The 57,671-nt window shown below is 70.1% G+C and carries 53 protein-coding genes (1 of these 53 running past the window's edge); 42 read left to right on the top strand and 11 right to left on the bottom strand.

Annotated features, from left to right (window positions below; translation table 11 throughout):
- Positions 1-1,609 carry the 3' portion of a glycosyltransferase family 39 protein gene (locus NS283_RS06370; protein ID WP_058596040.1) on the top strand. Its footprint begins 491 nt before the window's first position, so only the last 1,609 of its 2,100 coding nucleotides appear in the window; its start codon lies off the left edge, out of view; its stop codon occupies positions 1,607-1,609.
- 28 nt (positions 1,610-1,637) lie between these two features.
- On the opposite strand, the gene NS283_RS06365 is transcribed toward NS283_RS06370, so the two are convergent.
- Entirely contained in the window at positions 1,638-2,435 is a 798-nt protein-coding gene (locus NS283_RS06365) for an alpha/beta fold hydrolase (protein ID WP_058596039.1), read from the bottom strand.
- A 57-nt stretch (positions 2,436-2,492) separates the two neighbouring features.
- Between NS283_RS06365 and NS283_RS06360 the strand changes: the two genes are divergently transcribed.
- From NS283_RS06360 to NS283_RS06340, 5 genes are all read left to right on the top strand, one after another.
- Positions 2,493-3,059: a mismatch-specific DNA-glycosylase gene (locus tag NS283_RS06360; RefSeq protein ID WP_058596038.1), complete on the top strand. Its 567-nt coding sequence runs from the start codon at positions 2,493-2,495 to the stop codon at positions 3,057-3,059.
- Between the two features lie 122 nt (positions 3,060-3,181).
- A complete protein-coding gene (locus NS283_RS06355; protein ID WP_058596037.1) occupies positions 3,182-3,478 on the top strand; it encodes a DUF1905 domain-containing protein in 297 nt (98 codons plus the stop codon).
- Positions 3,479-3,486: 8 nt separating this feature from the next.
- Positions 3,487-3,945 (top strand): prepilin peptidase, encoded by a 459-nt coding sequence (locus NS283_RS06350; RefSeq protein ID WP_081317283.1) that lies wholly within the window; start codon positions 3,487-3,489, stop codon positions 3,943-3,945.
- A 96-nt stretch (positions 3,946-4,041) separates the two neighbouring features.
- Positions 4,042-5,106, top strand: coding sequence for a YhjD/YihY/BrkB family envelope integrity protein (locus NS283_RS06345; protein ID WP_058596035.1), 1,065 nt, complete (start codon positions 4,042-4,044; stop codon positions 5,104-5,106).
- On the top strand, positions 5,099-5,812 hold the full coding sequence (locus NS283_RS06340) for an NAD(P)H-hydrate epimerase (protein ID WP_058596034.1): 714 nt from the start codon (positions 5,099-5,101) through the stop codon (positions 5,810-5,812). The genes NS283_RS06345 and NS283_RS06340 overlap by 8 nt, the downstream gene beginning before the upstream one ends.
- Before the next feature lie 48 nt (positions 5,813-5,860).
- On the opposite strand, the gene NS283_RS06335 is transcribed toward NS283_RS06340, so the two are convergent.
- Complete coding sequence (locus NS283_RS06335) at positions 5,861-6,616, bottom strand: glutamine amidotransferase (RefSeq protein WP_081317282.1); 756 nt, start codon at positions 6,614-6,616, stop codon at positions 5,861-5,863.
- 68 nt (positions 6,617-6,684) lie between these two features.
- Between NS283_RS06335 and NS283_RS06330 the strand changes: the two genes are divergently transcribed.
- Positions 6,685-6,912 carry a hypothetical protein gene (locus tag NS283_RS06330; protein ID WP_058596033.1) on the top strand — a complete coding sequence of 76 codons (228 nt, stop codon included), beginning with the start codon at positions 6,685-6,687 and terminating at the stop codon, positions 6,910-6,912.
- Entirely contained in the window at positions 6,909-7,553 is a 645-nt protein-coding gene (locus tag NS283_RS06325) for a CYTH domain-containing protein (RefSeq protein WP_058596032.1), read from the top strand. Before NS283_RS06330 ends, NS283_RS06325 begins: the two co-directional genes overlap by 4 nt.
- Positions 7,554-7,631: 78 nt before the next feature.
- On the opposite strand, the gene lpdA is transcribed toward NS283_RS06325, so the two are convergent.
- A complete protein-coding gene (gene lpdA / locus NS283_RS06320; RefSeq protein ID WP_058596031.1) occupies positions 7,632-9,029 on the bottom strand; it encodes a dihydrolipoyl dehydrogenase in 1,398 nt (465 codons plus the stop codon).
- Positions 9,030-9,038: 9 nt separating this feature from the next.
- Positions 9,039-9,686: a copper resistance CopC family protein gene (locus NS283_RS06315; protein ID WP_081317281.1), complete on the bottom strand. Its 648-nt coding sequence runs from the start codon at positions 9,684-9,686 to the stop codon at positions 9,039-9,041.
- Between the two features lie 357 nt (positions 9,687-10,043).
- On the opposite strand from NS283_RS06315, the gene NS283_RS06310 reads away from it, so the two are divergent.
- The 3 genes from NS283_RS06310 to NS283_RS06300 all read left to right on the top strand — a co-directional run bounded on the left by NS283_RS06310 (position 10,044) and on the right by NS283_RS06300 (position 11,866).
- Positions 10,044-10,538, top strand: a complete 495-nt coding sequence (locus tag NS283_RS06310; protein WP_058596047.1) for an FHA domain-containing protein — start codon at positions 10,044-10,046, stop codon at positions 10,536-10,538.
- Positions 10,538-11,224 (top strand): transcriptional regulator FtsR, encoded by a 687-nt coding sequence (gene ftsR, locus NS283_RS06305; protein ID WP_058596029.1) that lies wholly within the window; start codon positions 10,538-10,540, stop codon positions 11,222-11,224. Before NS283_RS06310 ends, ftsR begins: the two co-directional genes overlap by 1 nt.
- A 96-nt stretch (positions 11,225-11,320) precedes the next feature.
- Positions 11,321-11,866, top strand: a complete 546-nt coding sequence (locus tag NS283_RS06300; protein WP_058596028.1) for a MerR family transcriptional regulator — start codon at positions 11,321-11,323, stop codon at positions 11,864-11,866.
- A gap of 452 nt (positions 11,867-12,318) precedes the next feature.
- On the opposite strand, the gene NS283_RS06295 is transcribed toward NS283_RS06300, so the two are convergent.
- A complete protein-coding gene (locus NS283_RS06295; protein WP_058596027.1) occupies positions 12,319-13,131 on the bottom strand; it encodes a ParA family protein in 813 nt (270 codons plus the stop codon).
- 68 nt (positions 13,132-13,199) lie between these two features.
- Between NS283_RS06295 and NS283_RS06290 the strand changes: the two genes are divergently transcribed.
- Genes NS283_RS06290 through NS283_RS06280 form a run of 3 tightly spaced genes read left to right on the top strand, consistent with a single transcriptional unit; the run spans position 13,200 to position 19,685 of the window.
- On the top strand, positions 13,200-16,607 hold the full coding sequence (locus NS283_RS06290; RefSeq protein WP_058596026.1) for a pyruvate carboxylase: 3,408 nt from the start codon (positions 13,200-13,202) through the stop codon (positions 16,605-16,607).
- 46 nt (positions 16,608-16,653) lie between these two features.
- Positions 16,654-19,197 carry a nucleotide-binding protein gene (locus NS283_RS19395; protein WP_346338350.1) on the top strand — a complete coding sequence of 848 codons (2,544 nt, stop codon included), beginning with the start codon at positions 16,654-16,656 and terminating at the stop codon, positions 19,195-19,197.
- Complete coding sequence (locus NS283_RS06280; protein WP_058596025.1) at positions 19,194-19,685, top strand: peptide deformylase; 492 nt, start codon at positions 19,194-19,196, stop codon at positions 19,683-19,685. The genes NS283_RS19395 and NS283_RS06280 overlap by 4 nt, the downstream gene beginning before the upstream one ends.
- A gap of 109 nt (positions 19,686-19,794) precedes the next feature.
- Here the strand turns inward: NS283_RS06280 and NS283_RS06275 are convergent, their stop codons facing one another.
- On the bottom strand, positions 19,795-21,621 hold the full coding sequence (locus tag NS283_RS06275; RefSeq protein ID WP_058596024.1) for an AMP-dependent synthetase/ligase: 1,827 nt from the start codon (positions 21,619-21,621) through the stop codon (positions 19,795-19,797).
- A gap of 155 nt (positions 21,622-21,776) precedes the next feature.
- On the opposite strand from NS283_RS06275, the gene NS283_RS06270 reads away from it, so the two are divergent.
- Genes NS283_RS06270 through NS283_RS06260 form a run of 3 tightly spaced genes read left to right on the top strand, consistent with a single transcriptional unit; the run spans position 21,777 to position 24,775 of the window.
- A complete protein-coding gene (locus NS283_RS06270) occupies positions 21,777-22,712 on the top strand; it encodes an ROK family glucokinase (protein ID WP_058596023.1) in 936 nt (311 codons plus the stop codon).
- Positions 22,713-22,714: 2 nt separating this feature from the next.
- Positions 22,715-23,428, top strand: coding sequence for a lysophospholipid acyltransferase family protein (locus NS283_RS06265; RefSeq protein ID WP_058596022.1), 714 nt, complete (start codon positions 22,715-22,717; stop codon positions 23,426-23,428).
- A gap of 9 nt (positions 23,429-23,437) precedes the next feature.
- Positions 23,438-24,775, top strand: coding sequence for a class II 3-deoxy-7-phosphoheptulonate synthase (locus NS283_RS06260; protein WP_058596021.1), 1,338 nt, complete (start codon positions 23,438-23,440; stop codon positions 24,773-24,775).
- Between the two features lie 191 nt (positions 24,776-24,966).
- Here the strand turns inward: NS283_RS06260 and pknB are convergent, their stop codons facing one another.
- Together pknB and NS283_RS06250 are read right to left on the bottom strand one after the other, a co-directional pair.
- Positions 24,967-26,916, bottom strand: coding sequence for a Stk1 family PASTA domain-containing Ser/Thr kinase (gene pknB / locus NS283_RS06255; protein WP_058596020.1), 1,950 nt, complete (start codon positions 26,914-26,916; stop codon positions 24,967-24,969).
- A gap of 54 nt (positions 26,917-26,970) precedes the next feature.
- On the bottom strand, positions 26,971-27,960 hold the full coding sequence (locus NS283_RS06250; RefSeq protein WP_058596019.1) for a LysM peptidoglycan-binding domain-containing protein: 990 nt from the start codon (positions 27,958-27,960) through the stop codon (positions 26,971-26,973).
- Between the two features lie 159 nt (positions 27,961-28,119).
- On the opposite strand from NS283_RS06250, the gene NS283_RS06245 reads away from it, so the two are divergent.
- The gene (locus NS283_RS06245; protein ID WP_058596018.1) at positions 28,120-28,464 is read left to right on the top strand and encodes an Rv2175c family DNA-binding protein; all 345 of its coding nucleotides are present in this window, start codon (positions 28,120-28,122) and stop codon (positions 28,462-28,464) included.
- 63 nt (positions 28,465-28,527) lie between these two features.
- Here the strand turns inward: NS283_RS06245 and NS283_RS06240 are convergent, their stop codons facing one another.
- Positions 28,528-29,619 carry a polyprenyl synthetase family protein gene (locus tag NS283_RS06240; RefSeq protein WP_058596017.1) on the bottom strand — a complete coding sequence of 364 codons (1,092 nt, stop codon included), beginning with the start codon at positions 29,617-29,619 and terminating at the stop codon, positions 28,528-28,530.
- Between the two features lie 64 nt (positions 29,620-29,683).
- Here NS283_RS06240 and NS283_RS06235 point away from each other — a divergent pair, with 64 nt between their 5' ends.
- From NS283_RS06235 to NS283_RS06145, 19 genes are all read left to right on the top strand, one after another.
- The gene (locus tag NS283_RS06235) at positions 29,684-30,067 is read left to right on the top strand and encodes a DUF3040 domain-containing protein (RefSeq protein WP_058596016.1); all 384 of its coding nucleotides are present in this window, start codon (positions 29,684-29,686) and stop codon (positions 30,065-30,067) included.
- A gap of 526 nt (positions 30,068-30,593) precedes the next feature.
- Positions 30,594-31,025, top strand: a complete 432-nt coding sequence (gene mraZ, locus NS283_RS06230) for a division/cell wall cluster transcriptional repressor MraZ (protein WP_058596015.1) — start codon at positions 30,594-30,596, stop codon at positions 31,023-31,025.
- A gap of 97 nt (positions 31,026-31,122) precedes the next feature.
- Positions 31,123-32,076 carry a 16S rRNA (cytosine(1402)-N(4))-methyltransferase RsmH gene (gene rsmH / locus NS283_RS06225; protein ID WP_058596014.1) on the top strand — a complete coding sequence of 318 codons (954 nt, stop codon included), beginning with the start codon at positions 31,123-31,125 and terminating at the stop codon, positions 32,074-32,076.
- Positions 32,073-32,708, top strand: a complete 636-nt coding sequence (locus tag NS283_RS06220; protein WP_058596013.1) for a hypothetical protein — start codon at positions 32,073-32,075, stop codon at positions 32,706-32,708. Before rsmH ends, NS283_RS06220 begins: the two co-directional genes overlap by 4 nt.
- Before the next feature lie 4 nt (positions 32,709-32,712).
- Positions 32,713-34,509, top strand: coding sequence for a peptidoglycan D,D-transpeptidase FtsI family protein (locus NS283_RS06215; protein WP_058596012.1), 1,797 nt, complete (start codon positions 32,713-32,715; stop codon positions 34,507-34,509).
- 64 nt (positions 34,510-34,573) lie between these two features.
- Positions 34,574-35,986 carry a UDP-N-acetylmuramoyl-tripeptide--D-alanyl-D-alanine ligase gene (locus tag NS283_RS06210; protein WP_058596011.1) on the top strand — a complete coding sequence of 471 codons (1,413 nt, stop codon included), beginning with the start codon at positions 34,574-34,576 and terminating at the stop codon, positions 35,984-35,986.
- A complete protein-coding gene (mraY, locus tag NS283_RS06205; RefSeq protein WP_058596010.1) occupies positions 35,983-37,089 on the top strand; it encodes a phospho-N-acetylmuramoyl-pentapeptide-transferase in 1,107 nt (368 codons plus the stop codon). Before NS283_RS06210 ends, mraY begins: the two co-directional genes overlap by 4 nt.
- The gene (gene murD, locus NS283_RS06200; protein ID WP_058596009.1) at positions 37,086-38,600 is read left to right on the top strand and encodes a UDP-N-acetylmuramoyl-L-alanine--D-glutamate ligase; all 1,515 of its coding nucleotides are present in this window, start codon (positions 37,086-37,088) and stop codon (positions 38,598-38,600) included. Before mraY ends, murD begins: the two co-directional genes overlap by 4 nt.
- 5 nt (positions 38,601-38,605) lie before the next feature.
- Positions 38,606-39,844 carry a putative lipid II flippase FtsW gene (gene ftsW, locus NS283_RS06195; protein WP_058596008.1) on the top strand — a complete coding sequence of 413 codons (1,239 nt, stop codon included), beginning with the start codon at positions 38,606-38,608 and terminating at the stop codon, positions 39,842-39,844.
- Between the two features lie 17 nt (positions 39,845-39,861).
- Positions 39,862-40,935, top strand: coding sequence for a UDP-N-acetylglucosamine--N-acetylmuramyl-(pentapeptide) pyrophosphoryl-undecaprenol N-acetylglucosamine transferase (locus NS283_RS06190; RefSeq protein WP_058596007.1), 1,074 nt, complete (start codon positions 39,862-39,864; stop codon positions 40,933-40,935).
- Between the two features lie 52 nt (positions 40,936-40,987).
- Complete coding sequence (gene murC / locus NS283_RS06185; RefSeq protein ID WP_058596006.1) at positions 40,988-42,394, top strand: UDP-N-acetylmuramate--L-alanine ligase; 1,407 nt, start codon at positions 40,988-40,990, stop codon at positions 42,392-42,394.
- A 2-nt stretch (positions 42,395-42,396) separates the two neighbouring features.
- Positions 42,397-43,350: an FtsQ-type POTRA domain-containing protein gene (locus NS283_RS06180; protein ID WP_058596005.1), complete on the top strand. Its 954-nt coding sequence runs from the start codon at positions 42,397-42,399 to the stop codon at positions 43,348-43,350.
- Between the two features lie 151 nt (positions 43,351-43,501).
- Positions 43,502-44,689, top strand: a complete 1,188-nt coding sequence (ftsZ, locus tag NS283_RS06175; protein ID WP_058596004.1) for a cell division protein FtsZ — start codon at positions 43,502-43,504, stop codon at positions 44,687-44,689.
- Between the two features lie 63 nt (positions 44,690-44,752).
- Positions 44,753-45,436, top strand: a complete 684-nt coding sequence (locus NS283_RS06170) for a YggS family pyridoxal phosphate-dependent enzyme (protein WP_058596003.1) — start codon at positions 44,753-44,755, stop codon at positions 45,434-45,436.
- 31 nt (positions 45,437-45,467) lie between these two features.
- Positions 45,468-45,941 (top strand): cell division protein SepF, encoded by a 474-nt coding sequence (locus tag NS283_RS06165; protein ID WP_058596002.1) that lies wholly within the window; start codon positions 45,468-45,470, stop codon positions 45,939-45,941.
- Positions 45,942-45,947: 6 nt separating this feature from the next.
- Complete coding sequence (locus NS283_RS06160; RefSeq protein WP_058596001.1) at positions 45,948-46,250, top strand: YggT family protein; 303 nt, start codon at positions 45,948-45,950, stop codon at positions 46,248-46,250.
- A 120-nt stretch (positions 46,251-46,370) separates the two neighbouring features.
- Positions 46,371-46,991: a DivIVA domain-containing protein gene (locus tag NS283_RS06155; protein WP_058596000.1), complete on the top strand. Its 621-nt coding sequence runs from the start codon at positions 46,371-46,373 to the stop codon at positions 46,989-46,991.
- A 9-nt stretch (positions 46,992-47,000) separates the two neighbouring features.
- The gene (lspA, locus tag NS283_RS06150; RefSeq protein ID WP_058595999.1) at positions 47,001-47,588 is read left to right on the top strand and encodes a signal peptidase II; all 588 of its coding nucleotides are present in this window, start codon (positions 47,001-47,003) and stop codon (positions 47,586-47,588) included.
- Between the two features lies 1 nt (position 47,589).
- Entirely contained in the window at positions 47,590-48,513 is a 924-nt protein-coding gene (locus tag NS283_RS06145; protein WP_058595998.1) for an RluA family pseudouridine synthase, read from the top strand.
- 6 nt (positions 48,514-48,519) lie between these two features.
- On the opposite strand, the gene NS283_RS06140 is transcribed toward NS283_RS06145, so the two are convergent.
- Complete coding sequence (locus tag NS283_RS06140) at positions 48,520-49,002, bottom strand: NUDIX domain-containing protein (RefSeq protein WP_058595997.1); 483 nt, start codon at positions 49,000-49,002, stop codon at positions 48,520-48,522.
- A gap of 187 nt (positions 49,003-49,189) precedes the next feature.
- Between NS283_RS06140 and dnaE the strand changes: the two genes are divergently transcribed.
- The 5 genes from dnaE (at position 49,190) to NS283_RS06115 (ending at position 57,013) form a co-directional block, all read left to right on the top strand.
- Positions 49,190-52,654 carry a DNA polymerase III subunit alpha gene (dnaE, locus tag NS283_RS06135; protein ID WP_058596046.1) on the top strand — a complete coding sequence of 1,155 codons (3,465 nt, stop codon included), beginning with the start codon at positions 49,190-49,192 and terminating at the stop codon, positions 52,652-52,654.
- 94 nt (positions 52,655-52,748) lie between these two features.
- Positions 52,749-54,101, top strand: a complete 1,353-nt coding sequence (locus NS283_RS19210; RefSeq protein WP_241492198.1) for a hypothetical protein — start codon at positions 52,749-52,751, stop codon at positions 54,099-54,101.
- 70 nt (positions 54,102-54,171) lie between these two features.
- Positions 54,172-55,473: a histidinol dehydrogenase gene (gene hisD / locus NS283_RS06125; protein WP_058595996.1), complete on the top strand. Its 1,302-nt coding sequence runs from the start codon at positions 54,172-54,174 to the stop codon at positions 55,471-55,473.
- A 12-nt stretch (positions 55,474-55,485) separates the two neighbouring features.
- Positions 55,486-55,977, top strand: a complete 492-nt coding sequence (gene nrdR, locus NS283_RS06120) for a transcriptional regulator NrdR (RefSeq protein ID WP_058595995.1) — start codon at positions 55,486-55,488, stop codon at positions 55,975-55,977.
- Between the two features lie 10 nt (positions 55,978-55,987).
- A complete protein-coding gene (locus NS283_RS06115; protein WP_058595994.1) occupies positions 55,988-57,013 on the top strand; it encodes a quinone-dependent dihydroorotate dehydrogenase in 1,026 nt (341 codons plus the stop codon).
- 107 nt (positions 57,014-57,120) lie between these two features.
- Here NS283_RS06115 and NS283_RS06110 read toward each other — a convergent pair.
- Positions 57,121-57,671, bottom strand: a 551-nt coding sequence (locus NS283_RS06110; RefSeq protein WP_058595993.1) for a DUF3043 domain-containing protein, incomplete at its 5' end; no start/stop codon positions are given.

Raw genomic sequence — 57,671 nt, 5'->3', positions numbered from 1 at the left:
GTTGACGGCGTGGGCGTCGGTGCGGGCGGTCCAGACGAAGAGCGTCGGGTGGCTCGTCGCGGCGGGAGCCTTCATCGGCCTGTCTTTCCAGTTCTACATGCTCGAGGCGTGGGCGGTCTGGCCCGCGCTCGCGGCGGCCTACCTCTGCACCCGTCAGGCGTGGGGGCGGCGTCTCGTGCACCTCGCCGTCGCGGGAGCGGTGAGCCTCGCGACGTCGCTCTGGTGGGTGGCGATCGTCTCGCTCATCCCCTCCGGCAGCCGGCCCTACATCGGCAGCACGATCGGCGACAACCCGTGGGAGATGGTCTTCGGGTACAACGGTCTGGGGCGCTTCGGCGCGACGGCCGACAGCACGACCTACGAGTCCTTCACGCCGCCCTTCTCCGGCGACCCGGGCATCCTGCGCCTGTTCAACGCGCAGTTGGCCGGGCAGATCGCCTGGTTGATCCCGGCAGCGCTGATCGGCATCGTCGTGCTCTGGATCCTCCGTTTCCCGCGGCCGCTCACCGTGCTGCTGACGGTCTGGACGTTCACCTTCGCGGCGATGTTCTCGACCGTGGCCGGGATGCACCAGTTCTACACGGCGGCTCTCGCGATCCCGCTCGCCCTCGTCGTAGCCGTCGCGCTCACCGCCGCACATCGGGCGGGCACGGTCTGGCCGCAGATCGCGATCGTCGGTGTCGCGGGGCTCACCGCGGTGATCTTCGGCTTCTCGTACGGCGGCTACAGCATCCCCGTTTCGCTGGTTCAGGCCGCGGCCGCCGCCGTGGCGGTCGCGCTGCTCCTCTCGCGCCACCGCGCGCGCATGATGACCACGGTCGCGATGGTCGTGGGGCTCCTGCTCACGCCGACCGTGTGGTCCGCGGTCACCATCGCGCACCCGAGTTCGATCAACCCCGTCGCCGGCGGCGTGTCCGAGATGTCGGCCGGCGGCTTCGGCGGCGCGGGTCGGGGCCCCGGCGGACAGGGAACAGGCGCCCGCACCGACGGCGGCTCGTTCCCGGGCGGCGCGCAGGCCGGTGGGCAGGGCGGTGGCCAGGGCGGTGGCCAGGCCGGCGGTCAGGGCACCGCGCAGGGCGGCGGTCAGGGCGGTCCCCGCTCCGGCTTCGCGTCGGGTGGCTCGGGGACGGTTCCGGGGAGCGGACGAAACGGCACGACGCCGGGCGCCGGCGGCCGGCAGGGCATGGCCCAAAGCGCCGACAGCGAGCTCGTCGCCTGGCTGGAGGCGCGCGACACGGGATCGACCTACGTCGCGGCCACCTTCGGCGCCCAGCAGGCGGCATCCCTCATCCTCGCGACCGACGGGGCGTCGATCCTTCCGATCGGTGGGTTCAACGGCAGCGACGACGTCCCGACGCTCGACAGGTTCGTCTCGCTCGTCCAGTCCGGCGAAATCCGGTACGTCATCGGCGGCGAGGACCGCGGGGCGGGTGGCGGCGCGGCGGGATTCGGGGGGACGGGCTTCGGCGGAACGGGAGGCGGCGGAGGCGCGGCCGGATCCGGCGGCTCCTCGAGCACGGAGACGGCCTCGGCGCAGATCCGCCAGTGGGTCGAGCAGAACTGCACGGTCGACGCGTCCGCGCCCGGCACGGTGTACGACTGCGGGTGATGAGCCCTCGGCGCGGCGGGGCTCAGGCTCAGCTCTCGCGCGAGAGGAACTCCACCCCGGCCTCGCGGAAGGTCCGCGCCCCCGGCGCGTTCACGTGGTGACGGCCGGGAATGTCGGCGAACTCGCCGTGCGGCAGGAGCGAGGCGAGATGCTGCGACTGATCGTGGATCGGATCCTCGGTCCCCGTCGCGATGAGCACCGGCTGCTGCGGCGGCGACGCGGGGTCGGGATCGGTCTCGCCGAGCCGCATGCCCTCCGCGATCGCGACGAGGGCCCGCAGGTCGTTGCCGGGTACGCGCTCGGCGAGCGAGACGTAGCGGAGGGTCGTGGCATCCTCCACCGGCGTGCCGTGGTCCAGGAACGCGCGAGCCTGGTCGACCTTCAGCCGGGCCAGCGGACGACCGTCCGGGATGCCGCCCAGCACCGCCCGCTCGACGTGTTCGGGCGCGTCGACGGCCAGCTGCCACCCCACCCGGCCGCCGAGTGAATAGCCCAGGTAGCGCACCGAATCCAGCAGATAGGTGTCGAGGACCGCGACGAGGTCGCTCACGAGCGTCGGCATCGTGTACGACGCGGCGTCGTGCGGCTTGTCGCTCGCACCGTGTCCGCGCTGATCCACGGCGACGACCCGGAAGCCGGCGCGCAAGAGGTCGCGCACCCACCCCGTGTTGACCCAGTTGTCGCGCGTGCTCGACCCGAAGCCGTGGACGCACAGGACGGCTTCCGCGTCGGGGTCGCCCCACGTGTACGTCGCCAGCCGGAAGTTGTCGCCGACGATGACGAACTGCGGCGCGGGGACCTCGGTGAGCGCGGGCACGGCATCCATTCCTCCGATCCTGGCAGATGAGCCGGATCCCGCTGCAGTAATGGTCATAGTGGTCTCATGGGGTATACGCGTGCCGAGCTGGAGTCGTACCGAGATGCCACGATCCCCGACCTCGTCGAGCCCGGGGTCCGGCTGCTCTTCGTCGGGATCAACCCCGGCCTGTGGACGGCGGCGACCGGAACACCCTTCTCGCGGCCGGGCAATCGCTTCTGGCCGGCGCTCGTCGAGGCGGGGATCCTGCCGCGCCTCCCGCGGTACGCGGAGCCGCTGAGCGACGCGGACCGGAGCATGATCCTCGGCGCCGGGCTCGGCGTGTCGAACCTCGTCGCCCGGGCGACGGCGCGCGCCGACGAGCTCTCGCGCGAGGAACTGCGAGCCGGGGCGGCGGCGCTGACGGAGCGCGTCGCCGCGTGGCGTCCGCGCGCGATCGCGGTGGTCGGGCTGACGGCGTACCGCGAGGGCTTCCCGCACCCGAAAGCCGTCGCGGGGCGGCAGGACGACGAGATCGCCGGGGTCCCCACGTGGGTCCTGCCCAATCCGAGCGGCCTGAACGCCCACGACACGGTCGCGACCCTCGCGCGCGCGTACGCCGAGCCGGCGCGGGCGGCCGGGATTCTCCTGTGATCCTGCCCTCACGCGCTGTGCGGGCGACCGGAAGCCACGTCGCACTCCTTCTGCACAGGGGAGAACGCCGAGCCGGCGTCGGAGGTCCCCCGTAGGGTGACCAGCGACGGAAGGAGCACCACGTGATCGTGCGTTTCGAGGGCGATGTCTACCGGTGGGAGGCTCGCACCGACAGCGACTGGTATTTCGTGGCCCTTCCGCCCGAGCTGAGCGACGACATCCGCGAGACGCAGACCTTCCGCCGAGGCTTCGGCGGTGTCCGCGTCGACGCGACGATCGGCGGCTCGGTCTTCCGCACGTCGATCTTCCCCCAGGCCGGCGGGGTCTACGTTCTTCCCCTCAAACGCGCCGTGCGCGACGCCGAGGGCATCTCTCCCGGCGACATCGTCGTCGTCGACCTTCTCGTGCTCGACGCCTGAGGCCCCGGATGCCATGGCCTCTGGCTGCCGCTCTGTCGGTGTTCGCGGGTCTCAGCGTGGTGCTCGCGATGGTCGACGTACAGACCCGACGCCTCCCCGACGCGATCCTGGTGCCGGGCGGCGCCGCGGTGGTGGTGTTGCTGGGCGGCGCCGCGTTCGCGATCGGCGAGCCCGGTCGGCTCGCGGGGATCGCGGCCGGAACCCTCAGCGCATTCGCGGGGTGTCTCGCGGTGCACCTCGCGCGGCCGGCGGCGTTCGGCGGGGGAGACGTCAAGCTGGCGGCCCTCTGCGGGGCGGTGCTCGGGTGGCAGGGCCTCGAGGCCGTGGCATCCGGAATCGCGCTCGCCTTCCTCGCGGGCGGGATCGGTGCCGCGGGCGTCCTGCTCGCCGGGGCGCGAGGCGGGTCGATCGCGTTCGGGCCGTTCCTGCTGTTCGGCGCGTGGTGGCGGGTGATCACGGGGCCGTGACGGCGACGATCGGCGGGCCGGAGCGAGTTCTGTCGGCGCCGGGCGCGGCGGTCAACCCCCGATGAGCAGGGTGGTTCGCCTCGATACGCTGAGGCCATGGCCGACCTCATCCGTCGCGTCACCGCGTGGGCTCTGTCGCTCCGCCTCGTGCGCGCCTTCCTCGTCTACTCGGGCGCGCGGGGGCCCACGCTCGCCGACAGCGTCACCTACCGGACCCTCTTCAGCCTGTTCGCCGCGGTGCTGCTCGGCTTCTCCGCCGCCGCGGTCTGGCTTTCGGGCAACCCCGAGGGCCTCGCCGCGCTCGAGCGGTCGGTGAACAACGTCGTGCCCGGGCTGGTCGGCACCGACGGGCTGCTCGACGTCAGCGAGATCAAAGCGCCGACGGAGTTCACCATCGCGGGCGTGATCGCGACGGTCGGTCTGCTCGGCGCGGCGATCGGTGCGATCGGCTCCCTGCGGACGGCCCTCCGCCAGATCGCGGGAGTGACCACCGACGACACGCTCCCCGTCCTCGTCATCGTGCGCAATCTCGCCGTCGCCGTCGGCATCGGTATCGCGCTCGTGGGGGCCGCCCTCGTGACGTTCCTCGCGACGGCCGGTCTCACCTTCGTGCGCGGTCTCCTCGGCATCTCCGCGGACTCGTGGGTCACCGCCGTGCTGACGTGGGCGCTCTCGACGATCGTCGTCCTGGCGCTCGACACCGCCGCGGTGGCGGTCGCGTTCGCTGCGCTGTCGGGCGTGAAGACCCGTCGCCGCACGCTGTGGCGCGGTGCGCTGCTCGGAGGTGTCGGCCTGGTCGTGCTGCAGCAGCTGTCGGGCCTGTTCGTCGGCGGGGCGGGCAACAACCCGCTGCTGACCACGTTCGCGTCGCTCATCGCGCTGCTGCTGTGGCTCAACCTGTCGAGCCAGGTCATCCTCATCGCCGGAGCCTGGATCACGGTCGCGACCGAAGAAGACCACGACCGGGTGCGCGCGAAGTACGGCGCGACCACGTTGATCCAGTTCCGCGTCCGCCGTGCCGAGAAAGCGGTGCGGGCCGCCACGGGCGAGCTGGAGGCCGCCCGCGAGGCGGAAGCCAAGGAGCGCGAGACGCTCGCGAAGAACGACCCCGCCGCGGCGGATCGTGAGGACGACGCCGAGCGGGCGGCATCCCGTGGCTGAGTCCGCTGCCGCGCGGGTCGCGGCCTACACCGCCGACGCCGTCCGTGCCGCCGAGGCCCCGCTTCTGGCCGAGGGGCGTCCCCTCATGCGCTGGGCGGCTCGGGCTCTCGCCGACGTCGCGATCGCCGAGCTCCGCGTCGCCCCGGGTGCGGTCCTCGTTCTCGCCGGCGCGGGAGACAACGGGGGCGATGCGCTGTTCGCCGCCGCCGATCTGGTCGCCGTGGCCGACCGCGTCGACGTCGTCCTCGTCCGCGACCGCGTCCACCGCGAAGCCCTCGACGCGGCGGTGGCCGCGGGTGCACGCGTCGTCTCCGTGTCGGAGGCCTCCACCCACGTGGATGAGTACGCCCTCGTCCTCGACGGCATCCTCGGCATCGGACGCCTCGCCGACCGTCGGCTCCGGGGGAGCGCCCGTGCCCTCGTCGAGCGCCTCCTGGCGCTTCCCGACCGGCCGCGCGTCGTCGCCGTCGACGTGCCGAGCGGCCTCGACCCCGACGACGGGACCGCGGATGCCATCGTCCTCCCCGCCGATGTCACGGTCACGTTCGGTGCCCTGAAGGCCGGCCTCGTGCGCGGGCGCGGGCCCGGGCTCGCCGGGCGCGTGCACCTCGTCGACCTCGGACTCGAGCCCTACCTGCGGCGCGCGCACCCCGCCGTGACAGCCGCGATCGAGGTGGTCCGGGAGGATCCCCGCACGCGCGCCTGACGTCACGCGCCACGACGAGACGACCTCCCGCGCGCCGGGGACGCGACCTCAGCGCGCGTACCGCTCCACGAACGTGCGGAGCAGGCGCGAGGGAGCGTGGACGGGAGCACGCCGCACCGCCGCGAGCGTGAGGTCCAGCTCGTCGGCGGCGAAGTATCCGAACGCCGCGTACGCGTGGATGCGCGTGACGATCCCGTCGACGTCGAGCTCGGGGTGGAACTGCGTCGCGTAGACGTTCTCGCCCACCCGGAACATCTGCACCGGGCACGTCGGTGACGACGCCAGCAGGGTCGCTCGCGGCGGCAGCGTCGTGATCGCCTCCTTGTGGCCGACGAACGCCGCGAAGGTGCGGGGCATCCCGACGGCGAGGGGATCCGCGCGACCGGCATCGGTCAAGGTCACGTCGACCACGCTGATCGGCTCCGAGAAGGTGCCGTCGATCTCGGCATCCAGGTAGGTTCCCAGCGTCCCGACGCCGTAGCACGCGCCCAGGAAGGGGAGGTCGCGCGCGACCACGTCGTCGACGAGCGCGCCCATCTCGGCCTCGACCCGACGTTGGACCGCGGACTTCTTCTCGAGAGGGTCCGACGCGTTGAACGGGCTGCCGCCGACGAGGATGCCCGAGACCTCATCGAGGTCGAGGTCCGGCATGGCGTCGCGCTCCAGCCGCACACGGAGCAGCCGCTCGGGTGGGAGGCCGGTGTAGCGCAGGAAGAGGGCGTACTCCTCGTCGGCCGGGCGGTCTTCGGCGCGGGTGGCGAGCAAGACGAACGGTCGCTCCCCGGGCAGGTCCGTCGTCGTCACCCGAGCGATTCTAGGCCAGCCCTGTCAAGGCGCCCGGCGGTGTCGGAGGGGCGGTCTACGCTGACGATATGGCTATTGCACGACTGACCGGGGGCCCGCTCGACGGGCAGGTGCTCCCGCTCGAGAACGAGTCCGACGACACGCTGATCATGCCCTACAGCGAGGGTCAGCTGGTCTACCGCCGCGAGGGCGGCCTCGAGCACACGGGCGAGTCCGACGGCCCGACCCAGGCCGTCTTCGCCTTCGTCGAAGAGACCGAAGACATCAACCCCGACGTCGACGGGCGCGACGATTGAGCGCAGGCTCCCACGGGGCCTCGAGCGTCGAGGTCGAGTCGAAGTACGACGTCGACGAGACCACACCGCTTCCCGACTGGTCGGCGCTTCCCGGCGTCGTGCGCGTCGGCGAGCCCGAGCCGCGTGATCTCGACGCGCGGTACCTCGACACCCCCGCGGCCGACCTCGCTCGCGCAGGCGTCGCGGTGCGCCGCCGTTTCGGTGGTCCCGACGCCGGGTGGCACGTGAAGGGTCCCGCGCAGGCCGGGGGGCGCACCGAGACGCAGTGGCCCCTCGAGGCCGACGTCGATCCCGACGCCGAGCCGGTCGTGCCTCCGGCGGTTCAGGATGCCGTCGCCTCGATCGCCGCGCCGCCGTTCACGCCGCTCGCGCGGGTGCGGAATCACCGCACGGCGTATGCGCTCCTCGACGCCGACGGGGGAGAGGTCGCCGAATTCGTCGACGATCGCGTCCGCGCGACGGACGAGCGTCGTGGCGTCGAATCCGCGTGGCGTGAGTGGGAGGTCGAGCTCGGCCCCGCCGGTCCCGCCGATGACGAGGCCCGCGCGGGGTTCTTCGCCGCGGTCGACGCGGCGGTGTTCGCCGCGGGCGGTCGCCCCGCGGCATCCGGGTCCAAACTGGCCCGCACGCTCGGCCACTGAGAACCCGAGCCCCCATCCGGGGCAACGAAAACGAAAAGGCCCGCCGGGAGAACCGGGCGGGCCTTTTCGTGTCGGCGATCAGAGGTTGATCATGTGCCCCACGAGGCCGTGGAACGCCTCCTGCAGACCCTCCGACAGTGTCGGGTGGGTGTGCACGTTGCGGGCCGCCTCGAGAGCGGTGAGGTCCCACTTCTGCGCGAGGGTCAGCTCGGGCAGGAGCTCGGAGACATCCGGACCGATCAGGTGGCCGCCGATGAGCTCGAGCGTCTCGGCGTCGGCGATGAGCTTGACGAAGCCCACGGGCTCGCCGAGGCCGTTCGCCTTGCCGTTGGCCGAGAAGGGGAACTTCGCGACCTTGATGTCGTGGCCGGCGTCGCGCGCTTGCTGCTCCGTGAGGCCGAACGAGGCGACCTGCGGGTTGCAGAAGGTGGCGCGCGGCATGTTGCGGTAGTCGCCGAGGGTCTGGGTCTCAGCGCCCGCGATGGTCTCCGCGGCCACGACGCCCTGCGCTTCGGCCACGTGGGCGAGCTGCAGCTTCGCGGTGACGTCGCCGATCGAGTAGATGTGCGGCACGTTCGTGCGCATGTGGTCGTCGATGTCGATCGCGCCGCGCTCGGTGAGCTTCACACCGGTGTTCTCGAGGCCGAAGCCCTCGACCTTGGGGGCGAAACCGATCGACATGAGCACGCGGTCGGCGTCGATCGAGCCCTGCGAGCCGTCCTTCGCGGTGTACGCGACGGTGACCTTGTCGCCGTGGTCGGTGACCGACTCGACCTTGGTCGAGGTGAGGATGTCGACGCCGTAGCCCTTGTACTGCTTCTGGATCTCCTTCGAGACCTCGGCGTCCTCGTTGGGCAGGGCGCGGTCGAGGAACTCGATGATCGTGACCTTCACGCCGTAGTTCGTCATGACGTAGGCGAACTCCATGCCGATCGCGCCGGCACCGACGATGACGATCGAGGAGGGGAGCTCGCGGTTGAGGATCTGCTCCTCGTAGGTCACGACGTTCTCGCTCAGGGTGACGCCGGGAAGGAGGCGGACGGTAGAACCCGTGGCGATGATGACGTTGTCGAAGGTGACCTGCTCCTTGGAGCCGTCGGTCAGGGTCACATCGAGCGTGTGGTCGTCGGCGAAGTATCCGCGGCCCTCGTGCTCGGTGACCTTGTTCTTCTTCATCAGGTAGTGGATGCCCTTGACGTGGCCGGCCGCCACCGACCGGGAACGGTCGAACGCCTTGCCGAAGTCGAAGTGCACGTCGCCCGAGATGCCGAACAGGTCGGCCTTGGCGTGGAAGGTGTGCGCGAGGTCGGCGTTGCGCAGCAGCGCCTTCGAGGGGATGCAGCCCACGTTGAGGCAGACACCGCCCCAGTACTTCTCTTCGACGATCGCGACCGACAGGCCGAGCTGCGCTCCGCGCACTGCAGCCACGTACCCGCCGGGACCCGCACCAAGAATGACCAGATCGTAATGAGGCATGAGGAAATCCTATCGTCCGGCGGTGCCCGTGGAACCGCCTCCCGACGACCCGCTCCGCCCCCTCGCGACGAAGAGCCACACGATCGCTCCGGCGACGATCACGAGCGCCACCACGAGGAGGATCCACGGCAGGGGAGACGCGCTCGAGGCGGTCTCGGACGGTGTCGCCGTGGCATCCGGGGTCGTCGCCGTCGGGGTCGTGGTCGCCGGTGCGGTCGGGGTCGCGGTGGGCGTCGACGCGGTCGCCGTCGGTGTCGGGGTCGCCGCGTTCACGGTGAACGAGAAGGTGCCGTCGATCGGGTGGCCGTCGCTCGAGACGACGCGCCACTTCACGGTGACGGCACCGGATGCCGAGCCCGCCAGCGTCTGCGTCACGTCGGTGCCCGAGACGACCGGCGTCCCCTCCGTGAGCGAGGCGCCGGTGGCGTCGGTGACCTCGACGACGGCCGTGCCCTGCTCGGTGAGGATGTCTGCGCTGTAGGTGAACGTGATCTGTTCCGGAAGTGCGTCGAGCACCGCGTCAGCGGGCGGGTCCGTCGACACCAGTTCGTCGTGCGCGAACGCGGGGCTCGCTGGGAGCACGAGAAGGGCGACGAGAGCGACCAGCAGGCTCGCGACGAAGGCGGACACGCGACGGCGGGGTGCGGAGGAAGTCACCCTTCGACCCTAACGACAGAGAAGGCACGGGGCTCGAGCGCGTTCCCCGGACGCGAAGGAGGTGAGGGGGACGACGAGAGGTCGGCGAGGTGAAAGAATTGGTGTTGTTCGACTGTCCACGCTTCGCCTCGATGCGCATCGTTCCACGGTGCGTCAGGGTGGAGCGGGGCAACGGACTCGACACGGCGGACGTGTGATCGGTAGGTTCGAGTGTCCCGTCGGGCGATCGGCGCAACCCGAACAGCGATGCTCGGCGTCGAGACAACAGCACAGACGAAGCCCCCACCACGACCGCGCGAGGTCGGTTCGACCGTTCACGTCGGATCGATCGGTGATGGTGAAGAAGAAGGAGAAGCCGTGGACGAGACACGCAGATTCGAGCGCGACGACATCCGTCGCGCGGCCGACGCCCCCGCGTCGGAGCGGTCGCACGACACGACGCAGACGTTCGGCCACGACGCCGATCTGTCCTTCGTCCCCTTCGGTGCCGACCTCAACGAGGCCGAACTGGAGGCGATCGACGCCCTGCCGTCGCGCGTCGCCCTCCTCATCGTCCGCTCGGGTCCGACGACCGGTGCGCGCTACCTGCTCGACACCGACGTCACGACGGTCGGGCGTCACCCCGAGGCCGACATCTTCTTCGACGACGTCACGGTCTCGCGCCGTCACGCCGAGATCACGCGTTCGGGCACCTCGTTCGAGATCGTCGACCAGCGGTCGCTGAACGGCAGCTACGTCAACGGTGAGCGCGTCGACCGCTCGGTGCTCGCCAACGGTGCCGAGGTGCGCATCGGCAAGTTCCGTCTCAACTTCTTCGTCTCGCCCGTCGATCTGCCGCCGGCAGACAACTGATGGCGGCAGCCCCCGCCCGCGGTCGTCCGGCGGCCTCGGGGCTGCTGAGCATCGGCCAGGTGCTGGCGCGCCTCACGCCGGACTTCCCCGCGCTCACCTCGAGCAAGCTTCGCTTCCTCGAGGTGCAGGGCATCGTGTCGCCGACGCGGACCGAGTCGGGCTATCGCAAGTTCTCCGCGGCCGACCTCGAGCGGCTTCGCATGGCGCTGACGCTCCAGCGCGACCACTACCTCCCGCTCGCGGTTATCCGCGACTACCTGGCCGATCTCGACGCCGGGCGAAACCCGGCTCCGCCGACGTCGATGCCGTCGATGACCGCGACGCCCCGTCGCTATCGCCGTGACGAGCTCCTCGCCACGACCGGAGCCGGCCCGCAGCTTCTCAACGACGCGATCAGCACCGGCGTGATCACGGCCGCCGAGTCGTATCCCGAGCAGACGGTCTCGCTCCTGCGCACGCTCGTCGCGCTCGACCGTCACGGCATCGAGCCGCGCCACGTGCGCTCTCTCCGCCAGAGCGCCGAGCGCGAGGCCGCCCTGGTCGAGTCCGCGCTGTCCGCGCTCCTGCGACGCCCAGATGCGGCATCCCGGGCCCGGGCGAGCGAACTCGCGCCCGAACTCGCCGCGCGTCTCGACGAGGTGCGAAGCCTCTTCGTGCGCGACGCCATCGACCGGATGCTGTCCTGAGCGCGACACGCCGAAGCGCTCCGACCGGATGTCATTGCCGCGGGCGCATGGCTGATCTAGCGTGGGGATATCGAGCCGATGAGGAGGGACGCGAGCATGACCGCTGGCGACACAGTCGGTGAACCCCGGTTCGCCACCGAGCTCCTCTTCACCGACGGTCTGCCCGAGATGGACGACGACACCGGCTACCGCGGAGCGGTGGCCGCACGCGCCGCCGGCATCACGTACCGTCAGCTCGATTACTGGGCTCGCACCGAACTCGTGGTCCCCACCGTCCGCGGAGCGAGCGGTTCCGGATCGCAGCGTCTCTACGGCTTCCGCGACATCCTCGTGCTCAAGCTCGTCAAGCGCCTCCTCGACACCGGCATCTCGCTCCAGCAGATCCGTACGGCCGTCGACCAGCTCCGCGCCGCGGGTATCCGCGACCTCGCCGGAACGACACTGATGAGCGACGGCGCCTCGGTGTACCTGTGCACCTCCAACGACGAGGTCATCGACCTCGTGAGCCGCGGCCAGGGTGTCTTCGGCATCGCCGTCGGCAAGGTCCTGCGCGAGGTCGAGTCGACGCTCGTCGACTTCGAGGCCGCATCCGCCGACGCGGTCGACGAACTCGCCGCGCGTCGCGCCGCACGCACGGCCTGACCCCGACGCTTCTCGAACCCCGGGTGCCGTGGCATCCGGGGTTCTTTCGTCGGGCCGGTCCGGGCATGCCCCGGTTCCGGGCCCGTCGGTCCACGCCTCGGCGTCCGTCCGGCGTGTAGCTGAGGCCCGCTGGGTCTGGGGTGTGCCGTCATGCGGAGGCCGGGGTCGACACGCCGGTTCGGGATGCCGGGTGTCCGGCGTGTCGGCCGGGTTCTCCGCGTGACGGTACGGGTGGCGCGGGTGTCGGCCGCGCGCTGCACCGGGGCCGGGGGTGTCGCCGTGGCTCGGGTCTGGGTCTGGGGTGGGCCGTCATGCGGAGGTCGTGGTCGACACGCCGGTTCGGGATGCCGGGTGCCGGCGTGTCGGCCGGGTTCTCCGCGTGACGGTACGGGAACGGGCTGGCGCGAGGTCACGCTGCCCGGCGACGAGCACTCGGCCGGGGAGGGGCGGGCTCAGGCCGAGGGAGCGTCGCCCTCGACCGGGATGCGACCGGTGCGCACGATCCGGTCCAGCAGCGCGTCGAAATCGGCGGCGAGCTCCTGCGCCGAGTCTCCGGGCCACACGTGGAGCGGCTTCGCGGCACCCTGTGCCTGCTGCAGCGAGGTGCGCTCGGGCAGCTGGGGGTTCAGGACGAGCGGGCCGAACATGTCGCGCAGCTCCTTGATGCGGAACTGGTGCTCGATCGACTGCGGGCGCACGCGGTTGACGACGACGCCGAGTGGCTGGAGGCGGGGGGAGAGCCCGCGACGGATCTCTTCGATCGCGCGCAGGGCGCGGTCGGCGGCGGCGACGGAGAACAGGCCCGGCTCGGTCACGACGATGACGCGGTCGCTCGCCGCCCACGCGGTACGCGTGAGGGCATTGAGCGAGGGGGCGCAGTCGATGAGGACGAGGTCGTACTCGCTCTCGATGGTCGCGAGGGCCTCCTCGAGCTTCCACACGTCGCGGACGCTCGGGTGCGGGCCGTCGAAGTTGATCGCCGAGGGGCTGCCGATGAGGACGTCGATCGTGCCCGGGTGGACCTTCGCCCACCCGCTGGTGGTGATGGCCTGGCGGACGACCTTCTCTTTCGGGTTCGCCAGGACGTCGGCGATGTTGAGCCGGCCGGCGACCGAGATGTCCATGCCGGTCGACACGTCGGACTGGGGGTCGAGGTCGACGACAAGAGTGCGAACGCCACGTGCGAAGGCGGCGGATGCCAGCCCGAGCGTCACGGTCGTCTTGCCGACCCCGCCTTTCAAAGAGCTGACGGAGAGTACGTGCACGAGGGTCTACGTTACCGTCCCCTAGGCTGTGAGCACATTCAGCTCTCCCAGCTTGACGTGAGGTGCGCATGTTCTCGAAGATCCTGGTCGCCAATCGCGGGGAGATCGCGATCCGCGCGTTCCGCGCCGCCTACGAGGTCGGTGCGCGCACGGTCGCGGTCTATCCGTACGAGGATCGCGCCTCGCTCCACCGCCTGAAGGCCGACGAGGCGTACCAGATCGGCGAGCGGGGTCACCCCGTCCGCGCGTACCTCGACGTCGACGAGATCATCCGGGTCGCTCGGGAGTGCGGAGCGGATGCCATCTACCCCGGCTACGGCTTCCTGTCCGAGAACCCGGAGCTCGCCGAGAAGGCGGCCGCGCACGGCATCACGTTCATCGGCCCGCCGGCGGAGGTGCTCTCGATGGCGGGCAACAAGGTCACCGCGAAGGAGCACGCGATCGCCGCGGGCGTGCCGGTGCTCCGGTCGACGCCGGCCTCCGACGACATCGACGCGCTGCTGGCGCAGGCCGACGAGATCGGCTTCCCGCTCTTCGCCAAGGCCGTCGCCGGTGGGGGAGGCCGCGGCATGCGTCGCGTCGAGACGCTCGGCGAACTCGCGCCGGCCCTCGCCGAGGCGATGCGCGAGGCGCAGAGCGCGTTCGGCGACCCGCGGATGTTCCTCGAGCAGGCCGTGCAGCGCCCGCGTCACGTCGAGGTGCAGATCCTCGCGGATGCCACGGGCGAGACGGTCCACCTGTTCGAGCGCGACTGCTCGGTGCAGCGGCGCCACCAGAAGGTCATCGAGATCGCGCCGGCTCCGAACCTCGACGACGCGGTCCGTCAGGATATGCACCGCTACGCGGTCGCCTTCGCGCGGTCGATCGGCTACCAGAACGCGGGAACGGTCGAGTTCCTCCTCGAGACCGCGGGACCCCGAGCGGGAGAGGTCGTCTTCATCGAGATGAACCCCCGCATCCAGGTCGAGCACACGGTCACCGAGGAGGTCACCGACGTCGACCTCGTGCAGTCGCAGATGCGCATCGCCGCGGGGGCGACGCTCGCCGACCTGCACCTCGAGCAGGGCGACATCCACCTGCGTGGCGCCGCCCTCCAGTGCCGCATCACGACGGAAGACCCGACGCAGGGCTTCCGCCCCGACACGGGCAAGATCACCACGTACCGCTCACCGGGTGGAGCGGGCATCCGTCTCGACGGTGGTACCACGGCGGCGGGTTCGCAGGTGAGCCCCCACTTCGACTCGATGCTGTCGAAGCTGTCGTGCCGCGGGCGCGACTTCCCCGCGGCGGTCGCCCGCGCCCGCCGCGCGCTGGCGGAGTTCCGCATCCGCGGCGTCTCGACGAACATCCCGTTCCTGCAGGCCGTCCTCGACGATCCGGCCTTCGTCGCCGGCGACCTCAGCACCTCGTTCATCGACGAGCGTCCCGAGCTGCTGCGTGGGCGCGAGTCGAAGGACCGCGGGACCAAGATCCTGTCGTGGCTCGTCGACACGACCGTCAACCGCCCGAACGGCGAGAACCCGCTCTCCGTCGACCCGGGAGCCAAGCTCCCCGCGGTCGACCTCGTGGCCCCGGCCCCCGCGGGATCGCGCCAGCGCCTGCAGGAACTCGGTCCCGCGGGCTTCGCGAAGGCCCTGCGCGAGCAGACTGCCCTCGCCGTCACCGAGACCACGTTCCGCGACGCCCACCAGTCGCTGCTCGCGACCCGCGTCCGCACCCGCGATCTCGTCCGCGTGGCGCCGTACGTCGCCCGCATGACCCCGGGTCTGCTCTCGGTCGAGGCGTGGGGAGGCGCGACCTACGACGTCGCCCTCCGCTTCCTGGGCGAAGACCCGTGGGAGCGGCTCGACGCGCTGCGCGAAGCGCTGCCGAACGTCGCGATCCAGATGCTCCTCCGCGGGCGCAACACGGTCGGCTACACCCCGTACCCGACGGAGGTGACGGATGCCTTCGTCGCCGAGGCTGCGGCATCCGGAGTCGACATCTTCCGGATCTTCGACGCCCTGAACGACGTCTCGCAGATGCGTCCCGCGATCGACGCGGTGCTGAACACCGGCACCGCGGTCGCCGAGGTGGCGGTCTGCTACACCGGTGACCTGCTCGACCCGGCCGAGAAGCTGTACACGCTCGACTACTACCTGGGTCTGGCCGAGCAGATCGTCGATGCGGGAGCCCACATCCTCGCGATCAAGGACATGGCGGGCCTGCTCCGCCCGGCTGCGGCCGCGAAGCTCGTGTCGGCGTTGCGCGAGCGCTTCGACCTGCCGGTCCACGTGCACACGCACGACACCGCCGGAGGACAGCTCGCGACCCTGCTGGCCGCCTCGGCGGCGGGCGCGGATGCCGTCGACGCGGCCGCCGCGCCCATGGCGGGCACCACGAGCCAACCGTCGCTGTCCGCCCTCGTCGCAGCCCTCGCCCACACCGAGCGGGACACCGGTCTCGACCTGTCCGCGGTCAGCGACCTCGAGCCGTACTGGGAGGCCGTCCGCCACCTGTACCGTCCGTTCGAGTCGGGCCTCGCGGGGCCCACCGGTCGCGTGTACCGTCACGAGATCCCGGGCGGGCAGTTGTCGAACCTGCGGCAGCAGGCGATCGCCCTCGGCTTGGCCGACGACTTCGAACTCATCGAGGACATGTACGCGGCCGCCGACCGCATCCTCGGGAGGGTGCCGAAGGTCACCCCGTCGTCGAAGGTGGTGGGCGACCTCGCTCTGCATCTCGCGGCGGTCAAGGCCGACCCGGCGGACTTCGAGCAGAACCCGCAGAAGTACGACGTGCCCGACTCGGTCGTGTCGTTCATGGCGGGGGAGCTGGGCGACCTTCCGGGCGGCTGGCCCGAGCCGTTCCGCTCGAAGGTGCTCGCCGGGCGAGACGCGAAGATCGGGGTGACCCCGCTCACCGATGACGACGCGACGGCCCTGGCGGGGGAGTCCGCGGACCGGCGTGCACGACTGAACCGGCTCCTGTTCCCGGGGCCCACCCGGACGTTCGAGGAAACCCGCGACGCCTACGGCGACCTCAGCGTGCTCGACACCGCCGACTACCTCTACGGGCTGCGCGCGGGCGGCGAGCACACGGTCGAGATCGAACGCGGCGTCCAGCTGTTCGTGGGGCTCGAGGCGGTGGGTGAGGCCGACGACAAGGGCATGCGCACCGTCATGACCACCCTGAACGGACAGCTCCGCCCCGTGTTCGTCCGCGACCGATCGATCGACGTCGAGGCCCGCCAGGCCGAGAAGGCCGACACCTCCAAGCCCGGTCAGGTCGCCGCCCCGTTCTCGGGGGTCGTGACGCTCAAAGCGGCCCCGGGCGACCGGGTCGCGGCCGGTCAGGCCGTGGCATCCATCGAGGCGATGAAGATGGAGGCGGCGATCACGTCACCCGTCGACGGGGTCGTCGAGCGGGTTGCGATCGCTAGCACACAGCAGGTGGAAGCGGGAGACCTTTTGCTGGTAATCCGCCCCGCGCAGTAACCTGGGAGGGGGCGCTTTCGCGCCCTCTTCCCGTTTGGAGACTGCAGTGACCCCCGACCGCACCGACGCGAACCCCGACGAGAACGCCGAGCACGGCGTGCTCGACGAGAGCGGGAATCTCGACACAGCCAGCATCACCATCCTCGGAGGACACATCGCGCAGGTCAGTGTCGACCTGCCCGTGACCTCCCACGATGACGACATCGACGACGACGTGGTCGAAGATGAGGTGCCGGTCGACGAAGCCGAGATCCGGATGTTCGAGAACATCGGCTCCCCGTTCACCCTCGACAGCGGGGCCGAGGCGCCCGCTCTCACCCACGTTCCCGAGCCGCAGGTCGACCCGCCGTTGTCCGCGCACGACGACCCGCACGTGGAGCACCTCCCGACCGGCGACATCATCCTCGAACCCCACGACGAGGTGGATGCCGAGAACGAGGGCGACCTCGAGGTGCACGACGCCGAGATCGTCGGGGAGGTGCCGACGGACGAGCCCGGCGAGTCCGTCGCGTCCGCCCCGCACGACGAGGTGTTCGTTCCGGCGTTCGACGATGAGCGCGTTGAACCGCAGGTGATCCTGTCGACCGACGAGTTCGATCCGGCGCCCGACCCGCAGCAGCTCGTGCTGTCGACCGACGTCTTCGAGGCGGAGGACGCGGGATCTCAGCCCGAGGGGGAGTTCGCCCCGGAGGGCGCCGCCGCCGATGACCTCGCCTCGGACGACCTGTCCGTCGCTGACCTCGCCGTCGAGGATGCCACTGTCGAAGATCTTGCCGATGATCTCGCCGGTGATCTCGACGCCGAGGACGCCTCCGAGGAGGAGTTCGTCGCGCGGGAGCTCGCGGAGCAGGAGCTGGCCGAGTCGGAGGCTCCGGAGGCGGAGAACTCCGGCAGCACGGAGACAGGTCACGCGGAGACCGCTGACTCCGTGCCCGCGGAGCGCGAGCCGGCGGGGGTGGAGCTCGCGGAGGCGGAGTCCATCGAGGCCGCTCAGGCTGATGGCTCCCACGCCGAGGACGAGGACGACCTTGAGCCCGAGCACCTCGAGCCCGAGCCCGAGCACCTCGAGCCCGAGCACTCGGATCTCGATCAGGTCGAGCCGGAGCAGCGTGCGCGCGAGCACGCCGACGCGGAGGTCGTCGATGTCGAGCCCGCGGGAGATGAGTTCGGGAACGGCGAGTTCGAGCCCGCCGAGTCCGAGCCCGACGAACCCGCCACGGATGCGCCCGAACGGAATGAGGTCGACGTGAGCGAGTCCGACGCGAGCCCCACCGAGACGAACGCGGCCCCGAAGGCCGATGCGGCGCAAGCGGTCGCGGCCGGCTCCCCGGAGCCCGACGATCTCGACGCCGAGCAGGCTTCCGTTGCTGCCCCGAGCGCGGAGACCACGCCCGCCGCGGCTCCGGCCACCGGCGCGATCCCCACGACCGGCGCGGTCCCGACCACGACCGGCTCCGTCCCCCGCACCCGCGCGGAGCGCGCCGCGACGGGAGCGATCGGCACCGTGCCCCTGACGCGCCGTGAGATCCACCAGGCGGGCGAAGCAGCCCGCGTCGATCGCGCGCACGCGGCCGAGCGCGTCCGGACCCCGGGCTCCGACTTGACGCTCGCGTCGAAGCGGCTGAGCTCCATCGACGACGCACGCGAGAGCCCCGATCTGCTCACCGCCGACCGTCTGCTCGACCCGCGCCAGGTCGCCCGGCCCGAGCCCGAAGGGCTGTGGCAGCAACTCGTGTACTCGGTGTCCGGTCACCGCATCAACCTCGGTGACGGCCGCCGCGCCCGCCAGCGCAAAGAGCTCGACCGTCGCATCGCCGCGCCCCTCGCCGGAGGTGCCCGTTTCGTGCCGGTCCTCTCCCGCAAGGGCGGCGTGGGCAAGACCACGGTCACCTCGCTCCTGGGGATGGCCCTCGCCGATGCACGCGACGACCGCGTCATCGCCGTCGATGCGAACCCCGATCGCGGAACGCTCGCGGATCGCGTGGGCCGGCCGAACGGCCGCACGGTGCGCGATCTCGTGCGCGCGCACGACGAGGTCGACGGCTACCACGACGTGTCGTCGATCGTGGCGCGGGATGCCACGCGCCTCGACGTCCTGGCATCCGATTCCGATCCCCGTGTGTCCGAGGCCTTCAGCGACGACGACTACCGTCAGGTCGCCGACGTCGCCGCGCACTACTACTCGATCGTGCTGACCGACACCGGCACGGGCATCGTCCACTCGGTGATGGAGGCGACGCTCGAGCGCGCGGACTCCCTCGTGGTCGTGGCGGGACTCTCGGTCGACGAGGCGCGGCTGGCGTCCGAGACCCTGACGTGGCTCGAGACCAACGGCTACGCGGACCGTGTGCGCTCGGCCATCGTCGTCCTGAACTCCGCGCGACCCGGCACGCCGCTCGTGCGCGAGAGCGAGCTCGAAGCGCACTTCCGCACGCGCGTGCAGACGGTGATCCGGATGCCGTACGACCCCCGGATCGCGGCCGGCAGCGCCATCTCGTTCCGCGATCTTCAGCCCGAGACCCGTCTGGCGGCCCGCGAACTGGCCGCGGCCGTCGTCGAGGGTCTGCGCGCCCCGGTGGCGGCAGCATGACCGTTCGGCCCATCCGCCTGTTCGGCGACCCGGTCCTGCGCGCGCCCAGTGCGACGATCGAGACGATCGACGACGGCATCCATGCGCTCGTCCGCGACCTCCTCGACACCGTCGAGCCTCCCGGGCGCGCCGGAGTCGCCGCCCCGCAGATCGGTGTGGGGCTGCGCGCGTTCAGCTACAACATCGACGGCGACATCGGTTACGTGCTGAATCCCGTGCTTGTCGAGACCCGCGGCGAGCCGCAGCTCGTGGGGGAGGGGTGCCTCTCCGTCCCTGGGCTCTGGCACGAGGCGACGCGCTACCCGTGGGCGAAGGTCGTCGGCATCGATCTCGACGGCAACGAGGTCGTGCTCGAGGGCGAGGGCTTGCTCGCGCAGGCGCTCCAGCACGAGACCGACCACCTCGACGGCATGCTGTACCTCTCGCGTCTCCCGGCCGAGACGCGGCGTGAGGCCATGCGCCAGATCCGCGAGAGCGACTGGTTCTGACGCGCGCCCATCACGGGAGCCGGATGCGCGTCGAGGCGCGTCCACTCCCGGCGGATGACACGGAAACGGCCCGGTTCCTCGTGAGGAGCCGGGCCGCTTCCCGTTCGCGTCAGGGCAGCGAGACGTTGGTGGTGTTGATCGGCACCGCGTAGATGTCCTCGATGGCGTCGGCGTAGTCCTTCACGATGACATTGCGCTTGATGCTCATCTTCGGCGTGAGATGCCCGCTGGCCTCGGTCCACTCGGTGGGCAGGATCGTGAACTTGCGGATCGACTCCGCGCGCGAGACGCGCGTGTTCGCACGGTCGATCGCGCCCTGCACCTCGGCGCGCACCTTCTCGTTGGTCGCCGCGTCCGCGAGTGACATGTCGGCCGGCAGCCCGTTGTTCGCGAGCCACGTGGGCAGCATCTCGGGGTCGAGCGTCACGAGGGCCGAGATGAACGGCTTGTGGTCGCCGACCACGACGACCTGACCGACGATCGGGTTGGCGCGGATGGGGTCCTCGAGGGCCGCGGGGGCGACGTTCTTGCCCCCGGCGGTGACGATGATCTCCTTCTTTCGCCCGGTGATGGCGAGGAAGCCGTCACCGTCGAACGCGCCGATGTCGCCCGTCTTGAACCATTCGCCGTCGAACGCCTCGGCCGTGGCTTCGGGGTTCTGCCAGTACTCGCGGAACACGTTCACCCCGCGCACCTGGATCTCGCCGTCGTCGGCGAGACGGATGCCGACACCAGGGAGGACGGGCCCGACGGTGCCGATCTTCGACTTGGTGGCGAGGTTGACGGTCGCCGGCGCCGTCGTCTCGGTGAGGCCGTAGCCCTCGAGGATCACCACGCCGAGGCTGCGGAAGAAGTGGCCGAGGCGCGGACCCAGGGGAGCGGACCCCGAGACGGCGTACACGACGCGTCCGCCCATGGCATCCCGGAGCTTCGAATAGACGAGCTTGTCGAACAGGGCGAACTTGATCTTCAGCAGCAGCGGGATGGGCTTGCCGTCCTGTAGACGCTGCGAGTGCTCGATCGCCGCGTCGGCGGCGGCGCGGAAGATCTTGCCCTTGCCGCCGGCCTCGGCCTTCTGCTCGGCGGAGTTGTAGACCTTCTCGAACACGCGGGGCACGGCCAGAAGGAACGTCGGCTTGAACGACCCGAGCGCGGGGAGCAATTGCTTGGTGTCGGGCTGATGCCCGGTCTTGACCCCCGCGTGCACGTTCAGCAGCGAGATGAAGCGGGCGAACACGTGCGCCGTCGTGATGAACAGCAGGGTCGAGGCGCCGGGCGTCTCGACGACTTCGTGCAGGGCCTTCGCCGAGTTGCGAGCGAGCTCGACGAAGTTGCTGTGCACGAGGACGCAGCCCTTGGGCCGGCCGGTCGATCCCGAGGTGTAGATCAGGGTCGCTACATCGGAAGCCTTGGCGAGGTGGCGGCGCCGCTCGATCTCTTCATCGGTGATGTGGGTGCCGTTCGCCACCAGGGCGTCGAGGGCTCCCGTGTGCATCTCCCAGACCTCGCGGACCAGGGGGAGATCGCTGCGCACCTCGTCGAGCCGCGCGGCGTGCTCGGGCGACTCCACGACGACGGCGATCGCTCCCGAGTCCGAGACGATCCACGAGATCTGCGACGGCGAGCTCGTCTCGTAGACCGGCACCATGATCGCTCCGGCGTAGAACAGCGCGAAGTCGACGAGTGTCCAGTCATATGTGGTGCGCGCGATGAACGCCACCTTCTCGCCGGGCTGGATTCCCGCCGCGACGAACCCCTTGGCCAGCGCGATCACCTGCCGCTCGAACTCGGCGGCGGTGATGTCGCGCCACCCCTGCGCATCGGGGACGGCGAACAGCGGCCGGTCGGGGGTCGCCCGGACACGGTCGGCCAGCAGGTCGGACGCGTTGGCATCCGGGTCTGCTTCGACGACGGGGGGAAGGTCGAACTGGATCACGGCAACTCCTTCGGTACCGGAAAAATGTCGATCGGTGCATCGAGTCTATCCGGACGACATCACCGCTCCGTGGCGGACGCCCCGTCCGGCAGGCGTCCCCCGGGGTGGCTAGACTTCTCCGGGCCGCGCCGGGTGGCAGGCCGGAGGGGAGCACGGTGCAGAACGTCGGCATCGACATCGGAGGCACGAAGATCGCGGGCGGCGTCGTCGCCGAAGACGGCACGATCGTCGAGAAGCTCCGCGTGGACACCCCCATCGATCCCGCCGCGTTGGTGGATGCCGTCGTCGACATGGCCGATCACCTGCGCCGGACCCACGAGATCCACGCGATCGGTGTCGCGGCTGCCGGTTTCATCAGCTCGGACCGCAGCACCGTCATCTACGCCCCGAACATCGACTGGCGCAACGAACCGCTGCGCGCCCGTCTCGAGGATCGCCTGCACGCCCCCGTCACCATCGAGAACGACGCCAATGCGGCCGGCTGGGGCGAGTATCGCTTCGGGGCCGGTCGCGGCGTCCGCGACATGGTCATGCTGACCATGGGCACCGGCGTCGGCGGCGCTGTCGTCACCGACGGCGAACTGTTCCGCGGCGGTCACGGCATCGGTGCCGAGCTCGGTCACATGCGCTTCATTCGCGGCGGTCACCCGTGCGGATGCGGACAGAACGGATGCCTCGAGCAGTACGCGTCCGGCCGCGCCCTGCAGCGCGAAGCGAACGCCATCGCCGACGAGGGCGGTGTCGGCGCTGCCCTGGCCGCCGTGCGCGACGAGAAGGGGGCGATCCCCGGTACCGCCATCTCGCGATTGGTGCTCGCGGGCGACCCCGGGGCGCTCGAAGCCCTGCGCCGCGTCGCCACCGCGCTCGGCGAGGCCTGCGGAGGATTCCAGGCCGTGCTCGATCCGGAACTGTTCGTGATCGGCGGCGGCGTGGCGCAGCTCGGGGAAGATCTTCTCGCACCCGTGAAGCTCGCGTACGAGACCTCGCTCCCGGGGTACGGTGAACGTCCGGTGGCCGAGTTCACGATCGCGCGACTGGGCAATGACGCCGGTCTCATCGGCGTCGCAGACCTGGCGGGCAAGGAGCGCTGACGATGTTCTACTGGCTCATGAAGTACGTCGTGATCGGACCGGTCATCAAGGCCGTGTTCCGTCCGTGGCTCGTGGGTCGGCGGAACATCCCGCGCGAGGGCGCGGCGATCCTGGCGAGCAACCACCTGTCGTTCTCCGACTCGATCTTCCTGCCCCTGATGATCGACCGGCGGATGGCATTCCTGGCCAAGAGCGACTACTTCACGGGCAAGGGGCTGAAGGGCTGGGCCACGCGCCTGTTCTTCACGGCCACCGGCCAACTGCCGATCGATCGTTCCGGGGGCAAGGCGTCTGAGGCGTCGCTGAACACGGGCCTCGGGGTCCTCGGTCGCGGGGAGCTCCTGGGCATCTATCCCGAGGGCACGCGCAGCCCCGACGGCACGCTCTACCGTGGCCGTACGGGCATCGCACGCATGGCGCTCGAAGCGCGGGTCCCGGTCATCCCGGTGGTCATGGTCGACACCGGTGCGGTCATGCCGATCGGCCAGCGACTGCCCCGCGTGGGACGCGTGGGCATCATCATCGGAGAGCCCCTCGACTTCTCTCGATTCGACGGCATGGAGGGTGACCGCTACATCCTGCGGTCCGTCACCGACGAGATCATGGTGGCCCTTCAGCGCCTCGGCGAGCAGCGTTACGAGGACGTCTACGCCTCGACGGTGAAGGACCGTCTGGCCACTGCCCGGGCGGCGAAGGCGCCCGCGTCGCGCCACTAGACTTCAGGGGTGAATCAGCAGCTCCACGACCTCGACCACTGGCGGACCTTGCCCATCAAGCAGCAGCCGCAGTGGTATGACGAGGGCGCGGTGGCCGCGGCATCCGCAGAATTGGCGACCCTCCCGCCGCTGGTCTTCGCCGGCGAGGTCGACATCCTGCGCGATCGTCTCGCTCGTGCCGCCGCCGGTCAGGCCTTCCTTCTGCAGGGCGGTGACTGCGCCGAGACGTTCGCCGGCGCGACCGCCGAGCAGATCCGCAACCGCATCAAGACGGTTCTCCAGATGGCCGTCGTGTTGACCTATGGCGCGTCGATGCCCGTGGTGAAGATGGGTCGCATGGCGGGCCAGTTCGCGAAGCCCCGTTCGAGCGACGTCGAGACCCGCGGGGGAGTCACGCTCCCCGCCTACCGCGGCGACATCGTCAACGGGTACGACTTCACCGAGGAGTCGCGCAAGGCCGATCCCGCCCGCCTCCTCAAGGGCTACCACACGGCCGCGTCGACGCTGAACCTCATCCGCGCCTTCACGCAGGGTGGCTTCGCCGACCTGCGCGAGGTGCACAGCTGGAACAAGGGCTTCGCCTCGACCCCCGCCAATCAGGCGTACGAGAGCATGGCGACCGAGATCGACCGGGCGATCAAGTTCATGGAGGCGGCCGGCGCCGACTTCGACGAGCTGACGCGCGTCGAGTTCTACACCGGCCACGAGGGTCTGCTCATGGACTACGAGCGCCCCATGACCCGCATCGACTCGCGCACCGGCCTGCCCTACAACACCTCGTCGCACTTCCAGTGGATCGGTGAGCGCACCCGCGAGCTCGACGGCGCGCACGTCGACTACTTCTCGAAAATCCGCAACCCCATCGGCGTGAAGCTCGGACCCACCACGACGGCCGAGACGGCGCTCGCGCTGATCGACAAGCTCGACCCCGAGCGCGAGCCCGGTCGCCTGACGTTCATCACGCGCATGGGCGCCGGCAAGATCCGCGACGCGCTGCCCCCGCTGCTCGAGGCCGTCCGCGACTCGGGCGCCACGCCGCTCTGGGTCACCGACCCGATGCACGGCAACGGCATCACGACGCCCACCGGGTACAAGACGCGTCGCTTCGACGACGTCGTCGACGAGGTGCGCGGCTTCTTCGAGGCCCACCGCGCCGTGGGAACCCATCCCGGCGGCATCCACGTCGAGCTCACCGGCGACGACGTCACCGAGTGCCTGGGCGGGTCGGAGCAGATCGACGAGGCCACCCTCGCGACGCGCTACGAGAGCCTGTGCGACCCCCGTCTGAACCACCGTCAGAGCCTCGAGCTCGCGTTCCTCGTGGCCGAGGAGCTCGAGAAGCGCTGAGGCCGTTCGCCCGTCCGACGCCCCCGATCCGTTGCGGTCGGGGGCGTCGTGGTTCGCGGGCGGGTCCTTTCGACAGGCTCGGGGACCTGCGACGGGCTCAGGGACCGTCAGCGGTCTCCGGGACTCCGGACACCCGCGCGGCGCGCGGTGGCTGAGCTCGTCGAAGCCATGCCCCGACCCGTGAAGCCGTCCTACAGGGTCGGCGTCAACGTCACCGTGCTGCCCTGCGGCGCGGTCGTGCCCGCCTTAGGGTTGCTCGAGCGCACCTTGTAGATGTCCCAGTACTTGAATCCCAGCGGGAGCGTGCCGTCGTCGATGCCGGCATTCACCTCGAAGCCGAGGTTCTCGAGCGTCGAGACCGCCTCGCGGATCGTCATACCGACGATGTTCTCGGGGATCATGACGGGCTTCGGCCCGATCGAGACGCGGAGAGTGACGATGTCGCCGGGGCGCCAGTTACCGCCTCCGTCGCGATCGCCGATCGCGATCACGGTGCCCGAGGCGACGGAGTTGCTGTACTCCTCGCTCGTCGTGGTCTTCAGGCCGACCGACTGGAGCTTGCTCTCGGCGTCGGCGGTCTTGAGGCCCGCGACGTCCGGGACCGGTCCGAGCGATGTCGTCAGCGACGCGGCGTCGCCCTCGTAGATCGTGCAGCCCCCGGTGCAGTCGATCGCGTCGCCGCCGGAGCGGGGAGTGATGGATGCCGAGAGCACGGTGTCTGGTCCCGCGTCGGTGAACTCTTGCGCGACGCTCGTCACACCCACGTAGACGCTCTCCAGGATCCCCTGGACCTCGTCGAGGCTCTTGCCCTGCAGCTCGGGGATCTGGTGAATGGCGGGTCCGGCCGAGACGAAGACCGTGACGACCGTGTCCTTGTCGAGGCGCGACCCCGCCGTCGGGTCGGAGCCGACCGTCGTCCCCGCCGGGATCTCCCGGTCGTTGACGTCCTGGGACTGCGCGAGCAACTGGTTCTGCGCGAGGAGGGCCTCGGCATCCGCATAGCTCCGTTGAGAGACGTCGGGCACCTCGACGAGTGAGCCGGGCCCCGAGCCGAAGTACCACCCGGCGGTCGCGGACCCGCCCGCGAGAACGAGGACGAGCAGCAGCAACCAGATGCCCCGGGCGGTCCGCCGGCGCGTCTTCGCGCGCAACCGGGTCGCGTTGTCGGCGTCCTCGGGCGGCGCGTCGGGGATCGTGGCGGTCTGGGGGAGCACCTTCGTCAGCTCGCGCGACTCGGCCGCCGTGGCCGGGCCGACCGTTCCCACCGAAACGGCGCGCGCCACCTGGGGGGCGAGGCCGAGTTCTTTCTCGACCTCCCGCAGGCGTTGGAGCATCACGCCCGCGTCGACGGGACGATCGTCGGGCTCGCGTTCGGTCGACCAGAGCACGAGCTCGTCGAGCTGCTCGGGGACGGCGGGGTTCTTTGCGCTCGGACGCGGGACCGAGTCGGTCGCGTGCTGGTAGGCGATCTGCATCGGCTGCTCGCCCTTGTAGGGCTGCTCGCCGGCGAGCATCTCGTACAGCATGATGCCGAGCGAGTAGATGTCGCTGCGGGCGTCGGCGGTGCCGCGCGTCACCAGCTCGGGCGCGAGGTACGCGATCGTCCCCATCAGCTGCGCACCGCTCGCGGTGTTGGCGGTGGTCGCACGGGCGAGGCCGAAGTCGCCGATCTTGATGCGCCCGTCCTCGGCCAGGAGCACGTTCTCGGGCTTGACGTCGCGGTGGACGATCCCGGCGCGGTGCGCGGCCGCGAGGCCCGACAGGATGGCATCCATGATCGTCAGCGTCTGATCGACCGTCAGGCGTTTGTGCTCGCGCAGGAGCTCGCGCAAAGTGATGCCGGGCAGGTACTCCATGACCAGGTAGGCCATCTCGCCGTCCTGCCCCTGGTCGAACACGTTCACCACGTGCGGGTCGCTCAGTCTCGCGGCAGAGCGGGCCTCTTGGATGAACCGGCTCTGGAAGACGGTGTCGTCGCTGAGGTGCCCGTGCATGACCTTCAGCGCCACGCGGCGTTCGAGCCGGAGGTCGGTCGCCACGTACACGGTCGCCATGCCGCCGCGCGCAATGCGCGCGCGAACCCGGTACCGACCGTCGACGAGACGGCCGATCAGCGGGTCGGCCTGCTGACTCGTGCTCACGTGTCGAGTCTACGGAGCGCCCCCTGGGAGCCCGGGGAGCGGCTCACCCCTACCTCAGCCCAGAACGGCGAGCCAGGTGGTCGCGGGCTGCTCCCATTGGGCGTATCGGTCGGGGTAGGCCGAGATCTGCACCGCCTGCGCGGCGTCGGCGTACGGCAGACCCTCCCAGCCGGGGATGTCGAGGAGCCCGCGCGTGTCGGAGCCGTTCGGGTCTGCCGGTCCGCCGTAGAAAACGCGGATGGATCTCTCCCGATCGAGGATCTGTTCGGGCGTGCCCCAGCCCGTGCTCGGGCGCTGCTGGAACAGCCCGAGGGAATCGCGATCGCCCCAGTCGAGGTTTCGCAGCCACGACTCCTGCATCGCTGTGCCGAGGGCGATCAGGATGCCACGGTCGGACACGCCGAGCTCGCGCCCGATGCGGATGATGAGCCGGGCATTCTCGGACTGTTCCGCATCGAGACCGGGCGCGAGCACCGGACCCACGGATGCCGGACCGGGTGCGGTCGCGGAGGGGATTTGCAGCACTTCTCCGGGGTAGATGATCGAGTCGCGAGTGAGCCCGTTGGCGGACAGGACGGCATCGGTCGAGACTCCGTGCGCGGACGCGATCGCCGAGACGGTGTCGCCGGCGGTCACTTCGTACGTGACCTGGACGGGCTCAGGCGCGGGAGCGGCGGGTGGGGGCGCGGCGGGTTGAGATACGGCGACGCCGAGCGCGAGCACCTGGCCGGGGCGGATGACGCTGTCGGCGGCCAGACCGTTGGCCGCTTGGAGGGCCGCGACGTCGAGGCCGTACCGCTGCGCGATGTCCCAGACGGTGTCTCCGGGTTCGACGGTGTGCGTCGCGGGCGTGCTCGTGGCGACGGCGAGCACCGGGATCTGTCCGAGGGGTGCGGGAGCCGGGGGGAGCGCCGCGAGAGGCGCCGGCGGTGCCGCGTGGGCTGTGCCCTCGCCGGTGAGGGCGAGGGCGATCGTGCCGACGACCGCTGCGGGCCAGATCACGGTGGCGCGCGCGGGCAGCGTGGGGGAGGGGAGTCGTCGCATGGTGGGGGATTCCGTTCTTCCGACTGCTCAAAACGCTCGCACGGCCTGGGAAGGATGTCAACGCGTGAGGTCGGTGTGACGGATGTGACGAAGACGGTGCCGGATGACGGAGGGGATGACGGATGGTCGCCGTGCCGTCGCCGATGAGAGGATGGGGCCGTGAGCGATACACCCCGTTACGAAACCGCGTGGCTGACCATCCCCGATCTCGTCGAGGTGCTGGGCGAGTCGCACGGACGCGTCCGTCGTCTGCTCGACGAGCACTACCTCGTCGGTTCGCGTCGCGACGGCGTGCTGCGCATCCCCTCGGTCTTCGTCGTCGACGGCCGTCCCCTGCCGGCGCTGCGGGGGACGATCATCGTCCTGCACGATGCCGGTTTCGACGAGGACGAGACCATCGACTGGCTGCTCACGCCCGAAGACACCATCGGCGTCGCCCCGATCGAAGCGCTCCTGGCGGGGCGTAAGAGCGAGGTGCGACGGGTCGCAGCGACCCTCGCCTGATTCCGCCCGCCGCCGGGCTTCCGCCCGCCCCCGGGCTTCCGCCCACCGCCGATCGGCGGCGGGTCAGGACGAGCGCTGCGTGGCGGCGCGGGCGAGGTCGCGCAGCTCGCCGACCGCGGCGTCGCCGAGCCGGGCGCCGGCCAGGGCCCGGTCTGCGCGCCGTGAGTAGTCGGCGATCAGTTCCTCGGTGCGGGCGAGCGCGCCCGTGTCGACGATCGTGTTCTGCAGGGCGCTGATCTGCGCCGCATCCAGCTCGGCATCGCCGAGAAGCTCGTCGACGGTGCGCCGGGCCGGCGCGGGCAGTGCCTCGCGGGCGAAAGCGACGAGCACAGTCCGCTTCCCCTCTCGGAGGTCGTCCCCGACGGGCTTGCCCGTCACGGCCGTGTCGCCGAAGACCCCGAGCACGTCGTCGCGCAGCTGGAAAGCCATTCCGACGTCGTGCCCGAAGCGCCCGAGCGCATCGAGCTGCTCGTCGTCCGCTCCGGCGAAGGCGGCGCCGATCTCGAGCGGCTTCTGGATGCTGTACCGCGCCGACTTGTAGGACGCCACGCGCAGCGCGCGTTCGGCGTGCTCCTCGTCGGGATACACGGCGTACGCCGACTCCTCCGCGACGTCGAGGAACTGACCGATCGTGACGTCGCGGCGCATGTCCGCGTAGAACCGTCGCGTCGCCGCCGCCGTGGACTGATCGGCGAGGGCCTCCTCGAGCAGGTCGTCGCTCCACGCCACCAGCAGGTCGCCGAGCAGCACCGCTCCCGAGCGTCCGAACATCGCGGCGTCGCCGGTCCATCCCGCCGCCGCATGCGCGGCTTCGAGCGCGCGGTGCGCTGCGGGCTGTCCGCGCCGCGTGTCGGAGTTGTCGATGATGTCGTCGTGGACGAGCGCCGCCGCCTGGAAGATCTCGAGGGCCGCCGCGACCGAGACCGCCGCGGGGGTGAGGCTCGTGTCGCGCGCCCCCGACGACTCGATGACGGCGCGCCAGCCGGTGAGGCAGAACCGTGCCCTCAGGCGCTTGCCGCCGCGCAGCGATGCGGCGCCGGCGCGGCTCATCGTTTCCGCCTCCGGCCCCAGCGAGGAGGCGTACGATAGCTGGTCAGAAAGGAACTTGTCGAGTCGCTGGGAAACAGCTTCGATCGGTTCCGGGGAGGTCACCACGGGCCTAGCCTAGTGATCCACGCCCCGCGTAGAATCGTCCGTACTTAGCAACAGAGGGGGATGCATGCCACTCTCCGAACAGGAGCAGCGTCTGCTAGACGAGATGGAGCGCCATCTCATGAGTCACGACGCCGATGTCGTCACTGCCCCCGGACGCGCCCTCAGTTACCGCAACATCGTCTACGGGTCCATCCTCGTGCTGGCCGGCCTCGGTGCTCTCGTCGCGGGCGTCTCGATCGGTTTCAATACGGGGTTCCTCGGTATCGCGATCGGTGTCCTCGGGTTCATCCTCATGGTCAGCGGGGTCGTCCTCGCGGTCACGCCGATGAAGGGCTCCCACCGCGCGGCCTCAGCGTCTCCCTCCGCGACCCGCGCCCCGCGCGCATCCGGCGCCTCCTTCATGGATCGCATGAACGATCGGTGGGACCGCCGCAACGAGGAGCGCTAAGCCCTTCCGTCCTCGATAAGCACCGGCTCTTCGGAGCCGGTGCTTTTTCGTGCGCCCGGCAGGTTTCGTGCGCCCTGCAGGTTCTGCCGGCTGCGGTCCTGGCATCCGCCCATAAACGCTGTTCGCTCGCATAAACGCGATCTCCTCGTGTTTCTGTGCGCGAACAGCGTTTATGCGTCGCGAGGAGCGCGGCCCGACGCCTCCCGCGGCCCCGCGGCGTCACTGCCGCGAGTGATCGGCGACGTTGCGCCGCGATCGCCCCGGCCGGCGTCACGGGCTTCCGTCTCCACGCGCCGCGCCGCTGTCGCGGCATCCCTCCCTTTTCCTCCACCCGCGTCGTCGAATCGCGGCCGCGCGGGCGGCTTCCGCGCCGTTCCGCGGTTGCACGCGCCCTGCGCGCGTGGCGAGCGGACTGTACACGAGGGGGAGTTCGCCCAGAAGAGGGCGCGAATCGATAGCCAAGTGGAGGGCAGTGGAGTAAAGTGGGGGAAACTTCGCAGGCCGGACGAAGGGGGTGGACACCCGAATGCTGCTCGGTACGCACACCCCCAAGCTCGACGACAAGGGCCGGGTCATCCTGCCGGCGAAGTTCCGTGACGATCTCGGCGCCGGAGTGGTGATCACCCGGGGGCAGGACCGCTGCCTCTACGTGTTCAGCACCGAGGAGTTCGAGCGCGTGCACGAGCGGATCCGCGAGGCTCCGCTGAGCAACAAGCAGGCCCGCGACTTCCTGCGCATGTTCCTCTCGGGGGCCAGCGCCGAGAAGCCCGACAGCCAGAACCGCATCACCGTGCCCCCGGCTCTCCGCGCCTATGCCGGCCTCGGTCGCGAACTGGTCGTCACGGGCGTCGGCGCCCACGCCGAGATCTGGGACGCCGAGGCGTGGAACTCCTACGCCGAGAGCAACGAAGAGACGTACGCCGAGATGGAGCAGGAGGTGATCCCGGGACTCTTCTGATCCTCGGCTGTGACTCCCAGCCGCATGCCCTGACGCACTTCCCCGGCGCCAGGTCGATGCGGATGGGGATCAGAGCCGAGGAGACCCCCGACATCTCATGGACATCCGCGACATCCACACCCCCGTCCTCCTCGATCGGTGCGCCGAGCTGCTGGCTCCGGCCCTCCAGCGACCGGATGCCGTCTTCGTCGACGGCACGCTGGGCATGGGCGGGCACTCCGAGGCGTTCCTCGAGCGTTTCCCGACCGCGCGCCTCATCGGCCTGGACCGCGACACGGACGCCCTGCGCATCGCGGGGGAGCGTCTGGCGCGCTTCGGCGACCGCGTCACCCTCGTCCACACCGTGTACGACGGGATCGCGGAGGCCGTGGCATCCGCGGGTGTCGACAAGGTCGACGGCATCCTGTTCGACCTCGGCGTGTCCTCGCTCCAGCTCGACGAGGCCTCGCGCGGCTTCGCCTACGCGCAGGACGCCCCGCTCGACATGCGCATGGACCAGACGACGGGCGTCACGGCGGCCGAGGTGCTCGCGACCTACGGCGAGGGCGATCTGCGCCGGATCTTCGAGCGCTACGGCGAAGAGAAGCTCGCCGGACGCTACGCGCGCGCCATCATCGCCGCGCGCGCGAATGCCCCGCTCGAGCGGTCGGGTCAGCTGGTCGACGTGCTGCAGGCGGCCACGCCCGCCGCCGTTCTGCGCGAGCGCCACCCGGCCAAGCGCGTCTTCCAGGCCCTGCGCATCGAGGTCAACGCCGAGCTGTCGGTGCTCGAGCGCACCATCCCCGCCGCCCTGAAGGTGCTGGGCGTGGGCGGGCGCATCGTCGTGCTGTCATACCAGTCGCTCGAGGACCGGCTGGTCAAGCGCGTGTTCGCCGAGGCCACGGCATCCACGGCTCCCCGTGGTCTTCCGGTCGAGCTTCCCGAGCACGCGCCCAAGTTCCGCCTCCTCGTGCGCGGAGCCGAACTCGCCAGTGACGAAGAACGCGCGGCCAACCCCCGCGCCACCCCCGTGCGTCTGCGTGCGGCCGAGCGAATCCAGGAGGACGCATGAGCGCACCCCAGGCCATCGATCTGCGGGCTGTCCACACCGGACTCGAGCCGGAGTTCCCGACGCCGATCCGCGAGCCCCGTCGCCTGCAGGCCGTTCCCGCGCCGGCGCGTCGCCGCGCGCCGCGTCGTGCCTTCGGCGTCATCGCCGTCGCCGGGGCGGTACTCATCGCGCTCGTGCAGATGGGGCTGTCGATCCTCACCACGCAGAGCTCCTTCGAGATCGCCTCGCTCACGCAGCAGCAGCGCGACCTGACCTACCAGAAGCAGATCCTCAACGACGACGTGGCCGGTCTCAGCTCGCCGCAGTACCTCGCGGCGAACGCGGCCGCCCTCGGAATGGTCATAGACGAGTCGCCGACCTACCTCCGTCTCAGCGACGGCGCCGTGATCGGGTCGGGGAAGCCCGCCGAGAACGTGTCGTCCGTCGACGCGCTCGGCCGCGGGTCGGTGCGCAACGCCCTCATCTCGGGCGTTCCGCTCGCCACCAAGCCGCAGACTCCGGCGGAGCCGGCCGCGAACGCGCCCGCCGAGGCGACGCCCGGCGCGGCGACCCCCGATCAGACGGCTCCGCCCGCTGGTTCTGCGACACCCCCGCCGATCAGCGACGGTCTGCCGACGCCCGCGACACGATAAGCACATGACGACTTCCCTCACCCGTTCTCCGCGGCGACGCACGGTGATCGCCCTGGGCGTCGTCCTGGTGGTGCTGATCGCCTTCGTCGTCCGTCTCGTCGACATCCAGGTCGTGAACGCCCGCGAACACGTGGACGACTCGCTGGCCATGGGCATGCAGGACTCGCGCACGATCTACGGCTCCCGCGGATCGATCGTCGATGAGAACGGCGTGACCCTCGCGGCGAGCGTGAATCGCTACGACGTCGACATCGACCCCAAGCTCGCGGCCCAGGGACTGACCGACCGCGACGACTCCGGGAACGTCGAGGTCACCCAGACCTGGAGCCAGATCGCGGCGCAGATCGCGGGGATCACGGGTCAGGACCCGGCCGACGTCGAGAAGATCGTGACCGACGCTGTCGCGGCGAACCCCGACTCCCGCTGGGCGAATGTGGCGAAACGAGTCTCGACCGAGCAGTACCGCGCTCTCGCGGCGCTGGGTCTGCCGTTCCTCAGCTTCCCGCCGCAGGCGGGGCGCATCTACCCCGACGGCGCCGTCGCCGGAAACCTCGTCGGCTTCGTCGGCAGCGACGGCGAACCGCTCGCGGGGCTCGAATCCGCGGACAACGCGTGCCTCGCCTCGCAGAACGGCAAGGTCGTCTTCCAGCAGGGCCGTGACGGCAACGTGCTGCCCGGGACCGAGGTCGAGACCGAGCCGGCCGTCGACGGCGGAACCCTCAAGCTCACGATCGACCGCGACCTGCAGTGGTACCTCAGCCAGCTGATCGCCGAGCAGGTGCAGAACACCGGCTCGCTGCGCGGCACGATCACGGTTGTCGAGGCCAAGACCGGCAAGATCCGCGCCCTCGCCGAGTACCCGACGGTCGACCCCAACGACCCGACGTCGACGCCGGCGGACGACCGCGGGAGTGCGGCCTTCGGCAACCCGAACGAACCCGGATCGACGATGAAGGCGATCACCGCGGCCATCGGCCTGGACTCGGGCGCTTTCACCGCGGACACGACGGTCACCGCGTCCGGAAGCGAGACGCTCCCCGGTGATGCGCGCGTGTCCGACTCGTTCTCGCACGGCGCGAACAACTACACGCTGACGGGCGTCCTCATCGACTCGTCGAACGTCGGCATCTCGAAGTTCGGCGAGATGATCCCGCTCGACACCCGCGTCTCGTACCTCGAGAAGTTCGGGCTCACCCAGCAGACGGGGGTCGACTTCCCAGGCGAGTCGTCCGGCATCATGCGCGACCCCTCGCAGTGGGACAAGCAGACCTTCTACAACACGACGTTCGGCCAGGGCATCTCCGTGACGGTGCCGCAGCTCGCGGGCGCCTACCAGACGATCGCGAACGGGGGCGTGCGGATGCCGCTCTCTCTCGTCGAGGGCTGCACCGCCGCCGACGGTACGGTCACCGACGTCCCCGACGCGCAGGGCACGCGCGTGGTCTCCGAGGCCGCCGCGCGGCAGGTCTCGCTCATGCTCGAGAACGTCGCCACGCAGGGCACGCTCGCCAAGCAGGTCGAGATCCCCGGCTACCGTGTCGCGATCAAGACGGGTACCGGTGAGAAGACCGACCCGCAGACCGGCGCCTACAAGGGCGACGCGTACTTCACCACGATGATCGGTTTCGCCCCCGCGGACGACCCCCAGTACGTCGTCGAGGTCAACCTGGACGAGCCGCGGACGGTAAAATCGTCCGCGGCAACCGCCCCCGCGTTCCAGAAGGCCCTCACGCAGGTTCTCAAGACCTATCGCGTGATCCCGTCCGGAACCACGACCCCCGAACTGCCCAAGTTCGGCTGAGACGCCGCCGACGCCGGTCTCGTCTCGGTAACGAATGCGACACGGAAAGGGCGTTCGCACAGCAATGATCTCCACGAGCCTCTCCCATCTCGCCGACGCCGTCGGTGGGCGTCTCGTCCTCCGCGCGGGCGACACTCCCGACACCCTCGTCGCGGGTCTCGTCGACACCGACTCGCGTCTCATCGAGCCGGGCGACATCTTCGTCGCCAAACCCGGCGAGACCACCGACGGGCACCTCTTCGTCGGCACCGCGGTCGAGCGCGGGGCGGTCCTCGCGATCGTCGAGCGGGAGGTCGACGACGAGGTGACCCAGATCGTCGTCCCGGATGCCGTGGCCGCGCTGTCCGACCTCGCCCGCGACGTGGTGGCCCGGGTTCGGCGGAACGGCGATCTGCGCATCATCGGGATCACCGGCTCGAACGGCAAGACCACGACGAAGAACCTCCTCGCCCGCATCCTGAGCGACGAGGGCGAGACCGTGTCGCCGCGCGCGTCGTTCAACAACGAGGTCGGCGCGCCACTCACGATGCTCCGCGTGACCGAGAAGACCCGCTACCTCGTGAGCGAGTTCGGTGCCAGCGCGCCGGGAGCCATCGCGCACCTGGCCGGTCTCGTCACCCCCGACGTCGGCGTCGTCCTCATGGTGGGTATGGCGCACGCGGGCGGATTCGGCGGGATCGAGTCCACCTTCCACGCCAAGAGCGAGCTCGTGCACGCCACGCGAGAGGGCGGGCTCGCCGTGCTCAACGCCGACGATCCGCGCGTCGCCGCCATGGAGCCGTTCGCGCGCGACCGCGGACAGGACGTCCGCTGGTTCGGCCGGGGGGAGCGCGCGGCCGTCCGCGCCGTCGACGTCGAGGTCTCGGCATCCGGGACCCGCGCCGATCTGATCGTCGACGGAGAGCCGCACACCCTCACCCTGCGCGTGCTCGGAGAGCACCACGTCATGAACGCCCTCGCCGCGCTGACGACCGCCACCGCGCTCGGCGTGCCCGCTGCCGACGCGATCGCGCGCCTCGAGACCGTCGAGATCGCCGAGCGCTGGCGCATGCAGCCGCTGGGCTCCGACCGCGTCCGCATCATCAACGACGCCTACAACGCCAGCCCCGACTCGATGGCTGCGGCGCTTCGCACCCTCGCGCAGATCACCGGCCCCGGGGAGCGGACGGTCGCCGTCCTGGGCGCGATGAGCGAGCTGGGGGAGTACGCCGATGAAGAGCACGACCGCGTCGGCCTGCTGGCGGTGCGCCTTCGCATCCAACGCATCGTCGTGATCGGGCCCGAGGCGCGGCGCATGTACCTCGAGGCGATCGCCCAGGGATCGTGGGACGGCGAGGCGGTCTTCTTCGCCGATGCCGACGCCGCGTACGACTACCTGTCCACCGAACTCCGTGACGGTGACCGGGTGCTCGTGAAGTCGTCGAACTCCGCCGGCCTGCGCTTCCTCGGCGACCGTCTGGGAGAGTTGTTCGCGTGAGATCACTACTGACATCGGCGGGGATCTCGCTGGCCTTCACCCTGTTCCTCACGCCGGTCTTCCTGCGATGGTTCCGGCGGTGGGGCTGGGGCCAGGTCATCCGTACCCCCGAGAACGTGCACAACCCCTCTCACGGGGCCAAGCGCGGAACGCCCACGATGGGCGGCACGATCTTCATCCTGGGCACGATCATCGGGTACTTCATCGGCTCCTACGCCGGAAACAACCCTCCGACGATCTCCGGACTCCTGGTCCTGTGGCTCATGCTCGGCTTCGGCGTCGTGGGCTTCATCGACGACTACATGAAGGTGCGCCTGCAGAACAGCCTCGGACTGTCGGGGTGGCGCAAGATCGCGGGCCAGGTCATCGTGACGGTACCGTTCGCCGTCGTCGCGCTGAACTTCCCCAACGCCTTCGGTCAGACGCCGGCGTCGGGGTACATCTCGATCTTCCGCGACATCCAGGTCCTGTCGCTGTTCGCGCTCGGCCCGATCGTCGGGTGGCTGCTGTACCTCGCGTGGATCTCGCTCATCGGCACCGCGGCATCCAATTCGGTCAACGTCGCCGACGGACTCGACGGGCTCGCCGCGGGCTCCGGCATCTTCGTGATCGGCGCCTACAGCCTGATGGCGTTCTGGCAGAACAAGCAGATGTGCGCGGACGTCCTCGATCCCACGGTGCAGGCCGGATGCTATGCGGTGCGCGATCCGTTCGATCTGGCCATCGTGTCGGCGTCGTTCGTCGGCGCGCTCGTCGGGTTCCTCTGGTGGAACGCCCCGAAGGCCAAGGTCTTCATGGGCGACTGCGGATCGATGGCCATCGGCGGCGTGGTCGCGGCCATGGCGATCCTCACCCGCACCGAACTGCTGCTGATCCTCATCGCCGGCGTGTACGTGATCGCCTCCGGGTCCGTCATCCTGCAGCGCGCGTACTTCAAGATCACGCGGGGTAAACGTCTGTTCCTCATGAGCCCTCTGCACCACCACCTCGAGATGAGGGGATGGCCCGAGGTGACCATCGTCGTGCGCATGTGGATCATCGCGGGTCTGCTCGCGGTGTCCGGCGTCGGCTTCTTCTACGTCGAATGGCTCTCCCGCGTATGAGCGATCTCTCCACCCTCACGAGCTGGTACGCCGATTGGAAGGGCCTGCGCGTCGCGGTGCTCGGTCTGTCGGTCACCGGGTTCTCCGCCGCCGACACGCTCGCCGAGCTCGGCGCCGAGGTTTTCGTCGTCACTGAGAAGGCCGACGAGGAGTACGCGCGCCTGCTGCCCGTGATCGGGGCGCGGCTCCACGTCGGACCGCTCGCGGAACCGCCGGCCGAACTGGTCGACTTCGCGCCCGAGGTCGTGCTCGCGTCCCCGGGATTCCCCCCGTCGCACCCCGTCATCCGGTGGGCGATCGAGAACGCCGTCCCGCTCTGGGGAGACGTCGAGCTCGCGTGGCGGGTGCGCGACAAGGTCGTGCGTCCCGACGGCTCGCCGGCCGACTGGATCCTCATCACCGGCACGAACGGCAAGACCACCACGACGCGCCTCACCGCGGAGATGCTCGTCGCGGGCAGACTGCGCGCCGCCCCGGTGGGCAACATCGGGACCCCCGTGCTCGACGCCGTCCGCGACCCGAACGGCTTCGACGCCCTCGTCGTCGAACTGTCGAGCCACCAGCTCTGGTACCTCAACCGGCAGACCGGGCCCGAGGCTCTGTCCCCGCATGCCGCGGTCTGCCTCAACCTCGCCGACGACCACCTCGAATGGCACGGCAGCGCCGAGGCCTATCGTGACGCGAAGGCGGGGGTCTACGCCCGGACGCGCGTGGCGTGCGTCTACAACAAGGCCGACGTCGCCACGCGCGAGATGGTCGAGGACGCCGAGGTCGAGGAGGGGGCTCGAGCGATCGGCTTCGACCTGGGAGTGCCCGGGCCGAGCGACTTCGGTGTGGTCGACGGCATCCTGGTCGATCGGGCGTTTCTCGAGGAGCGTGCCACGTCCGCCCTCGAGCTGACGACGGTGGCCGACCTGGCCGAGGTCGGGCTCGCCGCGCCGCACGTGGTGGCGAACATCCTCGCCGCGAGCGCCCTCGCTCGCTCGCTCGGCGTGTCACCGGCCGACATCCACGACGCTCTCGAGCGCTTCCGCCTCGACCCGCATCGCATCCAGGTCGTCGCCGCGCACGCGGGTGTCACGTGGGTCGACGACTCCAAGGCGACCAACCCGCACGCGGCGGCGTCGTCGCTCGCCGCGTACCCCGGCGCGGTGTGGATCGTGGGCGGCCTGCTGAAGGGCGTCGACCTCACCGATCTCGTCCGTTCGCGCGGTGTTCGCGCCCGAGCGGCGATCGTCATCGGCACGGAGCGGACGGCCGTCGTGACGGCGTTCGAGCGACACGCCCCCGAGGTGCCGGTTTTCGAGGTCGACCACACCGAGACTGAGGACGTCATGACACGCGTCGTCGAACTGGCGGCGGGCGTCGCCCAGGACGGGGACACCGTGCTCCTCGCCCCGGCGGCGGCGTCCTTCGATCAGTTCGCGTCGTACTCCGACCGCGGTGAGCGATTCGCCGACGCGGTGCGGGCATGGCTCGCGAACGAAGACGGAACGACCCGACAGCTCTGAGGGGGATGCGAGTGACCACGACGGCCCCGCCGCCCCGGCAGACACCCGACGAGCCCTCCACCCCCGGCCTCGCCGCACGGGTCTCCCTGGGCCGAGCTTTCCGCCCGGTCTCGACCGAGTTCCTGCTGATCACCTCGGCTGCCCTCCTGCTCACGGGTTTCGGGCTCGTGATGGTGCTGTCGGCGACCTCGGCTCTCGACGGCGGACAGAACCCCTTCGATCACGTCCTGAAACAGGGCGTCTTCGCCGTGGTCGGCATCCCGCTGATGTTCGCCCTGAGCCGCGCACCGATGGCGTTCTGGAAGAAGATCGCCTGGCCGGTCCTGATCTTCGCGACGCTGTTCCAGCTCCTCGTCTACGTGCCCGGCCTCGGCATCGAGTCGTACGGAAACCGCAACTGGGTGCAGATCGCCGGGTTCCAGTTCCAGCCCGCCGAGTTCCTGAAGCTCGCGCTCGCCCTGTGGATGGGCGCGGTGCTCTACCGCAAACGCCGTCTGCTGACCGCGTGGAAGCACGTGTTCATCCCCGTCGTGCCGGTGGCCGTCCTCGTCATCGGGACCGTGCTGGGGGGAAAAGACCTCGGCACGGTGATGATCCTCGTCCTCGTGGTGCTCGGCGCCCTGTTCTTCGCCGGGATCAAGCTCCGCATGTTCATCGTTCCCGCGGTGCTGTCGGTGGGGGTGGTCCTCGCCTCGGCGGTCGGCAGCGAGAACCGCATGGCGCGTATCACGAGCCTGTTCAATCCCGACGACGCCTCCTGCTACTACACCTCCTGCTACCAGTCCCTGCACGGGGTCTGGGGTCTCGCGAGCGGAGGGCTCTTGGGGCTCGGTCTCGGCAACTCGAAAGAGAAGTACGACTGGCTGCCGGCGGCCGCGAACGACTACATCTTCGCGATCATCGGTGAAGAGCTCGGTTTGATCGGATGCCTCGTGGTCCTGCTGCTGTTCGCGCTGTTCGCGGTCGGTGCGTTCCACATCATCCGTCGCACCGATGACACCTTCGTGCGGATCGTCGCCGGCGCGATCACCCTCTGGATCGTCGGGCAGGCGCTCGTGAACATCGGCGTCGTCCTGCGCATCTTCCCGGTGCTCGGCGTCCCGCTGCCGTTCATGTCGCAGGGCGGCACGTCGCTTCTGTCGGTGCTCATAGCGTGCGGTGTCCTGCTGTCGTGCGCGCGGACGTTGCCCGACCGCCGCTCCGAGACGCCCGCGGCCACCGCGCGCGCAGCCCGACGCCGCTGACGTTTAGGCTCGAACGAGTGACGACCACTCTTCTGGCCGGCGGCGGCACCGCCGGGCACGTGAACCCCCTGCTCGCCGTCGCGGACGGTCTGCGCGCTCGCGACGCCTCCGACGAGGTCCTCGTCCTCGGGACGCGCGAGGGCCTCGAGGCTCGTCTCGTGCCGTTGCGCGGCTACGAGCTCCTGTTCGTCGACAAGGTTCCCTTCCCTCGGCGTCCGAACGCCGCCGCGGCGCGCTTTCCCGGTCGGTTCCTCCGTGCCGTCGCCGAGGTCCGGCGGATGATCCGCGAGCGCCGGGTCGACGTGGTCGTGGGCTTCGGGGGATACGCCGCCGCCCCCGCGTACGTGGCGGCGCGCCGTGAGCGTGTTCCCTTCGTCGTCCACGAGGCCAACGCCAAGCCGGGGCTCGCGAACGTCCTGGGCGCCCGCGGCGCCTCCGGGGTGGGGGTGGCGTTCGAGGGCACGCCCCTGCGCGGTTCGCGGGTCGTCGGTATGCCGTTGCGGCGCGAGATCGTCGACCTCGACGCTCACGCTCTCCGCGACGAGGCGGCTCGTCATTTCGATCTGGATGCCACCCGCCCCACGCTCCTCGTCTTCGGCGGCTCGCTCGGGGCGCTGCGCCTGAACACGGCGTTCGGCGGAGCCTGGCGCGACGTGCTCGACGCGGGCTGGCAGCTCCTGCACGTGACGGGGCAGAACTCCGACCTGCCCGACCCCGGTGCCGCGGGGTACGCGGTCGTCCGCTACGTCGATCGGATGGACCTGGCCTTCGCCCTCGCGGACTTCATCGTCTCGCGCTCGGGTGCCGCGACCGTCAGCGAGATCAGCGCGCTGGGCATTCCGGCGGTGTACGTGCCGTACGCCGTGGGCAACGGCGAGCAGAGCTTGAACGCCGCCGCAGCCGTGCGTGCGGGGGCGGCTCGCCTGATCCCCGACGTCGAGTTCACCCCCGATCGCATCCGTTCCGAGATCGTGCCGCTGCTGCGCGACGACGCGGCACGCGACGCCATGCGCATCGCAGCCGCCCGCGCCGGTACTCGCGCCGGCACCGAGAACGTCATCGCGATGATCGACGAGGCCCTGAGGCGCTGACGGGCGCGCCGGGGCTCGCACGCAGGATCCGCGACGTAAACTCGCAGACGCCATGATCAGACCCGACCTGAGCCTCCCCATCCCCGAGACCATCACCTCCGCGCACTTCATCGGCGTCGGCGGTTCGGGCATGTCCGGGCTCGCCCGCATGTTCCTCGACCGCGGCATCCGGGTCTCCGGTTCCGACCGCGCCGACAGCGCCGCGCTGCGGGATCTCGCCGCTCGCGGCGCGACCGTGTACGTCGGTCACGATGCCGCGCACCTGGGAGACGCCGACACGGTCGTGCACACGGGTGCCATCTGGCCCGAGAACCCCGAGTTCGTCACCGCCAAGGAGCGCGGGCTGCACGTCATCCACCGCTCGCAGGCGCTGCACTGGCTCATCGGCGGCCGCCGCCTCGTCTCGGTCGCCGGCGCGCACGGCAAGACGACCTCGACCGGCATGATCGTCACGGCGCTGCGCGCGCTCGAGGTCGACCCCACCTTCGTCAACGGCGGCGTGATCGCCGACCTCGGTGCCTCGAGCGGCACGGGCTCCGACGACCTCGTCGTCATCGAGGCGGACGAGTCCGACGGCACCTTCGAGCTCTACGACACCGCCGTCGCACTCATCACGAACGTCGACCCCGATCACCTCGACCACTACGGCTCGCGCGACGCGTTCGACGCCGCGTTCGCCCGATTCGCGGATGCCGCGAGCGAAGCCGTCGTGATCTCCTCCGACGACGCGGGCGCCCGCGCCGTGCGGGAGCGCATCACGCACGCGAACGTCGTGACCTTCGGCGAGGACTCGGCCGCCGACGTCCGGCTGAGCGGCATCCGGACCGACGGTCCCGTCGCCTTCACGCTGACCGCCGACGGCGAGAGCGTCGACGTGCAGCTGCGGGTCCCGGGGGCGCACAACGCCGTCAACGCGGCCGGTGCCGTCGCGGTCCTGCGCGTGCTCGGGCACTCGCTCGCCGATGCCGCCCGCGCGGTCGAGGGCTTCGGCGGGACGGTCCGACGCTTCGAGCTGCACGGCGTCGCGCAGGGCGTCAGCGTGTACGACGACTACGCGCACCACCCCACGGAGGTCGCCGCAGCTCTCTCGGCCGCACGTACGGTCGTCGGTGAGGGACGCATCATCGCGATCCAGCAGCCGCACACGTATTCGCGCACGCAGGAGATGTACCGCGAATTCGCGGAGGTCCTCGAGACCCACGCCGACCACACGGTCATGCTCGACGTCTACGGCGCGCGTGAGGATCCGGTGCCCGGAGTCACCGGCGAGCTCGTCAGCGGGGCGTTCGCCGATCCCGAGCACGTGCACTACGTCCCCGACTGGCAGGCGGCCGCCGACTACACGGCCCGCATCGCCCGGCCCGGAGATTACGTCATCACCCTGGGCTGCGGGAACGTGTACCAGATCATCCCGCAGGTGCTCGAGGCGCTCTCGCGCACCGAGGCCGCGGCGGTCTGAGCGTGGAGCGGCCCTCGCCCCTGCCCTCGCCGCCGGAGCGGCGCGCCCGCCCGGCCGAGGTGCCCACGGCGCGCGTCGAGCCGCCCCTGCCCGACGCGGACGGGGCGACCGCGCCCGTCGTCCCGCTGATCGCCCCGACCGGGCGAGGTGACGAGAAGATCCCGGATGCCGCGCCCCCGGCGGAGGAGACCGGGACCGGCCTCCGCGACGTCTGGCGCGCCTCGCGCGCACGGCGCCGCGCGCTGCGCGCCGAGGTCCGCCGGTTCACGGTGCGTCAGCGTCGTCGTCGACGGATCTGGATCGGGGTCGGCGTCTCCGTCGCGGTGATGGTCGTGGCCACCGTGGGGGCCGCCTACAGCCCGTTGTTCGCCCTCGAGCGCGTGGACGTGGTGGGAACGTCGCAGCTCGACGCGGCCGCGGTCACCGAGGCGCTCAGCGATCAGGTCGGCACTCCGCTCGCCCTCATCGACGACAGCAAGATCAAGGCCGCCCTGGTGCGCTTCCCGCTGGTGGAGTCGTACACGCTCGAGGCGCAGCCCCCGCACGACCTCGTCGTCCGCATCGTGGAGCGCACGCCCATCGGCGTCGTGCAGACCGCGGCCGGCTTCACGGTGGTCGACGCGGCGGGCGTCGTCCTCTCCACGACCCCCCAGGCACCCGCGGGGCAGCCGGTGCTCGACATTCCGGCCGGCACGTCGTCCGAGCCGTTCCGCGCGGCCGGACGCGTCATGCGCGCGCTGCCCGACGGCATCCGTTCGCAGGTCACCGCGGTGTCCGCGACGACACCGGACGACGTGACCCTCACCCTCGGTGCGACCGGCACCCGCGTGATGTGGGGGAGCGCCGACCGCTCGCCCGAGAAGGCCCGTGTTCTCGACCTGCTGATGCAGAAGAGCCCGCCCGACAGCACCCGCGAGTACGACGTGACCTCGCCCGAGGCCGGCGTCATCCGCTGATCTCGGGAGCGATCCTCGGACACGCCGCGTGTCGACCGGGCGGCGACCACAACGCCGCCTACTTTCAAGTCAAGGAATTGCATACCGGGCAATTCTTTAACCCTCAACATGAGGTTTAGAGTTTCGGGTTCGGGGACAAACGGAGGCCGGCATGAGCCACAACCAGAACTACCTCGCCGTGATCAAGGTCGTCGGTGTGGGCGGGGGCGGCGTCAACGCCGTCAACCGCATGATCGAGCTCGGCCTGCGCGGCGTGGAGTTCATCGCGATCAACACCGACGCGCAGGCGCTGCTCATGAGCGACGCCGACGTCAAGCTCGACGTCGGCCGCGAGCTGACGCGCGGCCTGGGCGCGGGTGCGGATCCCGAGGTGGGCCGTCGCGCCGCCGAGGACCACGCCGAAGAGATCGAGGAGGCGCTCCGCGGTGCCGACATGGTCTTCGTCACGGCGGGCGAGGGTGGTGGCACCGGAACCGGTGGCGCTCCCGTCGTCGCCAAGATCGCCAAGTCGATCGGCGCCCTCACCATCGGTGTCGTGACCAAGCCCTTCTCGTTCGAGGGCCGTCGCCGCCAGAGCCAGGCGGAGGGTGGTGTCCAGCGCCTGAAGGAAGAGGTCGACACCCTCATCGTCGTCCCCAACGACCGTCTCCTCGAGATCAGCGACCGCGGCATCTCGATGATCGAGGCCTTCGCCACGGCCGACCAGGTACTGCTCGCCGGTGTCCAGGGCATCACCGACCTCATCACGACCCCGGGTCTGATCAACCTCGACTTCGCCGACGTCAAGAGCGTCATGCAGGGAGCGGGGTCGGCCCTCATGGGCATCGGCTCGGCGCGGGGGGCGGATCGCGCCATCAAGGCCGCCGAGCTCGCCGTCGAATCGCCGCTGCTCGAGGCGTCGATCGAAGGGGCGCACGGCGTCCTGCTGTCGATCCAGGGCGGATCGAACCTCGGCATCTTCGAGATCAACGACGCCGCGCAGCTCGTCAAGGAAGCGGCGCACCCCGAGGCGAACATCATCTTCGGTACGGTCATCGACGACACGCTCGGCGACGAGGTCCGCGTCACGGTCATCGCCGCCGGCTTCGACGGGGGAGAACCGTCGCTGCGCATCGACGCGGTGGGCGCCCAGCGCTCCGTCTCGGCACCCGTCGTCCCCGTCATCCCCGCCGACGACGTGGCGCGCGACCTGCACGCGGCCGAGGAGCAGAAGGCTTCGACCGAGCGCGCCCCCGAGCGCAAGCCCGAGCCCGCGCCCGTCGCGGCCCACGTCCCCGAGTCGTCGTACGACGGTGGATTCGCCGACGACGACCTCGACGTGCCGGACTTCCTCAAGTAAGCACGAGTGAGCAGTGCAGCGGGTCCGGTCTTCGCCGGGCCCGCTGCGTCGTGAAGGAGACCCATGTCCAGCGCCCTCGCCGATCGCCTCGCCGACGTCGATGCCCGCATCGCGGATGCCGCCCGCGCGGCGGGCCGCGATCTCGCCGGCATCACGCGCATCGTCGTGACGAAATTCCACCCGGCCTCCCTCGTTCGCGACCTGCACGCGCTGGGCGTCCGCGACGTCGGCGAGAATCGACAGCAGGAGCTGACGGCCAAACGCGATGAGCTGGCGAGCCTTCCCGACCTCCGCTGGCACTTCATCGGGCAGGCCCAGACGAACAAGGCGCGGGCCGTCCGCGCCGCGGCCGACGTGGTCCACTCCGTCGATCGTTCGCGTATCGCCGATGCCCTGGATGCCGTGGGCTCGGGTGATCCGCTCGACGTGCTGCTGCAGGTGAACCTGACGGACGACACCGGGCGCGGGGGAGTCGCTCCGGCTGAGGTGGAGGCCCTTGCCGCCCACGTCGCGGGACTGGCGTCGCTGCGCGTCCGGGGTGTGATGGCGGTGGCCCCGCTCGACGAGGACCCCGCTCACGCCTTCGAGCGTCTTCGTCGGAGCGCGGACGTCGTGCGCACGGTCGTCCCGGAAGCGACGTGGATCTCGGCGGGGATGACCGGCGACTTCCCCGAAGCGATCGCAATGGGCGCGACACACCTGCGGATCGGGTCCGCAATCACGGGTCCGAGGCCCGTGCGCGGATAGCCTCGACACAGACGAGCGAACGGAGGATGCGATGTCGAACCCGCTCAAGAAGACGATGGTTTACCTGGGACTCGCCGACGAGGAGGAGACCTATGACGAGCCTGCGCCGCAGCCGGCCGCGCGCAAGCAGCAGCCGCAGCAGACCGCGCCGATCGAGAAGGCTGCTCCCGTGACCCCCCTGCATCGGCCCGCCGTGGTGCGCCAGCCCGCTGCCGGTCCGGTCAGTGAGATCCTGACGGTGCACCCCAAGCAGTACCGCGACGCGCAGACGATCGCCGAGAACTTCCGCGAGGGGATCCCGGTCATCATCAACCTGTCGCAGATGAGCGACGCCGACGCGCGCCGTCTGATCGACTTCGCGAGCGGTCTGTCGCTCGGTCTCTACGGACGCATCGAACGGGTCACGAGCAAGGTCTTCCTGCTCTCGCCCGAGAACATCGCCGTCTCCGGAGACGGGGCGATCGCGCAGGCCGACCCCGAGGTCGCGCCCTTCGCGCCTCAGTAAGCGATCGTGGCCGTCCTGAGCCTGGTCGGCTCGATTCTCAGTGCGCTCCTCTTCATCTACATCGTGCTGCTGCTCGCGCGCCTCGTGCTCGAGTACATCCCGATGTTCAACCGGGAGTGGCGCCCTCGCGGCGCCGTTCTCGTGATCGCCGAGATCGTGTACACGGTGACCGATCCTCCGATCAGACTGATCCGTCGCTTCATCCCGCCCCTGCGCATCGGGGGGATCGCGTTCGATTTCGGATTCGCGATCACCATGTTCCTGTGCTTTCTACTGCTGAGCGTCACGCGGTCCCTCTCGGCCTTGTGACCTCGATCGCCGCCGCCTTCGACACCGGTCGAGGGCGGCGGCTATGCTGTTCCGAAGCGGTACGCCCCGGTGCGACACCCCCAACAGTTCCAACTCAGAGCTCTCGAAAGAGGAAACACCATGGCACTGACCCCCGATGACGTCGTCACCAAGCAGTTCCAGCACGTGCGATTCAAGGAGGGCTTCGACCCCGATGAGGTCGACGACTTCCTCGACGAGATCGTCGTCGAGTGGCGCAAGACGATCGCCGAGAACGAAGAGCTGAAGGCGAAGCTCGCCGCGTTCGAGTCCGGCGAGGCGGCCCCGGTGGCCGCGGCACCCGCGGCCGAGGCGCCCAAGGTCGAAGAGCCGGTCGTTGCCGAGGCGCCCGCAGCGGCTCCTGAGGCCCCCGCGGTCGAGGCCGACGCGGCTCCCGCCGCGCAGAGCGCCGGCATCATCGAGCTGGCTCAGCGCCTGCACGACGAGCACGTCGCCGAGGGTAAGGCCCAGCGCGACCAGCTCATCAGCGAGGCACAGGCGCAGGCGGCGTCCATCGTCGCCGAGGCCGAGCAGAAGGGCCGCGAAGAGCGCGCCCGTCTCGAGAAGGAGCGCGTCACCCTCGAGGGTCGCATCACCGAGCTGCGCAATTTCGAGCGCGACTACCGCTCGCAGCTCCGCTCCTACATCGAGGGTCAGCTCCGCGACCTCGACACCACCGCGTCGTCCTCGGGCTCGACGCCCGTGTCGGCGATCGGTCTGTAGGCCGACTCTTTGCGCAGTCGACCTCCCCTGCGTTCGGCGGCGGCCAGCATCCTCATCGCGATCCTCGCGGTGGTGGTGCTGGCCGCCGACCAGTTGGCGAAGATGATCGCCATCGAGAACCTCCCTCCCGAGCGCGTTGTCCCCGTCATCGGCGAGGCGCTCCAGCTGTACCTCGTGCGAAACCCCGGGGCGGCTTTCTCGCTCGGCGAGGGCGTCACGTGGATCTTCACGATCGCCCTGGCGGTCGTGGCGTGCGTCATCCTCTTCCTCGCGGTCACGCGGGTCCGTTCGCGGCTGTGGGCGGTCGTGCTGGGTCTCCTGCTCGGCGGCGTGCTGGGCAACCTGAGCGACCGGCTCTTCCGCGAACCCGGCTTCCCCGTCGGTCACGTCGTCGACTTCATCTCGACCCCGTGGATGATGCCGGCGATCTACAACGTCGCCGATGTGTTCATCGTCTCGATGATGGTCTCCGTCGCGCTGCTGGTGCTCTTCGGCCTCCGTCTCGACGGAACGCGCGAGACGCGGGCATCCCGCGCGGCCGATACCGCCGCGCCCGACGACAGCGTCGACGCCGCGACCGACCCCGGTTCTCGCTGACATGGAGTCGCGACACCTCCCCGTTCCCGACGGGCTCGATGGAACGCGCGTCGACCAGGCGCTGGCCAAGATGCTCGGCTTCTCGCGGACTTTTGCTGCCGAGATCGCCGACGCGGGCGGGGTGAGCATCGACGGGCGCTCCGTCGCTCGCTCCGACCGGCTCCGTGGCGGCGGGTGGTTGAGCGTCGAGTGGGAACCGAAGCGCGAGCCCGAAATCGTGCCCGTCGAAGTCGCCGACCTCGGCATCGTCTGGGACGACGATGACATCGTCGTCGTCGACAAGCCCGCGGGCGTGGCGGCTCATCCCTCCGTCGGGTGGGAGGGGCCGACCGTGCTCGGAGCCCTCGCCGCGGCGGGGTTCCGTATCGCCACGAGCGGGCCGGCCGAGCGCCGCGGCGTGGTCCACCGGCTCGACGCCGGGACGAGCGGTCTGATGGTCGTGGCCAAGACCGAACGCGCCTACACGCTCTTGAAGAGCGCGTTCAAGGAGCGCGAGGTCGACAAGATCTATCACGCGGTCGTTCAGGGGCACCCCGACCCGCTGTCGGGAACCATCGACGCGCCTATCGGGCGTCATCCGCACCACTCGTGGAAGTTCGCGGTCGTTCCCGACGGGAAAGACTCGGTGACCCACTACGAGACGCTCGAGGCGTTCCCTCGCGCGTCGCTCCTCGAGATCCACCTCGAGACCGGGCGCACGCATCAGATCCGTGTGCACATGGCGGCTCATCGGCATCCCTGTGTCGGCGACCCCCTGTACGGCGCCGATCCCACGCTCTCCGCCCGTCTGGGACTCGAGCGTCAGTGGCTGCACGCCCACCGGCTCGCCTTCACCCACCCCGCGACGGGGGAGTGGGTCAGCTTCGAGTCGGCGTACCCCGCCGACCTCGCGCACGCGCTCGAGATCCTTCGCGACGGATTCTGACTCCGGTCACGCGGGCGAGGCGTTCTGCTCGAATCGCGCCGGCCCGTCGGTGAGTCCCGCGCGGACGCGAGCGTGCATCTCGTCATCCAGAAGCTCGTCGAGGCCGGCGATCGGATGCCATCCGACCTCGGTCATCTCGCCGTCGACGGGCTCGGGCTCACCCGACAGCCACGTGCAGGCGAAGACGAGATCGAGGTAGTCGCTCTGGTCGCCGTTGGCGTACGTCACGCGGGGTATCTGATGCACCCAGGCGAGTCGGTCGGCGCGAATACGAACACCGGCTTCCTCCGCGGCCTCGCGGACAGCGGCATCCGCGGGCTCTTCTCCGGGGTCGACGATCCCGGTGATCGGGGTCAGGCGGCCGTTGTCACTGCGCCGTCCGAGCAGGACGACGTCGTCGCGCACGACCACGGCGGTCACGCCGACCAGCGGCAAGGGGCGGGTGCCGACGAGGCGGCGGAGTTCGAGGACGAAGTCTGGCGTGGGCACGCGCCCACCGTAGCCGAGTCGATTCGACCTCGGCCGTGAGCATGGGCGTGAGCGTCCCGTCCGCGACGCGCGGGTGGCACCTGAGGGTCCGCTCTGAACTTCCGGACGCGATGTCGGAGGCCGAACGTAGACTCGTCACGTGGCAGCAGACTCCTTCGTTCACCTTCACGTGCACAGCGAGTATTCGATGCTCGACGGAGCCGCGCGCATCGGTCCGATGGTGCAGGAGGCCGTCAAACAGGGCATGCCCGCGATCGCCGTCACCGACCACGGCAACACCTTCGCCGCGTTCGAGTTCTACAAGACCGCGAAAGACGCGGGCATCAAGCCGATCATCGGTATCGAGGCCTACGTCACGCCGGGAACACACCGCTCCGACAAGACGCGTGTGCGCTGGGGCACGCCCGAGCAGCAGAGCGACGACGTCTCGGGTTCGGGCGCCTATACGCACATGACCCTCCTGTCCGAGACGACCGAGGGCATGCACAATCTCTTCCGGCTCTCTTCCAAGGCGAGCATGGAGGGCTACTACTTCAAGCCGCGCATGGACCGCGAGCTGCTGCAGACCTACAGCAAGGGACTGATCGCGACGACCGGGTGTCCGTCCGGCGAGGTGCAGACGCGTCTCCGCCTGGGGCAGTACGAGGCGGCCCGTGCCGCGGCGGCAGAGTTCCAAGACATCTTCGGCAAAGACAACTACTTCGCCGAGATCATGGACCACGGGTTGTCGATCGAGCGCCGGGTCATGGGCGACCTGCTGAAGATCTCGAAAGACCTCGGCATCCCCCTGGTCGGTACCAACGACCTCCACTACACGCACCAGCACGACGCGACGAGCCATGCCGCTCTCCTCTGCGTGCAGTCGGGGTCGACGCTCGACGACCCCAAGCGTTTCAAGTTCGACGGCGACGGCTACTACGTCAAGTCGCCCGCCGAGATGCGCCAGGTCTTCCGTGACCACCCCGAGGCGTGCGACAGCACGCTCCTCATCGCGGAGCGGTGCGACGTCGAGTTCGACACCTCGGCCAACTACATGCCGCGCTTCCCCGTGCCGCCGGGTGAGACCGAGGGCAGCTGGATGATCAAAGAGGTCGAGAACGGCCTGCAAGACCGCTACCCGGGCGGTATTCCCGACGCGGTGCGCAAGCAGGCCGAGTACGAGACCGACGTCATCCTGCAGATGGGGTTCCCCGGGTACTTCCTCGTCGTCGCCGACTTCATCAACTGGGCCAAGAACAACGGCATCCGCGTCGGTCCCGGTCGCGGTTCGGGAGCCGGCTCGATGGTCGCGTACGCGATGAAGATCACCGACCTCGATCCGCTGCAGCACGGCCTCATCTTCGAGCGGTTCCTCAACCCCGACCGCGTCTCCATGCCCGACTTCGACGTCGACTTCGACGACCGTCGCCGTGGCGAGGTCATCCAGTACGTGACCGAGAAGTACGGCGACGAGCGGGTCGCGCAGATCGTCACGTACGGCACGATCAAGGCCAAGCAGGCGCTGAAGGACGCCGGGCGCGTTCTCGGTTTCCCCTTCAGCATGGGCGACAAGCTCACGAAGGCCATGCCCCCCGCCGTGATGGGCAAAGACATGCCGCTCGACGGCATGTTCAACCCCGAGCACCCGCGCTACAAAGAGGCGAGCGAGTTCCGCACGCTCATCGAGACCGACGCCGAGGCCAAGACCGTGTTCGACACGGCCCTCGGGCTCGAGAACCTCAAGCGTCAGTGGGGCGTGCACGCGGCCGGCGTGATCATGTCGAGCGAGCCGCTCATCGACATCATCCCGATCATGCGCCGCGAGCAGGACGGCCAGATCGTCACGCAGTTCGACTACCCCGCGTGCGAGTCGCTCGGTCTGATCAAGATGGACTTCCTGGGGCTGCGCAACCTCACGATCATCAACGACGCCCTCGACAACATCGAGGCGAACCGGGGCCATCCGCTCGTGCTCGAAGACCTCGCTCTCGACGACGCGGCATCCTACGAGCTCCTCGCCCGCGGCGACACGCTGGGCGTCTTCCAGCTCGACGGCGGCCCGATGAGGTCGCTGCTGCGCCTGATGCGGCCCGACAACTTCGAGGACATCTCGGCGGTGCTCGCTCTGTACCGCCCCGGTCCCATGGGCGTGAACTCGCACATCAACTACGCGCTGCGAAAGAACAAGCAGCAGGAGATCGAGCCCATCCATCCCGAGCTCGAGGAGCCGCTGGCCGACATCCTCGATACCACCTACGGCCTGATCGTCTACCAGGAGCAGGTGATGGCCGTCGCCCAGCGCGTCGCCGGGTACACGCTCGGTCAGGCCGACCTGCTGCGCCGTGCGATGGGCAAGAAGAAGAAGAGCGAGCTCGACAAGCAGAAAGAGATCTTCTTCGGCGGAATGACCGAGCGCGGCTACGGCGAGGTCGCGCAGCAGACGCTGTGGAAAGTGCTCGAGTCGTTCGCCGACTACGCGTTCAACAAGGCGCACACGGCTGCCTACGGGCTGGTGTCGTATTGGACGGCGTACCTCAAGGCGCACTATCCGGCCGAGTACATGGCCGCGCTGCTGACGAGCGTCGGCGACTCCAAAGACAAGATGGCCGTCTACCTCAACGAGTGCCGCCGCATGGGCATCAAGGTGCTGCCCCCCGACGTCAACGAGTCGATCCGCTTCTTCGCCGCCGTCGGCGAAGACATCCGCTTCGGCCTCGGAGCGGTGCGCAACGTCGGTGCCAACGTCGTCGACGGGATCGTCGCCGCTCGACAGGAGGCGAAGTACACCTCGTTCCACGACTTCCTGGCCAAGGTGCCGATGCACGTGGCCAACAAGCGCACGGTCGAGTCGCTGATCAAGGCCGGAGCCTTCGACACCCTCGGTTCGACGCGTCGAGCGCTGCTCGAGATCCACGAGGACGCGTGCGAGGGCGCGGTCGGAGACAAGAGGCGCGAAGCCAACGGCGAGGTGGGTTTCGACTTCGACTCGCTGTGGGACGAGCCGCAGCAGGTGTCGAAGGTGCCGGAACGCCCCGAGTGGACGAAGAAGGACAAGCTCGCGTTCGAGCGCGAGATGCTGGGGCTCTACGTCTCGGACCATCCTCTGGCGGGCCTCGAGGTCCCGCTTGCGAAGCACGCGTCGACCTCGATCCACGACCTGCTCTCGTCGGAGGACGTGCAAGATGGCGATCAGGTGACGGTCGCGGGTCTGTTGACCAGCGTGCAACACCGCGTGGCCAAGCAGAGCGGAAATCCCTACGGCATGGTGACCGTCGAAGATTTCAACGGCGAGGTCACCGTGATGTTCATGGGCAAGACCTACGCCGAGTTCGCTCCGATCCTGCAGGGTGACTCGATCCTCGTCGTGCGCGGCCGCGTGTCCCGCCGCGACGACGGGCTGAACCTGCACGCGCAGTCCGCCTTCGCCCCCGACCTCGAGGGGATGGACGCGGCGAGCGGCCTGACGCTCGTCGTCCCGGAGCAGCGCGCCAACGAAGCCCTGATTGGGGAGCTCGCACAGACGCTGCAGCGGCATGCGGGCGATACCGAGGTGCTTCTCAAGCTTCACAAAGGTGGGACGGCGAAGGTCTTCGAGGTGCCTTTGCCCGTTCGCGTGACCGCCGATCTCTTCGGTGAGTTGAAGGGACTGCTCGGGCCGAACTGCCTGGGCTGACACGCGCGAGGTCGCGCACCGGTGTCCGAGAGGCACCGGCGCGACACGCTCGAAAACCGTACGGGGCACTCTCGTGCCCTCGGAAAGGAAGATCGTGACCGACCGCACTGACGAATCCGTCGCGCACATGGGCCCCTCGGGCGACGAACCGCAATCGGCCGGTGCCCCTGAGGTGTCCGGTCCGCGCCTCGCGCGCTCGTCCATGGCATCCCCCTCCTCCGCCGTCGACGAGGGCGAGACCGACACGCCCGTATCCGATGGGCCCGCCGGGGACGTCCCCGACGTGAACGAGCGCGCGGAGTCGCGTGACGTCGGCGACGAGGACGCCGACCTGGGCGACGACACCGGCCGCCGCGACACCGGCCACGGCGATGCCTCCGGACAGGTGTCGGCGCGTTCGCACGTCAACACGCACAACGTGTCACTTCCGTCCACGTCCTCCGTCGCACGCGGTGCGGTGTCGTACGCGGTGGGCCCTTTCTCGGTCCGCGAGGTCTCGCTCCTGGGGATCTGGGCCGTCGCGTTCCTCGTGTCGTTCTTCCCCGACAACAACGTCACCGGAGCCGCTCGACTGCTCGTCGGAGGCAGCAACGTCTGGCTCTCGGGACTCTGGTGGATTCCCGCGGTCGCGTTGCCGACGATCGCCGTCGGACTGCTCGTCCTCCGTCGGTTGTCGCCGCAGGGGATCCGCCGTGTCGGCTCCCTCGGGATCGACCAGTTCGCGTCCGTCGCCTTCTCCGTGGCGGCGTTCGTGTGGGTGGCGTGGCTCTGGGAGACGGTGTCGATCGCGATCGACACCGGCGGCTGGGTTCGTTCCTGGGTCGTGTGGGTCGAGGCCGTGCTGATGCTCGCCGGTGTCGTGCTGACCGTCGCCGCTCCGTTCCTTCCTCCCTTCGCCGGTGACTTCGCCGATCGCGAGGAGGTGCCCGCGCACCGCAACGCGCGCCCCGTTCGTCCCGTCGTCCCGCGCCCGGCCACGGCGCGCCCGGCTCGCCGTTCGACCGTTCGTCGGGCGACCGACGCCGCGTCGGCCCCGCACGTGGAGGCCGCTGCCAGCCCCGGCGATTACGTGCGATCGACTGAAGGGCCCCGCCCGGCGCCGAACGATCCGCCCACCTCGGTCCTGCCGGCCGTGGACCACTCCCACGAGGGAGAGGATGCCGCGGTCGCTCCGGATCACGCGAACCCGTCCGACGATCACCCGACCGATGTGATCACCGGTATCCACCACTCGCCCGCCGAATCCGCGCACCCGGCGACGCAGGCTTTCTGGGCCCTCGCGCCCGTCGATCGCGAGGTCGTGGACGATTACGGCACGCCGATCTTCCGCATCGGACCGTCCGCGTGGGCACTCGTGATCGAGGATCGCGGCGAGACGTTCGTGATCCGCCACGACGACGGCCGGATCGGCTACCTGCACGACGTGTCCGGCATCACCCGCGGCTGAAGCCTGACGACAGTCTGGGAGCGCCCCTTCCCGCGGAAGGGGGCTCCCGGGCGGCCGGTAGCCTGGTCTCATGCTCCGTACCATCGATCTCCGTGGCCGTGTGCTCTCGCCCGCCGAGCTCCTCGCGGTCGTTCCGCGCGCCGACAGCGCGCGTGACGAAGCTCTCGTCATCGCGGCCCGCATCGTCGACGACGTCGCCGTGCGCGGTGAGGAGGCCCTGCGCGAGCAGGCGGCGCAGTTCGACCACGTGACCGACCACGCGATCGCCGTCCCCGCCTCGCACCTCGACGAAGCGCTCGGCTCCCTCGATCCGGGCGTGCGCGCGGCCCTCGAAGAGGCGATCACGCGCGTGCGCGCGGCCTCGGCCGCTCAGGTCCCTGCCCCCGTGGTCACCGAGCTCGGCCCCGGGGCACGCGTCACCCAGCGCTGGCAGCCCGTGCGCCGCGTCGGGCTGTACGTCCCGGGCGGCAAGGCGGTCTACCCCTCGAGCGTCGTGATGAACACCGTCCCGGCCCAGGTGGCGGGCGTCCGAGAGATCGCTCTGGCCTCCCCGCCGCAGCGCGAGTTCGGGGGCCGTGTGCACCCCGTGATCCTCGCGGCGGCCCGTCTGCTCGGCGTCACCGAGGTCTACGCGATGGGTGGTGCCGGAGCGATCGGCGCCTTCGCCTCCGGTGTGGCCAGCCTCGGCCTCGACCCGGTCGACGTCGTCACCGGTCCCGGGAACAACTTCGTCGCCTCGGCCAAGCGCGCCGTCGCCGGACGCGTGGGCACCGACTCCGAGGCCGGCGCGACCGAGATCCTGGTGGTCGCCGACTCCGGCGCGGACGCCGTGCTCGTGGCGGCCGACCTCGTGAGCCAGGCCGAGCACGACGAGCAGGCCTCGGCCGTGCTGGTCACCGACTCGACCGCTCTCGCCGACGCCGTCCGCGCGGCCCTTCCCGAGCGCGTCGCCGCGACCCGGCACAGCGAGCGCGTCGCCGCCGCGTTCGAGGGGCCGCAGTCCGCGGTCGTGCTCGTCGACGACCTCGCGCAGGCGACCGCCTTCAGCAACGCGTATGCCCCGGAGCACCTCGAACTCCACCTCGCCGATCCCCGGCCGCAGGACTTCGTCAACGCCGGTGCGGTGTTCGTCGGCCCCTACACCCCGGTCAGCCTGGGTGACTACCTGGCGGGAAGCAACCACGTGCTTCCGACGGGTGGCCAGTCGCGCTACGGCGCGGGGCTGTCGGCCGCGACGTTCCTCCGCCCGCAGCAGGTGATCGAGTACGACCGCGAAGCCCTCCGCTCGGTGCACGACGCGATCGTCACCCTCGCGGAGGCCGAGGCTCTGCCCGCGCACGGCGAGGCCGTCACGGCCCGTTTCCCCGCATAGATCGGCGAGAGCATGCACTGTCCTTTCTGTCGGAACCCCGATTCCCGCGTCATCGACTCGCGCACGAGCGACGACGGTCTCAGCATCCGCCGTCGTCGGCAGTGCCCGAAGTGCGGCGGGCGCTTCTCGACCGTCGAGACCGCGAGCCTCAACGTCATCAAGCGCTCGGGGGTCGTCGAGCCGTTCAGCCGCGAAAAGGTGATGTCGGGCGTGCGCAAGGCGTGCCAGGGACGACCCGTCACCGACGCCGACCTCGCCGTGCTCGCGCAGCAGGTCGAGGAGGCCATTCGGCAGACCGGATCGTCGCAGATCGACGCGAACGAGATTGGCCTGTCGATCCTCGGTCCACTCCGCGAGCTCGACGAGGTCGCCTACCTCCGGTTCGCGAGCGTCTACCAGGCGTTCGAGTCTCTCGAGGACTTCGATGCCGCGATCGCGCAGCTGCGCGCCGACCACGCCCACCGTCAGGTGTCTGCGAGCAGTACCACGGACGACGTCCAGTAGCCTGGCGGGGATGTATCCCCTTCTCTTCCGCACGGTCCTCACGCGTCTCGACCCCGAGTTCGCCCATCACCTCGCTGCGCTCGTCATCCGTGTCGCGGGCGTCGAGCCCGTGGCATCCGTCGTCCGTCGTGTGACCGCGCCGGCGCCCGACCAGGGGGTCGATGCGCTCGGACTTCACTTCGACTCGCCGTTCGGCGTGGCGGCGGGGTTCGACAAGAACGTCACCCTGGTCCGCGGGCTCGGTGCGCTCGGCTTCGGGCACGTCGAGGTGGGGACGGTCACGGCGCTCGCCCAGCCGGGCAACCCGAAGCCGCGTCTGTTCCGCCTCGTGGCCGATCGCGCGGTCATCAACCGCATGGGGTTCAACAACGACGGAGCCGTCGCGGCCGCAGCGAAGCTCCGGCGACTCCGACGGGCGCGCCGGCGCCCCGTCATCGGCGTCAACATCGGCAAGAGCCGCGTCGTGGCCGTCGAAGACGCGACCACCGACTACGTGCGCAGCGCACGCCTGCTCGCGCCGCTGGCCGACTACCTCGTCGTCAACGTCTCATCGCCCAACACCCCGGGGCTGCGCGGTCTGCAGGCCGTCGAAACGCTGCGGCCGTTGCTGACGGCGGTTCGGGATGCCGCGGGCTCGACGCCTCTCCTGGTGAAGATCGCCCCCGATCTCGATGACGACGAGGTGCAGGACATCGCCCGCCTCGCGGTCGACGCGGGCCTGGCCGGCCTCATCGCGACGAACACGACGATCGCGCGGACCGGACTCTCGACGGATGCCGCCACGGTCGAGGCCGCGGGAGCGGGTGGCCTCTCGGGCGCCCCGTTGAAGGCGCGCGCCGCCGAGGTGCTGCGCCTGGTGCGAGCGGCCGTCCCCGCCGAGTTCGTCGTGATCTCGGCCGGGGGAGTGGAGACCGCCGAAGACGTGCGCGAGCGCCTCGCGGCCGGCGCGAACCTCGTCCAGGGCTACACGGGCTTCCTCTATCGGGGTCCGCTGTGGGGTCGGCAGATCAACCGCGGTCTCGCGCGCCACCGCTGACCGTCGATCTCGCTCCGGCTTCCGAGGTCGCGGCGGGAACGACGTCGCGGCGGGAACGACGAAGCGGCGCGCCCGAGGGCACGCCGCTTCGTGAAGAACTCCGCGCGTCAGACGGGGTACTGCCCGCGCTTGACCTGGGCCTTGGGCAGGCGCATGAAGCGCATCTGCACGGTGCGCATCGCCGCGTACCATCCGAGGCCCTTCTCGAGCTTGCTCTCGCCGAACTTGTCCTTCGCGGCGCGCTTCACGCGGATCGACGTGATGATCATGTCGCCGATGACGAAGAGGATGAAGATCCAGAGGGCGACGAACGCCCAGTACTGGAAGAACTGCACCGGAAGCACCGTCAGCAGGATGACGATGAGCATGAACGGCATGACGCCCTCGCCGAGGTGCCAGCCGGCATCCACGAAGTCACGGGCGAACCGACGCTGCGGACCCTTGTCGCGGACGGGGAGGTAGCGCTCCTCGCCGGCGGCCATGCCGACACGGGCCTTCTCGCGCTGAGCGGCCAGCTCGGCGCGGGCGCGAGCCTTGGCCTCTTTGGTGTCGGGGACGAGCGGGCGCTTGCGCGCGGCTTCCTGCTCGGCCCGCGAGGGCGTCGCGCGGCCCTTGCCCGAACCGATCTCCGTCGGGTCGACGGGGGTGTCGTTGGGGG

Source organism: Microbacterium testaceum, assembly GCF_001476285.1.
Lineage (GTDB): Bacteria > Actinomycetota > Actinomycetes > Actinomycetales > Microbacteriaceae > Microbacterium > Microbacterium testaceum_B.
Note: the sequence above shows the minus strand (reverse complement) of the source record. Positions and strands in the feature narration are given on the sequence as shown.

Excerpts from the sequence above, each read along its gene's own strand:
- NS283_RS06365 (WP_058596039.1), bottom strand. The coding sequence starts at position 2,435 with ATGGATGCCGTGCCCGCGCTCACCGAGGTCCCCGCGCCGCAGTTCGTC.
- NS283_RS06360 (WP_058596038.1), top strand. The coding sequence starts at position 2,493 with ATGGGGTATACGCGTGCCGAGCTGGAGTCGTACCGAGATGCCACGATC.
- NS283_RS06350 (WP_081317283.1), top strand. The coding sequence starts at position 3,487 with ATGCCATGGCCTCTGGCTGCCGCTCTGTCGGTGTTCGCGGGTCTCAGC.
- NS283_RS06345 (WP_058596035.1), top strand. The coding sequence starts at position 4,042 with ATGGCCGACCTCATCCGTCGCGTCACCGCGTGGGCTCTGTCGCTCCGC.
- NS283_RS06330 (WP_058596033.1), top strand. The coding sequence starts at position 6,685 with ATGGCTATTGCACGACTGACCGGGGGCCCGCTCGACGGGCAGGTGCTC.
- lpdA (WP_058596031.1), bottom strand. The coding sequence starts at position 9,029 with ATGCCTCATTACGATCTGGTCATTCTTGGTGCGGGTCCCGGCGGGTAC.
- ftsR (WP_058596029.1), top strand. The coding sequence starts at position 10,538 with ATGGCGGCAGCCCCCGCCCGCGGTCGTCCGGCGGCCTCGGGGCTGCTG.
- NS283_RS06300 (WP_058596028.1), top strand. The coding sequence starts at position 11,321 with ATGACCGCTGGCGACACAGTCGGTGAACCCCGGTTCGCCACCGAGCTC.
- NS283_RS06290 (WP_058596026.1), top strand. The coding sequence starts at position 13,200 with ATGTTCTCGAAGATCCTGGTCGCCAATCGCGGGGAGATCGCGATCCGC.
- NS283_RS06280 (WP_058596025.1), top strand. The coding sequence starts at position 19,194 with ATGACCGTTCGGCCCATCCGCCTGTTCGGCGACCCGGTCCTGCGCGCG.
- NS283_RS06265 (WP_058596022.1), top strand. The coding sequence starts at position 22,715 with ATGTTCTACTGGCTCATGAAGTACGTCGTGATCGGACCGGTCATCAAG.
- NS283_RS06250 (WP_058596019.1), bottom strand. The coding sequence starts at position 27,960 with ATGCGACGACTCCCCTCCCCCACGCTGCCCGCGCGCGCCACCGTGATC.
- NS283_RS06235 (WP_058596016.1), top strand. The coding sequence starts at position 29,684 with ATGCCACTCTCCGAACAGGAGCAGCGTCTGCTAGACGAGATGGAGCGC.
- mraZ (WP_058596015.1), top strand. The coding sequence starts at position 30,594 with ATGCTGCTCGGTACGCACACCCCCAAGCTCGACGACAAGGGCCGGGTC.
- rsmH (WP_058596014.1), top strand. The coding sequence starts at position 31,123 with ATGGACATCCGCGACATCCACACCCCCGTCCTCCTCGATCGGTGCGCC.
- NS283_RS06220 (WP_058596013.1), top strand. The coding sequence starts at position 32,073 with ATGAGCGCACCCCAGGCCATCGATCTGCGGGCTGTCCACACCGGACTC.
- NS283_RS06215 (WP_058596012.1), top strand. The coding sequence starts at position 32,713 with ATGACGACTTCCCTCACCCGTTCTCCGCGGCGACGCACGGTGATCGCC.
- NS283_RS06210 (WP_058596011.1), top strand. The coding sequence starts at position 34,574 with ATGATCTCCACGAGCCTCTCCCATCTCGCCGACGCCGTCGGTGGGCGT.
- murD (WP_058596009.1), top strand. The coding sequence starts at position 37,086 with ATGAGCGATCTCTCCACCCTCACGAGCTGGTACGCCGATTGGAAGGGC.
- ftsW (WP_058596008.1), top strand. The coding sequence starts at position 38,606 with ATGCGAGTGACCACGACGGCCCCGCCGCCCCGGCAGACACCCGACGAG.
- murC (WP_058596006.1), top strand. The coding sequence starts at position 40,988 with ATGATCAGACCCGACCTGAGCCTCCCCATCCCCGAGACCATCACCTCC.
- ftsZ (WP_058596004.1), top strand. The coding sequence starts at position 43,502 with ATGAGCCACAACCAGAACTACCTCGCCGTGATCAAGGTCGTCGGTGTG.
- NS283_RS06170 (WP_058596003.1), top strand. The coding sequence starts at position 44,753 with ATGTCCAGCGCCCTCGCCGATCGCCTCGCCGACGTCGATGCCCGCATC.
- NS283_RS06165 (WP_058596002.1), top strand. The coding sequence starts at position 45,468 with ATGTCGAACCCGCTCAAGAAGACGATGGTTTACCTGGGACTCGCCGAC.
- NS283_RS06155 (WP_058596000.1), top strand. The coding sequence starts at position 46,371 with ATGGCACTGACCCCCGATGACGTCGTCACCAAGCAGTTCCAGCACGTG.
- NS283_RS06145 (WP_058595998.1), top strand. The coding sequence starts at position 47,590 with ATGGAGTCGCGACACCTCCCCGTTCCCGACGGGCTCGATGGAACGCGC.
- dnaE (WP_058596046.1), top strand. The coding sequence starts at position 49,190 with ATGCTCGACGGAGCCGCGCGCATCGGTCCGATGGTGCAGGAGGCCGTC.
- hisD (WP_058595996.1), top strand. The coding sequence starts at position 54,172 with ATGCTCCGTACCATCGATCTCCGTGGCCGTGTGCTCTCGCCCGCCGAG.
- nrdR (WP_058595995.1), top strand. The coding sequence starts at position 55,486 with ATGCACTGTCCTTTCTGTCGGAACCCCGATTCCCGCGTCATCGACTCG.
- NS283_RS06115 (WP_058595994.1), top strand. The coding sequence starts at position 55,988 with ATGTATCCCCTTCTCTTCCGCACGGTCCTCACGCGTCTCGACCCCGAG.